The sequence below is a fragment of the Terrabacter sp. R4-6 genome, from assembly GCF_057529065.1.
In genome coordinates this window covers 228,257-283,992 of sequence record NZ_CP197224.1, presented here as the reverse complement: position 1 = coordinate 283,992, position 55,736 = coordinate 228,257, and the positions used below count along the sequence as shown (strand labels likewise).

At 72.5% G+C, this 55,736-nt stretch carries 56 protein-coding genes (1 of these 56 cut by a window edge); 27 read left to right on the top strand and 29 right to left on the bottom strand.

Translation table 11 applies throughout. From position 1 onward, the window contains the following. The 6 genes in view from ACSSS0_RS01340 to ACSSS0_RS01315 are tightly spaced (at most 15 nt apart) and all read right to left on the bottom strand, a layout consistent with a single transcriptional unit that may run on beyond the window. On the bottom strand, positions 1-693 hold the 5' portion of the coding sequence (locus ACSSS0_RS01340; RefSeq protein WP_487229762.1) for an adenosylcobinamide-GDP ribazoletransferase. Its footprint begins 114 nt before the window's first position; only the first 693 of its 807 coding nucleotides appear in the window; the start codon lies at positions 691-693; its stop codon lies beyond the left edge, outside the window. Beyond that, complete coding sequence (locus ACSSS0_RS01335; RefSeq protein ID WP_487229761.1) at positions 686-1,303, bottom strand: bifunctional adenosylcobinamide kinase/adenosylcobinamide-phosphate guanylyltransferase; 618 nt, start codon at positions 1,301-1,303, stop codon at positions 686-688. The genes ACSSS0_RS01340 and ACSSS0_RS01335 overlap by 8 nt, the downstream gene beginning before the upstream one ends. Continuing rightward, the gene (locus ACSSS0_RS01330; protein WP_487229760.1) at positions 1,300-2,157 is read right to left on the bottom strand and encodes an ECF transporter S component; all 858 of its coding nucleotides are present in this window, start codon (positions 2,155-2,157) and stop codon (positions 1,300-1,302) included. The genes ACSSS0_RS01335 and ACSSS0_RS01330 overlap by 4 nt, the downstream gene beginning before the upstream one ends. Beyond that, a complete protein-coding gene (locus ACSSS0_RS01325) occupies positions 2,154-3,776 on the bottom strand; it encodes an ABC transporter ATP-binding protein (RefSeq protein WP_487229759.1) in 1,623 nt (540 codons plus the stop codon). Before ACSSS0_RS01325 ends, ACSSS0_RS01330 begins: the two co-directional genes overlap by 4 nt. Further along, positions 3,773-4,858 (bottom strand): energy-coupling factor transporter transmembrane component T, encoded by a 1,086-nt coding sequence (locus ACSSS0_RS01320; RefSeq protein ID WP_487229758.1) that lies wholly within the window; start codon positions 4,856-4,858, stop codon positions 3,773-3,775. The genes ACSSS0_RS01325 and ACSSS0_RS01320 overlap by 4 nt, the downstream gene beginning before the upstream one ends. Positions 4,859-4,873: 15 nt before the next feature. Further along, entirely contained in the window at positions 4,874-5,617 is a 744-nt protein-coding gene (locus ACSSS0_RS01315; RefSeq protein ID WP_487229757.1) for an SCO2322 family protein, read from the bottom strand. A gap of 277 nt (positions 5,618-5,894) precedes the next feature. On the opposite strand from ACSSS0_RS01315, the gene ACSSS0_RS01310 reads away from it, so the two are divergent. Next, the gene (locus ACSSS0_RS01310; RefSeq protein WP_056781174.1) at positions 5,895-6,110 is read left to right on the top strand and encodes a hypothetical protein; all 216 of its coding nucleotides are present in this window, start codon (positions 5,895-5,897) and stop codon (positions 6,108-6,110) included. Next, positions 6,107-7,480 (top strand): serine hydrolase domain-containing protein, encoded by a 1,374-nt coding sequence (locus tag ACSSS0_RS01305; RefSeq protein ID WP_487229756.1) that lies wholly within the window; start codon positions 6,107-6,109, stop codon positions 7,478-7,480. Before ACSSS0_RS01310 ends, ACSSS0_RS01305 begins: the two co-directional genes overlap by 4 nt. A 36-nt stretch (positions 7,481-7,516) precedes the next feature. On the opposite strand, the gene ACSSS0_RS01300 is transcribed toward ACSSS0_RS01305, so the two are convergent. From ACSSS0_RS01300 to ACSSS0_RS01290, 3 genes are all read right to left on the bottom strand, one after another. Further along, a complete protein-coding gene (locus tag ACSSS0_RS01300) occupies positions 7,517-8,098 on the bottom strand; it encodes a DUF3043 domain-containing protein (RefSeq protein ID WP_487229755.1) in 582 nt (193 codons plus the stop codon). Between the two features lie 74 nt (positions 8,099-8,172). Then, entirely contained in the window at positions 8,173-8,754 is a 582-nt protein-coding gene (locus tag ACSSS0_RS01295) for a protein-L-isoaspartate O-methyltransferase family protein (RefSeq protein ID WP_487229754.1), read from the bottom strand. Positions 8,755-8,825: 71 nt separating this feature from the next. Beyond that, complete coding sequence (locus ACSSS0_RS01290; protein WP_487229753.1) at positions 8,826-9,635, bottom strand: methyltransferase; 810 nt, start codon at positions 9,633-9,635, stop codon at positions 8,826-8,828. Between the two features lie 114 nt (positions 9,636-9,749). Between ACSSS0_RS01290 and ACSSS0_RS01285 the strand changes: the two genes are divergently transcribed. Then, complete coding sequence (locus tag ACSSS0_RS01285; protein ID WP_487229752.1) at positions 9,750-11,120, top strand: M20/M25/M40 family metallo-hydrolase; 1,371 nt, start codon at positions 9,750-9,752, stop codon at positions 11,118-11,120. A gap of 148 nt (positions 11,121-11,268) precedes the next feature. On the opposite strand, the gene ACSSS0_RS01280 is transcribed toward ACSSS0_RS01285, so the two are convergent. After that, on the bottom strand, positions 11,269-12,048 hold the full coding sequence (locus ACSSS0_RS01280; protein WP_487229751.1) for a metallophosphoesterase family protein: 780 nt from the start codon (positions 12,046-12,048) through the stop codon (positions 11,269-11,271). 6 nt (positions 12,049-12,054) lie between these two features. Next, positions 12,055-13,275 (bottom strand): quinolinate synthase NadA, encoded by a 1,221-nt coding sequence (gene nadA / locus ACSSS0_RS01275; RefSeq protein ID WP_487229750.1) that lies wholly within the window; start codon positions 13,273-13,275, stop codon positions 12,055-12,057. A gap of 110 nt (positions 13,276-13,385) precedes the next feature. Here nadA and ACSSS0_RS01270 point away from each other — a divergent pair, with 110 nt between their 5' ends. The 6 genes from ACSSS0_RS01270 (at position 13,386) to aat (ending at position 18,852) form a co-directional block, all read left to right on the top strand. Next, complete coding sequence (locus ACSSS0_RS01270) at positions 13,386-14,123, top strand: SDR family NAD(P)-dependent oxidoreductase (protein WP_487229749.1); 738 nt, start codon at positions 13,386-13,388, stop codon at positions 14,121-14,123. Next, the gene (locus tag ACSSS0_RS01265; RefSeq protein ID WP_487229748.1) at positions 14,120-15,214 is read left to right on the top strand and encodes an S-adenosylmethionine:tRNA ribosyltransferase-isomerase; all 1,095 of its coding nucleotides are present in this window, start codon (positions 14,120-14,122) and stop codon (positions 15,212-15,214) included. Before ACSSS0_RS01270 ends, ACSSS0_RS01265 begins: the two co-directional genes overlap by 4 nt. Positions 15,215-15,318: 104 nt before the next feature. After that, entirely contained in the window at positions 15,319-16,485 is a 1,167-nt protein-coding gene (locus ACSSS0_RS01260) for a glycerate kinase family protein (RefSeq protein WP_487229747.1), read from the top strand. A gap of 129 nt (positions 16,486-16,614) precedes the next feature. Then, positions 16,615-16,992 carry an iron-sulfur cluster insertion protein ErpA gene (gene erpA / locus ACSSS0_RS01255; RefSeq protein ID WP_020145450.1) on the top strand — a complete coding sequence of 126 codons (378 nt, stop codon included), beginning with the start codon at positions 16,615-16,617 and terminating at the stop codon, positions 16,990-16,992. A 120-nt stretch (positions 16,993-17,112) separates the two neighbouring features. Beyond that, positions 17,113-18,099 (top strand): carbohydrate kinase family protein, encoded by a 987-nt coding sequence (locus ACSSS0_RS01250; RefSeq protein WP_435985747.1) that lies wholly within the window; start codon positions 17,113-17,115, stop codon positions 18,097-18,099. 78 nt (positions 18,100-18,177) lie between these two features. Further along, a complete protein-coding gene (gene aat / locus ACSSS0_RS01245) occupies positions 18,178-18,852 on the top strand; it encodes a leucyl/phenylalanyl-tRNA--protein transferase (RefSeq protein ID WP_435985748.1) in 675 nt (224 codons plus the stop codon). Here aat and ACSSS0_RS01240 read toward each other — a convergent pair. Continuing rightward, positions 18,821-19,078 (bottom strand): sulfurtransferase TusA family protein, encoded by a 258-nt coding sequence (locus ACSSS0_RS01240; protein ID WP_487229746.1) that lies wholly within the window; start codon positions 19,076-19,078, stop codon positions 18,821-18,823. The genes aat and ACSSS0_RS01240 overlap by 32 nt on opposite strands. After that, positions 19,075-20,220: a cysteine desulfurase family protein gene (locus tag ACSSS0_RS01235; RefSeq protein WP_487231173.1), complete on the bottom strand. Its 1,146-nt coding sequence runs from the start codon at positions 20,218-20,220 to the stop codon at positions 19,075-19,077. Before ACSSS0_RS01235 ends, ACSSS0_RS01240 begins: the two co-directional genes overlap by 4 nt. 331 nt (positions 20,221-20,551) lie before the next feature. On the opposite strand from ACSSS0_RS01235, the gene ctaC reads away from it, so the two are divergent. Genes ctaC through ACSSS0_RS01220 form a run of 3 tightly spaced genes read left to right on the top strand, consistent with a single transcriptional unit; the run spans position 20,552 to position 23,663 of the window. Further along, complete coding sequence (gene ctaC, locus ACSSS0_RS01230; RefSeq protein ID WP_435985750.1) at positions 20,552-21,478, top strand: aa3-type cytochrome oxidase subunit II; 927 nt, start codon at positions 20,552-20,554, stop codon at positions 21,476-21,478. Further along, positions 21,478-23,256: an aa3-type cytochrome oxidase subunit I gene (ctaD, locus tag ACSSS0_RS01225; protein WP_487229745.1), complete on the top strand. Its 1,779-nt coding sequence runs from the start codon at positions 21,478-21,480 to the stop codon at positions 23,254-23,256. The genes ctaC and ctaD overlap by 1 nt, the downstream gene beginning before the upstream one ends. Before the next feature lie 5 nt (positions 23,257-23,261). Further along, a complete protein-coding gene (locus tag ACSSS0_RS01220) occupies positions 23,262-23,663 on the top strand; it encodes a cytochrome c oxidase subunit 4 (protein ID WP_435985752.1) in 402 nt (133 codons plus the stop codon). Between the two features lie 69 nt (positions 23,664-23,732). Here the strand turns inward: ACSSS0_RS01220 and ACSSS0_RS01215 are convergent, their stop codons facing one another. The 7 genes from ACSSS0_RS01215 to ctaE form a co-directional block, all read right to left on the bottom strand. Beyond that, positions 23,733-24,590, bottom strand: a complete 858-nt coding sequence (locus tag ACSSS0_RS01215) for an NAD-dependent epimerase/dehydratase family protein (protein ID WP_487229744.1) — start codon at positions 24,588-24,590, stop codon at positions 23,733-23,735. Between the two features lie 287 nt (positions 24,591-24,877). Further along, positions 24,878-25,228 (bottom strand): metallopeptidase family protein, encoded by a 351-nt coding sequence (locus ACSSS0_RS01210; RefSeq protein WP_435985754.1) that lies wholly within the window; start codon positions 25,226-25,228, stop codon positions 24,878-24,880. Positions 25,229-25,310: 82 nt separating this feature from the next. Continuing rightward, positions 25,311-25,907, bottom strand: a complete 597-nt coding sequence (locus ACSSS0_RS01205) for a DUF2231 domain-containing protein (RefSeq protein WP_487229743.1) — start codon at positions 25,905-25,907, stop codon at positions 25,311-25,313. 177 nt (positions 25,908-26,084) lie between these two features. Next, positions 26,085-27,848, bottom strand: a complete 1,764-nt coding sequence (qcrB, locus tag ACSSS0_RS01200) for a cytochrome bc1 complex cytochrome b subunit (protein ID WP_435985756.1) — start codon at positions 27,846-27,848, stop codon at positions 26,085-26,087. Beyond that, positions 27,845-28,954: a cytochrome bc1 complex Rieske iron-sulfur subunit gene (gene qcrA / locus ACSSS0_RS01195; RefSeq protein WP_435985757.1), complete on the bottom strand. Its 1,110-nt coding sequence runs from the start codon at positions 28,952-28,954 to the stop codon at positions 27,845-27,847. The genes qcrB and qcrA overlap by 4 nt, the downstream gene beginning before the upstream one ends. 49 nt (positions 28,955-29,003) lie before the next feature. Beyond that, positions 29,004-29,813, bottom strand: a complete 810-nt coding sequence (gene qcrC, locus ACSSS0_RS01190) for a cytochrome bc1 complex diheme cytochrome c subunit (protein WP_487229742.1) — start codon at positions 29,811-29,813, stop codon at positions 29,004-29,006. A 61-nt stretch (positions 29,814-29,874) separates the two neighbouring features. Beyond that, complete coding sequence (gene ctaE / locus ACSSS0_RS01185) at positions 29,875-30,537, bottom strand: aa3-type cytochrome oxidase subunit III (RefSeq protein ID WP_487229741.1); 663 nt, start codon at positions 30,535-30,537, stop codon at positions 29,875-29,877. Positions 30,538-30,750: 213 nt separating this feature from the next. Here ctaE and ACSSS0_RS01180 point away from each other — a divergent pair, with 213 nt between their 5' ends. Both ACSSS0_RS01180 and trpD read left to right on the top strand, forming a co-directional pair. Beyond that, entirely contained in the window at positions 30,751-31,221 is a 471-nt protein-coding gene (locus tag ACSSS0_RS01180; RefSeq protein WP_435985759.1) for a response regulator, read from the top strand. Positions 31,222-31,224: 3 nt separating this feature from the next. After that, on the top strand, positions 31,225-32,274 hold the full coding sequence (gene trpD / locus ACSSS0_RS01175; protein WP_435985760.1) for an anthranilate phosphoribosyltransferase: 1,050 nt from the start codon (positions 31,225-31,227) through the stop codon (positions 32,272-32,274). A 79-nt stretch (positions 32,275-32,353) separates the two neighbouring features. Here the strand turns inward: trpD and ACSSS0_RS01170 are convergent, their stop codons facing one another. Beyond that, positions 32,354-32,638 carry an Lrp/AsnC family transcriptional regulator gene (locus ACSSS0_RS01170; protein ID WP_435985761.1) on the bottom strand — a complete coding sequence of 95 codons (285 nt, stop codon included), beginning with the start codon at positions 32,636-32,638 and terminating at the stop codon, positions 32,354-32,356. A gap of 19 nt (positions 32,639-32,657) precedes the next feature. Next, positions 32,658-34,457, bottom strand: coding sequence for a DEDD exonuclease domain-containing protein (locus tag ACSSS0_RS01165; RefSeq protein ID WP_487229740.1), 1,800 nt, complete (start codon positions 34,455-34,457; stop codon positions 32,658-32,660). Between the two features lie 262 nt (positions 34,458-34,719). Between ACSSS0_RS01165 and ACSSS0_RS01160 the strand changes: the two genes are divergently transcribed. Continuing rightward, positions 34,720-35,064, top strand: a complete 345-nt coding sequence (locus tag ACSSS0_RS01160; protein ID WP_487229739.1) for a hypothetical protein — start codon at positions 34,720-34,722, stop codon at positions 35,062-35,064. Between the two features lie 57 nt (positions 35,065-35,121). Further along, positions 35,122-36,480, top strand: coding sequence for a hypothetical protein (locus tag ACSSS0_RS01155; RefSeq protein WP_487229738.1), 1,359 nt, complete (start codon positions 35,122-35,124; stop codon positions 36,478-36,480). A gap of 4 nt (positions 36,481-36,484) precedes the next feature. Here ACSSS0_RS01155 and ACSSS0_RS01150 read toward each other — a convergent pair whose 3' ends face one another. Then, positions 36,485-38,275: an AMP-dependent synthetase/ligase gene (locus ACSSS0_RS01150; RefSeq protein ID WP_487229737.1), complete on the bottom strand. Its 1,791-nt coding sequence runs from the start codon at positions 38,273-38,275 to the stop codon at positions 36,485-36,487. A 220-nt stretch (positions 38,276-38,495) separates the two neighbouring features. Here ACSSS0_RS01150 and ACSSS0_RS01145 point away from each other — a divergent pair, with 220 nt between their 5' ends. From ACSSS0_RS01145 to ACSSS0_RS01130, 4 genes are all read left to right on the top strand, one after another. After that, on the top strand, positions 38,496-38,939 hold the full coding sequence (locus ACSSS0_RS01145) for an SRPBCC family protein (protein WP_435985766.1): 444 nt from the start codon (positions 38,496-38,498) through the stop codon (positions 38,937-38,939). A 6-nt stretch (positions 38,940-38,945) separates the two neighbouring features. After that, positions 38,946-39,506 (top strand): hypothetical protein, encoded by a 561-nt coding sequence (locus tag ACSSS0_RS01140; protein ID WP_487229736.1) that lies wholly within the window; start codon positions 38,946-38,948, stop codon positions 39,504-39,506. Beyond that, complete coding sequence (locus tag ACSSS0_RS01135) at positions 39,503-40,471, top strand: ROK family glucokinase (RefSeq protein ID WP_487229735.1); 969 nt, start codon at positions 39,503-39,505, stop codon at positions 40,469-40,471. Before ACSSS0_RS01140 ends, ACSSS0_RS01135 begins: the two co-directional genes overlap by 4 nt. Positions 40,472-40,600: 129 nt before the next feature. After that, positions 40,601-41,209, top strand: coding sequence for an endonuclease/exonuclease/phosphatase family protein (locus ACSSS0_RS01130; protein ID WP_487231172.1), 609 nt, complete (start codon positions 40,601-40,603; stop codon positions 41,207-41,209). 22 nt (positions 41,210-41,231) lie between these two features. On the opposite strand, the gene ACSSS0_RS01125 is transcribed toward ACSSS0_RS01130, so the two are convergent. Beyond that, positions 41,232-41,897: a hypothetical protein gene (locus ACSSS0_RS01125; protein ID WP_487229734.1), complete on the bottom strand. Its 666-nt coding sequence runs from the start codon at positions 41,895-41,897 to the stop codon at positions 41,232-41,234. Between the two features lie 188 nt (positions 41,898-42,085). Here ACSSS0_RS01125 and ACSSS0_RS01120 point away from each other — a divergent pair, with 188 nt between their 5' ends. The 5 genes from ACSSS0_RS01120 to ACSSS0_RS01100 all read left to right on the top strand — a co-directional run bounded on the left by ACSSS0_RS01120 (position 42,086) and on the right by ACSSS0_RS01100 (position 47,738). Beyond that, a complete protein-coding gene (locus ACSSS0_RS01120; RefSeq protein WP_487229733.1) occupies positions 42,086-43,033 on the top strand; it encodes a lysophospholipid acyltransferase family protein in 948 nt (315 codons plus the stop codon). Between the two features lie 4 nt (positions 43,034-43,037). Beyond that, on the top strand, positions 43,038-44,399 hold the full coding sequence (gene macS / locus ACSSS0_RS01115; protein ID WP_487229732.1) for a MacS family sensor histidine kinase: 1,362 nt from the start codon (positions 43,038-43,040) through the stop codon (positions 44,397-44,399). Next, complete coding sequence (locus ACSSS0_RS01110; protein ID WP_487229731.1) at positions 44,396-45,109, top strand: response regulator; 714 nt, start codon at positions 44,396-44,398, stop codon at positions 45,107-45,109. The genes macS and ACSSS0_RS01110 overlap by 4 nt, the downstream gene beginning before the upstream one ends. Before the next feature lie 124 nt (positions 45,110-45,233). Further along, positions 45,234-46,670, top strand: coding sequence for a class II 3-deoxy-7-phosphoheptulonate synthase (locus tag ACSSS0_RS01105; RefSeq protein ID WP_435985774.1), 1,437 nt, complete (start codon positions 45,234-45,236; stop codon positions 46,668-46,670). 3 nt (positions 46,671-46,673) lie between these two features. Then, complete coding sequence (locus ACSSS0_RS01100; RefSeq protein WP_487229730.1) at positions 46,674-47,738, top strand: threonine aldolase family protein; 1,065 nt, start codon at positions 46,674-46,676, stop codon at positions 47,736-47,738. Positions 47,739-47,840: 102 nt separating this feature from the next. Here ACSSS0_RS01100 and ACSSS0_RS01095 read toward each other — a convergent pair whose 3' ends face one another. The 3 genes from ACSSS0_RS01095 to ACSSS0_RS01085 form a co-directional block, all read right to left on the bottom strand. Then, positions 47,841-48,740 (bottom strand): DMT family transporter, encoded by a 900-nt coding sequence (locus ACSSS0_RS01095; protein ID WP_487229729.1) that lies wholly within the window; start codon positions 48,738-48,740, stop codon positions 47,841-47,843. Positions 48,741-48,748: 8 nt separating this feature from the next. Further along, complete coding sequence (pknB, locus tag ACSSS0_RS01090; RefSeq protein WP_487229728.1) at positions 48,749-50,740, bottom strand: Stk1 family PASTA domain-containing Ser/Thr kinase; 1,992 nt, start codon at positions 50,738-50,740, stop codon at positions 48,749-48,751. Positions 50,741-50,936: 196 nt separating this feature from the next. Continuing rightward, positions 50,937-52,127: a LysM peptidoglycan-binding domain-containing protein gene (locus ACSSS0_RS01085; protein ID WP_487229727.1), complete on the bottom strand. Its 1,191-nt coding sequence runs from the start codon at positions 52,125-52,127 to the stop codon at positions 50,937-50,939. Between the two features lie 266 nt (positions 52,128-52,393). Between ACSSS0_RS01085 and ACSSS0_RS01080 the strand changes: the two genes are divergently transcribed. Continuing rightward, positions 52,394-52,792, top strand: a complete 399-nt coding sequence (locus tag ACSSS0_RS01080) for an Rv2175c family DNA-binding protein (RefSeq protein ID WP_487229726.1) — start codon at positions 52,394-52,396, stop codon at positions 52,790-52,792. 73 nt (positions 52,793-52,865) lie between these two features. Here the strand turns inward: ACSSS0_RS01080 and ACSSS0_RS01075 are convergent, their stop codons facing one another. After that, on the bottom strand, positions 52,866-53,972 hold the full coding sequence (locus ACSSS0_RS01075; RefSeq protein ID WP_435985780.1) for a polyprenyl synthetase family protein: 1,107 nt from the start codon (positions 53,970-53,972) through the stop codon (positions 52,866-52,868). A gap of 94 nt (positions 53,973-54,066) precedes the next feature. Here ACSSS0_RS01075 and ACSSS0_RS01070 point away from each other — a divergent pair, with 94 nt between their 5' ends. Then, positions 54,067-54,975: a methylenetetrahydrofolate reductase gene (locus ACSSS0_RS01070; RefSeq protein ID WP_487229725.1), complete on the top strand. Its 909-nt coding sequence runs from the start codon at positions 54,067-54,069 to the stop codon at positions 54,973-54,975. A 125-nt stretch (positions 54,976-55,100) separates the two neighbouring features. Here the strand turns inward: ACSSS0_RS01070 and ACSSS0_RS01065 are convergent, their stop codons facing one another. Further along, positions 55,101-55,655, bottom strand: a complete 555-nt coding sequence (locus ACSSS0_RS01065; RefSeq protein WP_487229724.1) for a hypothetical protein — start codon at positions 55,653-55,655, stop codon at positions 55,101-55,103. Positions 55,656-55,736: the final 81 nt, after the last annotated feature.

Here is a 55,736-nt window from a genome sequence, read left to right as displayed (position 1 = left end):
CGCGTGACGCCGGGTCACGACGGCCCCGGCCACCGCGACGAGCACGACGACGACGGCGCCGAGGCCGACGGTCCACGACGTCTCGCCGAGCACCCCTGACAGCCCGCCGACCGCGAGCCCGGCAAGCACGCCCATCGCGGCGACGAGCCCCAGCAGCCGCCCCCGGGCCACGGTGCCGGCGACACCCTGACCGAGTCCCTCGGGACGGGCGGGAGGTATGCCGTCCCGCGCGCACACCGCGCACGCGAGCCGGCTGGCCACGAGGGCCACGACGGCCAGCGCCGTGCCAAGCGCGCCGACGAGCAGGGAGGCGAGGCAGGCGGCGTCGAGGAGGAGGACGAGCACGACCGCTGCAGCGCCGGCCGGACCGGTGTCGCCGCGTCGCATGACCTCGAGAGACCGCACCGGGTCGTGCCCGGAGGTGAGCCCGTCGGCGAGGTCCGCGAGCCCGTCGAGGTGGAGCGCCCGGGACAGCAGCGCCGTGACGACGAGCGCGAGCACGGCCACCACGCCGGAGGGGGCCCAGCCTGTGACCGAGACCGTGCCGAGCACGATCCAGGCGAGGGCGGCCGGCGCCGCCGTCACGGGTGCGAGGAGCATGGACCGGCCGAGGACGGCCCGGTCGACGTGCGTCGGGGGCCCGACGGGCAGGGCCGTGAAGGTGCCGAACGCCAGGCGCCAGGCGTCACGCATCGAGCGTCCCGCTCCGCGGCTCGCGGGTCACGACGGGGGCGTCACTGAGGTCGACGACGCGTCCCGCGACGACGAGGTGCACGCGGGCCGCCACCGTCGCGACGAGCGCGTTGAGGCGGCCCAGCTCGTCCTGGAAGAGGCGTCCGGAGGCCGTCGTCGGCACCAGCGACCAGCCGACCTCGTTCGTCACGACGACCACGGGCACCGTTGCGGCGCAGAGTGCCTCGACGAGCCCGTCGGCCTCGCGACGCACCGCGCCCGCCGCGGCGACGAGGTCGTCCCAGCCGGCCTCGTCGACGAGGGCCGCGAGCCACGTGCCGAGGCAGTCGACGAGCACGGGACCCGTGGCGGCCTCGATCGACCCGGCCACGTCCGTCGTCTCGAGGGTCCGCCACGTCGCGGGTCGGCGCGTGCGGTGGTCCTCGACGCGCCGGCTCCACTCGGGGTCCGAGGCGTCGGCGCGGCGCCCGGTCGCGACGTAGGTGACGTCGTCGTGGCCCTCGACGAGGTCCTCGGCGTGGCGGCTCTTGCCGCTGCGCACCGGTCCCGTGACGAGGGTGGTCGTCCGGGCCCGGCGAGGTGAGAACGCGACGCCGTCCGTGCTGGTCATCGCAGCCCGCTCGCGTCCTGCAGCGGGACCTCGCGGGTCGCTCCTGGCGCGGGTGCCGGGCCGAAGACGACCGGGACCCCGAAGGCCGCCCGCCGCGCGCCGCGCCGGAAGACACGGAGCAGCGCCGGGCCGGCCAGCAGGACGAGGGCCGCGTTGAGCACGCCCCGCGGCAGGTCCCACGCGAGGGACGTCGCGAGGTAGAAGAGGGCGTAGTGGGCGAGGTTCTCCGAGACCGGGGCGCCGGGGACGAAGCCCATCCCGCTGGGCGCGTTGGTCCCGAGGAACGGCCAGAACCAGAGGTTCATGAAGAGCCCGAAGGCGAGTCCCGTCACGAGGGCGTATGCCGCGAGCACCCAGTGCTCGACGCGTCCTCCCGCACGGCCGGGGAGCAGGCCGGCGCCGAGCCCGATGCCTCCGGCGCAGATCATCTGGAAGGGCAGCCAGGGGCCGACCCCGCCGGTCAGCAGGGCGCCCGTCGTGACGGCGAGCGCCCCGGACACGAAGCCGACGCCGGGGCCGAGCACGCGTCCGGCCACGATGACGACGAAGAACATCGGCTCGAGCCCGGCGGTGCCGGCGCTGAGCAGCCGCAGGCCACCGCCTGCGGCAGCAGCAACGCCGAGGACCGCGATCGTCTTGGCGTCGAGACGTCCGGCCGTGACCTCGGCGAGGCACACGACCGCGAGCAGCCCGAGCAGGACGGCGAAGAGCCAGGGCGCGTCGTTGCCGTGGTCGCGCGCGAAGTCCCCGGTGACGAAGAAGGGCCACGTGAACGCGACGAGCCCGACGATCCCGACCACCCCGACGGCCACGACGGCCGGCCAGCGCAGCGGGATGACGCGGCGGCCCGTCATGCGATCCTCGCGAGGGCGCCAGCGACCTCGGCCACGGTGAGCCACGTCTGGGGCAGGAGCACCTTCGTCACCTGCGGGGCGAACGCCGGTGACGAGGCGAGGACCTCACGCGTCGGGCCGTCGGTGACGACCTCCCCGTCGGCGAGGATGACGACACGGTCGGCGACCTCGGCCGCGAGCTCGACGTCGTGGGTCGCGAGCAGGACCGTCGTGCCGTGCGCCGCGAGGCCCGTGAGCATCTCGCCGAGCCGCTTCTTGGCGCCGTAGTCGAGGCCGCGCGTCGGCTCGTCGAGCAGGAGCACCTCGGGCGACCCCGAGAGGATGACGGCGAGCGCGAGCTCGAGGCGCTGGCCCTCGGACAGGTCGCGCGGGTGCACGGTGGGGTCGATGCCTCCGGAGATGCGGTCGAGCAGGCCGCGGGCCGTTCCCGGAGCGGCGCCGAAGTCCTGGTCGGCCGCGGTGCACTCGGCCGCCACGGTGTCGGCGTAGAGGAGCAGCTCGGGCTGCTGGGGCACGAGCCCGACGGTGCGCACCCGCTCGCGGGCGGACCGGGCGTGCGGGTCGACGCCTCCGGCCCCGACGCGCACCGTCCCGCCGGACAGCCGGTGCTGGGCCGCGATGGCGCCGAGGAGCGTCGACTTGCCGGCGCCGTTGCGCCCCATGAGCGTCGTCACCGAGCCGCGGGCCACGGCGAGGTCGACGCCGTCGAGGACGACCCGGCCGCCGCGCGCGACGCGGACTCCGTCGACGGTGACGGCGTCGGCGGGCCCGATCACCCGGAGGTCGGCCAGGGGGCGCGGGGTGCTCGTGCCGAGGGCCTCGCGCAGCGCGGCGGCCTTGCGGCGCGCGTCACGGATGGACAACGGTGTCGGAGACCACCCGACGAGCCGGGAGAGGCCGACGACGGGCGGGTAGATCTGGGAGCGCAGCATCGCCTCGGCGGGGTCGAGCAGCTCGGACACGTGGCCCTCGTCGACGAGGACGACGCGGTCGGCGTGGTGCACGACGCGCTCGAGCCGGTGCTCGGCCAGCACGACCGTGACCCCGAGGTCGTGCACGATGCGGTGGAGCGAGGCCAGGACCTCTTCTGCCGCAACGGGATCCAGCGCCGAGGTCGGCTCGTCGAGCACGAGGACCCGAGGGCCGGCGGCGAAGAGGGCGGCGATCGCGACGCGCTGCTGCTGACCCCCCGAGAGGGTGCGCAACGCCCGGGCGCGCAGGGGAGTGAGTCCGAAGAGGTCGAGCGTCTCCTCGACGCGGCGACGGATCGTCGTCGAGTCCAGCCCCATCGTCTCCATGCCGTAGGCGACCTCGTCCTCGACGACGTCGGTGACGAAGGTCGAGGACGGGTTCTGCTCCACGAGGCCGACCACGGTCGCGAGGTCGCGCGGACGGTGCTCGGCCGTGTCGAGCCCGTCGACGGTGACGCGTCCGGTGAGCGTGCCGCCGCTGAAGTGCGGCACGAGCCCGTTGATGGTGCGCAGCAGCGTCGACTTGCCGCTTCCCGTGGGGCCGACGACAAGGACGAGCTCGCCCTCGGGGATCTCGAGCGTGACGTCGTGGAGGCTGGGAGCGGGAGTGTCGGCATACTGCATCGACACGTGCTCGAAGGTGATCATGGAGCGACCTCCCGGGGACGGGGCGACAGCCAGGCAGGCGTGGCGGCCACGAGCAGCGCGAGGACGGCGAGGAGCGGCACGGCGGGCAGCTCGGCCTGCTGGCTCGGCACGATGCCCTCCCAGCCCTGCACCGAGCCGACGACGAGGACCGCGGCGGGCACGGCGCCCGCGACGACCGTCACGGTCTCGGTCCACGTCCACCGGTCGCGACGATGTCCCGACCGGGGGTCGCGTGACGCGCCGACGAGCAGGCTCGAGCCGGCGAGCAGTGCGCCCAGCACGAGGACCGGCAGCCCGAGCACCCCGCCGGCGGAGGAGTCGAGCAGACCGTAGAGCCCGGCGAGCACACCGACGAGACCAGCGAGGGCGAGCCCGGTGGCGGCACGGCGGCTCGTCGTCGTGGAGCGGACCGCGCGACCGTAGCCGCGCGACTCCATCGACGCGGCCAGCCCGAGCGATCGCTCGAAGGCGGTCTCGAGCACGGGCACGGTGAGGCGCGCCATCTCCCGCAGGCCCCGGCCGTCGCGTCCGCGCAGCGTGCGGGCCGCCCGCACGTCACGGGCGTCGGTCAGCAGCTGCGGTGCGAAGGTCAGGCCGACGACGACGGCCGTGCCGACGTCGTAGAGCGTGGCGGGCAGGTAGCGCAGTAGCCGGCGCGGGCTCGCCAGCGCGTTGGCGGCGCCGAGGCACGCGAGGACCGCGGCGAGGCGCAGGGCGTCGTAGGCGGCATACAGCAGGGACTCGAGCGTGACCGTGCCGCCGATGCGCACGCCCGCGGCCCACTCCGGCAGCGGGACGTTCGGCAGGGTCATGACGACGGTCTCGCCGACGATGCCGTTGCCGAGCAACGCCGTCATGACGATGCGGAAGGCGACGATGACGGCACCGATGACGAGGAAGGCGGGCAGCGGGTTGACCGTGGCGGGGTCGTGGCGCTCGCTGACGACGAGCACGCAGACGCCGATGACGAGCAGCAGCAGGACCGGGTTGGTCGTGCGCGACGCAGCGGTGGCCAGGCCCAGCCCCCACAGCCACCAGGCTGCGGGGTGCTGGAGCCGGGCCTTGCGCTGGAGTCCCGCCACGTCCGTCGGGGCTCCTCAGGCGTCCTGGCGGGCGCGCGAACGCGAGCGCACGAGCAGGTAGCCGACGAGCGCGAGCAGGACGAGGCCCGCGATGACGTATGCCGCGACCGTCCCACCCGAGGTGCCGGACGTCGGCGCTGCGGCGACGTCGGTGCCCGAGGCGGCAGGGGTCGTGGCCGCCGCGGACGGTGTGGCTGCCGGAGCGGCGATGGTCACCGGCTGGTCCGCCGCCTTCGCCTCGGGGCTGACCTCCTTGACGGCACCGCCGCAGTCGCTCGTCGGGTAGCCGTCCACCCCGCAGACGAGGCCCTTCTCGGTGCGCACGTCACCGGCCTGAGCGAGCACCACGGCGCTCGTGGCGTCCGTGGCGACGACCGCGCACAGGGCCTTCGGCTCGGGCGGGGTGGCGCCGTCGGCGGCGTCGGCCGGACGACCGAAGTCGACGACGAGACCGACGCGCTTCTTGCCCGCCTCGGCGGGGGTCGTGCCGCAGACCTGGTCGAAGGTGAGGACGGCGCGCGGGTAGCGGGTCGAGGCCTCGTCGGCGACGGCGAAGCGCCAGCCGTCGACGCTGCCGTCCTTCGGGACCGTCTGGTCCGGGCCCTTCTGTGCGAAGGTCCAGGCGCCGTCGGAGAGCTGGTAGAAGCCCCAGTAGCGGTAGGCGGCGGCGTGGGCCGGCGCGATGGTGAGGGCCGAGAGGCAGGCCGCGATGAGCGCGGCGAGCACGACCCGGAGCGGGGCACGACGGACAGGGGACACGGTTTCCTCCTCGCGGTCGGACACCATGTCGGGTCTGCTGGCTGAGGCCGGCCCGGCGGGGTGACTCCGGTCCGCATTCCACGACAGACTGACAAAGGAGCCGGTGGGACGCGGGTTTTCCGGCTGGTCACCCCGGGCCGCGCTGCGGCGGGAGGTGGCTTCACGGTTGCGGGTCAGCGCCGGAGTCACACCGGCTTGCCCCATCGTCCTTCGGTTAGGCGAACCGTCGCACGCGGGGCGTCCGCCCGTCAAACGGCGCGCCAACTAGGGTGGCCGCATGAGTGCTGACTGGTCCTGGCTGTTCCTCGACGCGCACGGCAACCCGGTGGAGGGGGAGGGCGTGACGACGTCGGGCTTCCCGACCCAGAGCGACGCCGAGAGCTACCTCGGGGAGTCGTGGCGCGAGCTGCTCGACGCCGGCGTCGAGGCGGTCACCCTGCGTGAGAACGACACCGTCGTCTACGGCCCGATGAGCCTGCGGGCCGCGGAGTGAGCGCGCCGCTCGGCGCCGGCAACCCGTCGGACACGGCGCTGTCGGCCGGGCTCGAGCGCGACCTGCTCGCCCGGGTCGTCACGGCCCAGCGCTCGTGGCGCTCACCGGGCGTCAGCGTCGGCGTCGTGCGCGACGGCGTGCTCGTCTGGTCGGCGCACGTGGGGTCGGCCCGCCTCGGGTCGCAGCCCGCACCGGCCACCGACGACACGCAGTTCATGATCGGCTCGGTGACGAAGACGTTCACGGCGCTGGCCGTCATGACGCTGCGTGACGAGGGGCTGCTGTCGCTCGACGACGCGCTCGAGACGTACGTGCCCGGCACCAGGCATGCACGGGTTCCCTTGCGGCAGATGCTCGCCCACGCCTCGGGACTGCAGCGCGAGCCCGTCGGCAACATCTGGGAGAGCCTCGTGGCGCCCGAGCGCGAGGAGTTCCTGGCCGGCGTCGAGCAGGCCGAGCAGGTGCTCCCCGCCCACCACGCCTTCCACTACTCCAACCTCGCCTACGGCCTCCTCGGCCAGGTCGTCGAGCGCGTCACGGGACGGGACTGGGAGCACGTCGTCCGCGAGCGCGTGCTCGAGCCCCTCGGGATGAGCCGCACCGGCCTGACGCCCGCCGACGACCGCGCCCTCGGCTACCAGGTCGACCCCTATGCCGGCACCGCGAGCGAGGAGCCGCTCTTCACGCTCAACGCGACGGCGCCGCTCGGTGGCCTGTGGTCGACCGTCGCCGACATGGCGCGCTACGCGGCCTACGTCGCGAGCCCCGACGACCGGGTCGTGCGGCCCGAGACCGTCGAGGAGATGTGCCGGCCGATCATCATGACCGACGTCGACGGCTGGAGCGGCGCCTACGGGCTCGGCTTCGGCATGGGCCGTCGCGGCGACCGCGTCTACGTCGGCCACGGCGGAGCCATGCCGGGCTTCCTCACCGGCCTGCGGGTCCGTCGCAAGGACGGCGTCGGCGCGGTCGTCTTCGCCAACGCCACGTCCGGGGCCATGACCCTCGGGCTCGCGACCGACCTCGTCGAGGCCGTCGTCGACGCCGAGCCGTCAGTGGCGGCGGCGTGGGTGCCCGAGACGGAGCAGCCGGCCCTGGCCGAGCTCCTCGGCCTGTGGTGGTCGGAGGGCTCGCCCCTCACCTTCTTCGTGCGTGGCGGCGAGCTGTGGTCGCGGCTCGCCGACGACGAGCCGCTCTCCGAGACGCGGTATGCCGCCGAGGGCACCGACCGCTTCCGTGCCGTGGCGGGTCGGGAGCGCGGCGAGGTGCTCGAGGTCGTGCGCGCCGGTGACGGCTCCGTCGACAAGCTCTACTTCGCGACGTACGCCGTGACACGGGCGCCGCTCGCGTTCGCCGACCTGCAGGGCTGAGCCGGGCGGTCAGCAGCCCGTCGCACCCGAGGTCGGTCAGGCGGGGTGCTCGCCGCGGGCGACCTGCGGCTTCGGCATGCGCGTGCGGCGCATCTGGAAGGCACGCATGATGGCGTACCACGCGTCGCCCTTCTCGGCGCCGCCGAACCTGTCGTCCATCTTGCGCCGCGTGCGGCGCCACATCAGCAGGGCGTCGCCGATGGCCACGAGGATGAGGCCGTAGACGAGGACGAAGACGAGCAGCAGGGCCCAGTTCGTGCGGACGAAGCTGAGCAGCAGGACGATGAGCATGATCGGCAGCATGAACTCGCCGATGTTCCAGCGGGCGTCGACGGTGTCGCGGATGAAGCGACGGCGGGGGCCCTTGTCACGGGCGGGGAGGTACTTCTCGTCCCCCGTCATCATGCCGGCGCGCTGCTTGGCCATCGCCTCGCGGCGGGCTGCCTTGTCCTGCTTCGTCGCGGCCTTGCGGTCGGTGACGATGAGGGGACGCTTGTTGAGGGCCTCCTGCTCGCGCCGCTTCGGCGTCGGCCGGTTCTTCGCGCCGGGGCGCGCCGACTCGTCGGTCGAGGCCGTGGGTGAGAGCTCTTCGTTGAGGGTCTTCTTGCGTCCGAACACGGGGACACTCTAAGCCGAAGGGCGGCCGGGACCCGCATCGCGCCCACGGCCACACGGCATACGGCCCCTCGTCGTCACGACCCGGGTGACGTGCGGAGCGGGACGAACCGGTAGTGCCCGTGCCGCGTGGTCCGGAGCGTGCCGTGGTCGCGCACGGCGAGTGTCATGGTGCCGGCGACGGGGACGACGAGCCGCCCGGGGTCGCCGAGCTGGTCGACGAGCGGCTGGGGCAGGGTGTGCGCCTCCGCCGAGACGAGGATGCGGTCCCAGGGCGCACCGTCGGGATCTCCGAGCACGCCGGCGGCGGCCTCGTGGATCTCTGCCCAGGGCATCCGGGTGGCAGCGAGGTTCTCGGCACCCCAGCGCGCCAGGGCGGGCTCGAGCTCGACGCCGACGACCTCGCCGGTCGGCCCGGTGAGGTGGGCGAGCAGGGCGGTCGTCCAGCCGGAGCCCGAGCCGACGTCGAGGACGCGCTGGCCGGGTTGCACGTCGAGCAGGCGGAGCATGTCGGCGACGGTCCGCGGCTGGGAGTTCGTCTGGCCGTGCCCGATGAGGATCGGGGCGTCGTGGGCCGCACGGGACCGGGCGCCGCGGGGGAGGAAGCCCGCGCGCGGCACCGCGGCGAAGGCCTGCTGCACCCGGTCGACGGCGTCCATGGTCCGAGCCAAGCACGACCGGGCGCGGACGTCAGCCCCCGGCGGCGTGGCGGGACGCGCCGACGGGGGAGTCAGGCCCTCCGCCGGGCGATGACGTGCACGAGGGTCCCGAGCGCGCGGTAGGGGTCGGTCGAGCCGAGCATCTCCTCGACGTCGAGCAGGGTCGCGAGCTCGTCGCCCTCCGGAGGCGGCTCGTCGACGGCGACGTCGTCGCTCGCGACGCGGATGCCGTACCACGCGACGACCTCGAGGCCTGCGGCCTCGCAGTCGGCCGTCAGCGAGGCGAGGGTGTCGGCGCGGGCGTCGACGCCGATCTCGTTGCGGTAGCGGGCGTGCCGGCCCTCCCGGGCCGCGCGGCGCGTCTCGTCGAGCATCGCGAGGGCCGCGGGCCACTCGTGCCGCCCGGCCGGGCGCCAGGCCATCGCGTCACCGTTGCGGGCCGCGATCGACACGATGCCGCCCGGCGCGACGCGACGGGCCAGGCCGGCCACCGCGGAGCGGCTCTCGGGGAGGTACATGAGGACGCCGTGGCACATGACGACGTCGTATGCCGTCGGCCGCGTCACGCTCGCGAGGCCGGCGAGGTCGGTGGCCTCGAGGGTGACGTGGTCGCGCTGGTCCGGAGTGAGTCCGGCGGCGGCCTGCTCGAAGGTGGCGCGCATCCGCCCGTCCGGCTCGACGGCGGTCACCGAGTGGCCGAGCCGGGCCAGGCGCAGCGCCTGCGTGCCCTGCCCGGCGCCGACGTCGAGGACGCGGAGCGGGCCACGTGGCAGGTGCGCCGCGAGCTGCCGGGTGACCATCTCCTGGCGCACGACGTTGCGCAGGTTGCCCAGGCGCTCGAGCCACGGGTCCTGCCCGGCGACGAACGGGTTGTCTCCCATCCGTCCGAACCTACCCATGGGGGACGACAGCTCCCGAGGCGGCCACCGCGAGGGTGGTGGACCGGGGCCTCGCCTGCCTCGTGGGACGGACGCCCGCGTGGGTAGGGTCGGCACGTGACTGACGACGCCCTCACCCCCGCCCAGATCCAGCAGATCCGCGACCGCGTGGCCGAGCTCATGCCGCAGGTCCGGGCCGACCTCGAGGAGCTCGTGCGCATCCCGAGCGTCTCGGCCTCGTCCTTCGACCAGAGCCAGGTGACCCGCAGCGCGGACGCCGTCGCCGAGCTGCTCCGCGGCGAGGGACTCGACGTCGAGGTCGTCGTCGAGGGTGGCCGTCCCGCCGTCATCGGGCACCTCGACGGCCCCGAGGGAGCTCCCACCGTGACGCTCTACGCGCACCACGACGTGCAGCCCCCCGGCGACGACGCCGACTGGGACAGCTCGCCGTTCGAGCCCGAGGAGCGCGAGGGTCGCCTCTACGGCCGCGGTGCGGCCGACGACAAGGCAGGCGTCATGGCCCACGTCGCCGCACTGCGTGCCCACGCCGGCAACCTGCCCGTCGGCGTCACCGTCTTCGTCGAGGGTGAGGAGGAGTCCGGCTCCCCGTCGCTCGGCACGATCCTCGAGAAGCACGGCGACCGCCTCGCCGCCGACGCCATCGTCATCGCCGACTCCGGCAACTGGGACATCGGCACGCCCGCCCTCACCACGACCCTGCGCGGCGGCATCCGCGTCGTCGTCCGAGTGCAGACGCTCGACCACTCCGTGCACTCCGGCATGTTCGGCGGTGCGGCGCCCGATGCCACCACCGCGCTCGTGCGCCTGCTCGCCTCGCTCCACGACGCCGACGGCACCGTGGCCGTGGCCGGGCTCGACGCCGGTGAGGCCGCCGACATCGACTACGACGAGCAGCGCTTCCGCGCCGAGTCGGGCCTGCTCGACGGCGTGTCGCTCATCGGGTCCGGCTCGATCCTCAGCCGGCTGTGGAACAAGCCCTCGATCACGACGATCGGCATCGACGCGACGTCCATCGACAAGGCGTCGAACACGCTGTCGGCCAAGGCTGCCGCCAAGATCTCCGTCCGGCTGGCACCGACCCAGGACCCGCTCGTCGCCTTCGAGCGGGTGCGTGAGCACCTCGAGGCCCACGCCCCGTGGGGTGCCCGCCTGACCGTCGAGCTCGAGGAGCACGGCTCGGGCTTCGCGGCCGACGCGAACGGCCCCGTCTACGACGAGGCGCGGGCATCCTTCGCCGACGCGTGGGGGACCGAGCCGGTCGACATGGGCGTGGGTGGCTCGATCCCGTTCATCTCCGACTTCTCGGCGCGCTTCCCCGACGCCTCGATCATCGTCACCGGGGTCGAGGACCCCGACACCCGCGCCCACGGCGCGAACGAGTCACTGCACCTCGGCGAGTTCGAGAAGGTCTGCGTGGCCGAGGCGGTCTTCCTCGCCCGGCTGGGAGCGCTGCGGTCCGCCCACTGAGGCGGGCGGCATACGCCATCGGTCCGAGGGTCGACCGATCACGTGTGCGATGGTGCTGCGTCTGCTGGGGTGGTCACACCACCGGAGGCGGCACCATCAGCAAGGTCCTCCACGCCGGAGCCCGGCGGGCCCGGGCCGGCCCGGCGGCTCAGGGGGCGGGGACCGCCGACCCCCGGTAGCGCTGCTCGCGCAGCTCGAGGGCGTACGCCTCCGCGCCCGGCATCCCGAGCTCCTGGGCGATCGCGACCTCGGCCTCGACGTCGTACGGGACGCGCACGAAGGCGATCCCGACGTGGCCCGGCGGCTCCTCCTCTCCGGGGGCGGTGAGGCTTCCCTCGAGCACGACGTAGGGCGCGCCCGGGCCGTCGAGGGCGTTGCCGACCGAACCGGCGTTGAAGACGGTGAGGCCGTAGTCGACGGCGAGGTAGGCGCCGTGGATGTCGCCGTAGCCGACGATCGTGGGGACCGGCCCGTCACCGGTGAACTCCGTCTGTGCGACGAAGGCGCGGTGCTCGGCCTCGGTGGTGGGCGCGTAGACACGGGTGAACTCGTCGACCGGGGACGCGTGGAAGAAGCGGATCGGCTGCCCGCTCAACACGAGCTCGTGCACGTTCGGCAGGTCCGCGAGCCACCGCCGGTCAGCAGGTGTCAGCTCGTCGTGGACCCACTGCGGGTGCTCCCAGGGGTGCTCGTCGTCACGCGCGATGAAGGCGTCCCAGTTGCCGCGGACCGTCGGGATGTCACGGTCGCGGGTGATCCGGATGCACTCCGAGCCGCGCGGGCCCTTGCCGACGACGTCACCGAGGTTGACGACGTGCTCGATCCCGCGACGCGCGATGTCGGCGAGCACGGCTTCGTACGCGGTCACGTTGCCGTGCACGTCGGAGACGACGGCGACCCGGTGGAGGTCGCCTGCGGGTGACGTCACCGTGGCTTAGTCCTTGTGGGTCGTGCCGGGCAGCGCGAGCATCCGGTCGAGGGCCGCGCGGGCCTCGGCGGCCACGGTCGGGTCGACGTGGATGGGGTTGACGACCCGACCCTCGACGAGGGACTCGAGCGCCCACACGAGGTGCGGCAGGTCGATGCGGTTCATCGTCGAGCAGTAGCAGACGTTCTTCTCCAGGAAGGCGATCCGCTGCTCGGGGAACTGCTGCGCGAGCCGTCGCACGAGGTTGAGCTCGGTGCCGACGACCCACGACGTGCCGGCCGGCGCGGCGGCGATGGTCTGGATGATCTTCTCGGTCGAGCCCACCTCGTCGGCCCGCTCGACGACCTCGTACTGGCACTCGGGGTGGACGATGACCTTGACGCCCGGGATCTCGCGGCGGGCGGCCTCGACGGCGTCGACGGAGAAGCGGCCGTGCACCGAGCAGTGCCCGCGCCAGAGGATCATCCGCGCCTTCTCGAGCTGCTCGCGGGTCAGGCCGCCGTTCGGGCGGTGCGGGTCCCAGACGACGCAGTCGTCGAGCGAGAGGCCGAGCTCGCGCACCGCGGTGTTGCGGCCGAGGTGCTGGTCAGGCAGGAAGAGCACCTTGCCCGTGCCGGTCCCGTCCAAGCCGACGCCACCGACCTGCTCGAAGGCCCAGTCGAGGGCGGTGCGGGCGTTGGAGCTCGTGCAGATGGTGCCGCCGTGCCGGCCGGTGAAGGCCTTGATCGCGGCGGAGGAGTTCATGTAGGTGACGGGGATCGTCTCGCCGGCGACGCCGGCCGCGGTCAACTGCTCCCAGCAGTCCTCGACCTGGGCGATGGCGGCCATGTCGGCCATCGAGCAGCCCGCTGCGAGGTCGGGCAGGATCACGGTCTGCTCGTCGCTCGTGAGGATGTCGGCGGACTCGGCCATGAAGTGCACGCCGCAGAAGACGATGTAGGGCGCGTCGGGCCGGGCGGCGGCGTCGCGGGCGAGCTTGAACGAGTCGCCGGTGACGTCGGCGAACTCGATGACCTCGTCGCGCTGGTAGTGGTGCCCGAGGACGAAGACGCGGTCCCCGAGCGCCGCCTTGGCCGCGCGGGCGCGCTCGACGAGGCCGGGGTCGGACGCGGGCGGCAGGTCGCCCGGGCACTCGACGCCGCGCTCGGTGTGCAGGTCGGTGCCCTGCCCGAGCACGAGGAGGGGGAGCGGAGCAGGTGCCGGGGCCGATGCCGTGTCGGTCGTCATGAGCAGATCGTATGCCGCCGCGCGGGCTCCCAGCGCTCGGGCACTTGACCTCAAGTCAACGTGATGTCTGACGCTGTGGCCATCGACCCACGACCACCACAGGAGTCATGATGCCCACCGCACTCGTCACCGGCGCCACCCAGGGCCTCGGCCGGGCCCTCGCCGAGGCCCTCGCCGTCCGCCGCTGGGACCTCGTCGTCACGGCCCGCGACGCCTCGCGCCTCGCCGAGACCGTCTCCTCCCTGCGCGACCACGGTCACGTCGTCGTCGGCCTGTCCGGCGACGTCAGCGACGCCGTCCACCGGGAGGAGCTCGCGGTCGCCGTCACCGCGCTGGCAGGGCCCGGCGGCCTCGACCTGCTCGTCCACAACGCGAGCACGCTCGGCCCGGTCCCGCTGCGCCCCCTGACCGACCTGACGACGGACGCCCTCGCAGCCGTGCTCGCCGTCAACGTCATCGCCCCGCACGCACTGACCCGCTCGCTCCTCGCGTCCCTCGAGACCGCGGGAGGGACGGTCATCGCCATCTCGTCGGACGCCGGCGTCGAGCACTACGAGACGTGGGGCGCCTACGGCGCGAGCAAGGCCGCGCTCGACCACCTGACGCTGACGCTGGCGGTGGAGCTGCCGTCCGTCCGGGCGTACGCCGTCGACCCCGGCGACATGCGCACCGCGATGCACCAGGCCGCGTTCCCCGGGGAGGACATCGGCGACCGCCCGCTGCCGGAGGAGGTCGCCGTCCCCGCGATCCTGGCGCTGCTCGCGTCGCGGCCCGCGAGCGGCCGGTACCGGGCTGCAGACCTGCTCGCGGCCGGTTCGGCGGCCGGCTCGGCGGCGGTGGCCTCGTGACCGCGACCCTCGCGCACGCGCCGCACACCGTCTTCCGCGTCACCGACGACCTCACGGCCGACGCTCCACCCGAGACGAGGGGTCTCGGTCGGGACGGCGTACGCCTCCTCGTCGCCTCGGAGCCGACCTCGGACGGGGTGCACGTCGAGCACACGACCTTCGCCGCGATCGGTGACCACCTCGCGCCCGGCGACCTGCTCCTCGTCAACAACTCGGCCACCGTGGCGGCCGAGGTCGACGGTCGGGTGGCCGGACGAGGAGCCGTCGTCGTCCACGCCGCGACCGCGCTCGACGACTGCACGTGGGTCGTGGAGCTGCGCACCGCGCCCGACGCCGCGCACCCGGTGCTCGACGCCCTGGAGGGCGACGTCGTCGAGCTCGGGCCGGGCGGTCCCCGGCTGCGCCTCGAGGCCCCCTACCCGAGGCCCGACTCGTCGCCGACGGGCCGCGGCAACCGGCTGTGGCGAGCGGCCGAGCTCGACGACTGCACCCTCGCGGAGCACGTCGCGGCGCACGGCAGACCGATCGCGTACGGCTACCTCCGCTCGAGGTTCCCGCTCGAGGCCTACCAGACGGTCTTCGCCCGGCTGCCGGGCAGCGCCGAGATGGCCAGCGCCGCAAGGCCGTTCACCGCCGACCTCGTCACCGCCCTCGTGTCCTCGGGGGTACTCGTCGCCCCCGTGACGCTGCACACCGGCCTGTCGTCGCAGGAGGCGGGGGAAGCGCCGCAGCCGGAACGGTTCGCCGTGTCGGGGGAGACGGCCGCCCTCGTCAACCTCGTGCGCGACCGCGGCGGGCGGGTCGTCGCGGTCGGCACGACCGCGACCCGGGCCATCGAGTCGGCGACCGCCCCGGACGGTCGGGTGCACGCCGCGGCCGGATGGACCGAGGTCGTCATCTCGCCGGACCGGCCTGCCCGCGTCGTCGACGGGCTCGTCACCGGCTGGCACGACCCGGACGCCTCGCACCTGCTCCTCGTCGAGTCGGTCGCGGGGGCCGAGCTGGCCCAGCGGGCGTACGACGAGGCGGTCGCGCACCGCTACGCCTGGCACGAGTTCGGCGACGCCGGCCTCTTCCTGCCCCACCGCTGACGGGGCGCCGTCGCCGGTTCGAGGTGATCAGGGCACCCTGTGGCGCCCACGACCACCTCGAACCGGCACCCGGCGGCGACCACGGCAGTGGGAGGATGCCGGACGTGCACGTGATCATCGCCCCCGACTGCTACACCGGCACCCTCACCGCGTCCCAGGCCGCGGCCGCGATGGCCGAGGGCTGGGGACGCACCGCCCCGGGGGACCGCCTGACCCTCGTGCCCCTCTCCGACGGCGGACCGGGCTTCGTCGACGTCCTCTCCGAGACCCTCGCCGGCGAGGTGCACGCCGTCGTGACCACCGACCCGCTCGGCCGCGAGGTGCCCGGCACGATCCTGCTGACGACGGGCGCGGGCGGCCGGACGGCATACGTGGAGTCGGCGCAGGCGGCCGGGCTGCACCTGCTCGCCCCCGACGAGCGCGACCCCACCCGCACGTCCACCTCCGGTGTCGGGACGCTCGTGCTGGCGGCCCTCGACGCCGGCGCCCGGCGCGTCGTCATCGGGCTCGGCGGCTCGGGCACCAACGACGCGGGGGCCGGCCTGCTGGCCGCCCTCGGCGTGGGTCCTGCCGCCCGCCTCGGGCACGGAGGCCTGGCGCTCGCAGCGGCGACGCCCGACGACGTCGCCGGCCTGGACGCCGCGCGCGACCGGTTGCGCGGCGTCGACCTCGTCATCGCCAGCGACGTCGACTCGCCGCTGCTCGGCCTCAAGGGCGCGAGCGCGGTCTTCGGGCCCCAGAAGGGCGCGTCCGAGGAGGACGCCCAACGGCTCGAGAACGCGTTGGGCCACTTCGCGAGCGTCGTGGCGAGGGTGCGCCCGCCCGCCAAGGACCTGCTGACCGGCACCCTGCTCAAGCCCGAGCGCGAGCCGGGCGCCGGGGCCGCGGGCGGACTCGGCTACGCCCTGCACCTGCTCGGTGCCCGCCGGGTGTCCGGGGTGGAGGCCGTGCTCGACGCCGTCGGGTTCGCCGACCTCGTGGCCTCCGCCGACCTCGTCGTCACCGGTGAGGGCAGCTTCGACTGGCAGTCGCTGCGCGGCAAGGTCGTCGTCGGTGTCGCCGAGGCCGCCGCGCGCGTCGGCGTGCCGGTCATCGCCGTGCCGGGCCAGTCGCTCGTCGGCCGCCGCGAGGCGATGACGGCCGGACTCTCAGGGGTGTATGCCGTCGCGGAGCGTCCCGACCAGGTCGCAGCCGCCCTCGCCGAGCCCGCCGCACGCCTCGCCGACCGCACCGCCCGCGTCGCGCGGACGTGGTCGCCGTCCACATCCTGAGCCGCCGGAACGGGGGAGGATGCACGGATCGAGTGGGTCCCGACGTATCCTTGGAGGCGTCGGGAACACATCCGGCGCGGCATGGGTTCTCACTTCCGACCCATGCTCCACGACGTGAAGGACCAACACATGAGTGTCGAGACGAACGCATCTCCCGCCGAGGTTCAGACCGAGGCTCCCGCCCACGGTGTCGTCCTGACGGACGTCGCGGCCACGAAGGTCAAGAGCCTGCTCGAGCAGGAGGGTCGTGACGACCTCCGTCTGCGTGTCGGTGTCCAGCCCGGCGGATGCTCGGGCCTGATCTACCAGCTCTACTTCGACGAGCGCAGCCTCGACGGTGACCTCGTCCGCGACTTCGACGGCGTCGAGGTCGTCGTCGACCGCATGAGCTCGCCCTACCTCGAGGGCGCGACGATCGACTTCGCCGACACCATCGAGAAGCAGGGCTTCACCATCGACAACCCCAACGCGGGCAGCAGCTGCGCCTGCGGCGACTCCTTCAGCTGAGCCGCCTGCGCCACGGCGCACACCGCACCGCACGTCCGAAGGGCCCGACCGTCACGGTCGGGCCCTTCGTCGTCCCCGGGTCGGCGTCGGCGACGCCGTGATCCCGGGTAGGTTCGTGCTGTGCAGATCGCCATCACCGGTTCCATCGCGACCGACCACCTCATGACCTTCGACGGACTCTTCGCCGACTCGCTCGTCGTCGAGCAGCTCGACAAGATCTCCCTGTCGTTCCTCACCTCGGACCTGCAGGTCCGACGGGGCGGGGTGGCCGCGAACATCGCGTTCGGCATGGCCAACCTCGGACAGCGCCCGCTGCTCGTCGGGGCGGTCGGTGAGGACTTCACCGACTACCGCAGCTGGCTCGAGCGCCACGGCGTCGACTGCGGCGCCGTGCACTACTCCGAGTCCCAGCACACGGCACGCTTCATCTGCACCACCGACCGCGACATGGCCCAGATCGCCACCTTCTACGCGGGCGCCATGACCGAGGCCCGTGACATCGAGCTCGCGCCGGTCGCCCAGCGCGTCGGCGGGCTCGACCTCGTCGTCGTCGGCGCCAACGACCCCGAGGCAATGCTGCGCCACTCCGACGAGTGCCGCTCGCGCGGCATCCCGTTCGCGGCCGACCCCTCGCAGCAGCTCGCCTTCTGCGACGGGCCGACCATCGCGCGCCTCATCGACGGCGCCGAGTACCTCTTCACCAACGAGTACGAGAGCCACCTCGCCTGCCAGAAGACCGGCTGGAGCGAGGACGAGCTCGCCGACCGGGTCCGCGTCCAGGTCAAGACCCGCGGCAAGGACGGCGTCACGGTGCGCGTGCGCGGCGAGGAGCCCGTCGAGGTCGGGATCGCCCGTGAGGTGCGCAAGGCCGACCCGACCGGTGTCGGCGACGCCTTCCGGGCGGGCTTCCTCACCGGGCTCGCGGCCGGGCTCCCCGTGAGGCGGTGCGCCGAGCTCGGCTCGATGCTCGCCACCTACGTCATCGAGACGATCGGGACGCAGGAGTACGCCCTGGGCAAGCAGCGCTTCCTCGAGCGGCTGGCAGACGCCTACGGTGCCGACTCCGCCGACGAGATCGGGCCCCACATCACGTGTCCACGGCCATGACGCCGTCGCCGGCCCGGCGCTGACGGTCACCACGAGCCGCTGAGCAGCCCACCCCCACGACAGCCGGGAGCCCCGTCAGTGCCCACGCCGCCGCCGCCCACCCCCTGGGACTTCGCGCTCGACCGCGTGCCCCCGGGGGAGGACCTCATCGGCATCGGCGCCGACCTCGACGTCGCGACGCTCTTCGAGGCGTACTCCGTCGGCGTGTTCCCGATGGGGATCGGCGACCACGGCGCCGAGCCGATCGGGTGGTGGTCACCGGACCCCCGGGGCATCCTGCGGCCGCGTGAGCTGCGGGTCAGCCGGTCGCTCCGCAAGGCGGTGGCCCGTTTCGAGGTGCGCGTCGACACCGACTTCCGCGCGGTCGTCGAGGCGTGCGCGGCACCCGACCGCGACGGTCGCTGGATCACGCCCGCGATCGTCGACGCCTACGTCGGGCTCCACGAGGCCGGGTGGGCCCACTCGGTCGAGACGTGGCTGGACGGCGAGCTCGTCGGCGGGCTCTACGGCGTGGCCATCGGCGGCCTCTTCGCGGGCGAGTCGATGTTCCACCACGAGCGCGACGCCTCGAAGGTCGCCCTCGTCGGCCTGCGCGACCTCCTCATCACCGACGGGGACCCGCGACGGCTCGTCGACGTGCAGTGGCAGACGCCGCACCTGGCCACGCTCGGCGTGCGTGAGGTCCCGCGCGACGAGTACCTCGCGATCCTGCCGACCGTCCTCAGGGCGCCCCTGCCGGCCTGCTGGGCCTGACGATCTCGACGACGTATGCCGTGTGGTCGCCCTCCGCGCGCGCCTCGACGAGGCGGTGGCCGCGCATCCGGCACCAGGCCGGGATGTCGTGGGCGGCGGCGGGGTCGGTGGCCAGCACCGTGACGCTCGCGAGGTCGGGCCGGTCGCGGACGAGCCGGGCGAGGCGGATGACGGGCAGCGGACAGCGCTCCCCACGCGCGTCGACGACGGCCGGGTCGTCGGTCACAGGTCCCCGACCCCGAGCTGGTCACGCACGGCCCGGACGGTCGGTGCGATGGCGGCCGTGAACTCGCTGACGTCGTCGGCGAGCGAGGGGGAGACTGCGGGCAGGGGCAGCGTCACCCGGACGTTGCCGTGGGTCAGGACCCCCATCGCCGCGAGGACGTGGCTCGGCTCGAGCGTGCTCGACGTGCAGGCCGACCCGCTCGCCACGGCGAAGCCGGCCGTGTCGAGGGCGCCGACGACGGTCTCGCCGTCGACGTAGAGGCTGGAGAAGGTGACGACGTGGGGGAGCCGGTCGTCCGGATCACCGACGACGACCGTGTCAGGCACTGCGGACGCGGCTCGGCGGATGTCGTCGACGAGCGCGCGCGTCACCTGCCTGTCAGCCGGTCCGGTGGCCGACGTCTGCTGCCACGCCTCGGCCGCGGCGAGCGCCAGCGGCACCCACGGCGTGACGTCCGCGCGACCGTGCTCGACGTCGGCCCGGGCCTCCGACCAGTGCCAGCGCACGCCCTCGCGCACGACGAGCACGCCGAGCGGGGGCCCGCCCCACGAGCGTGCGTCACCGACGAGGACGTCCCAGTCGGCAGGCACGTCGTCGCGTCCGAGGGACGCCGTCGCGTCGACGACGAGGGGTGTGCCGTGGGCGGCGGCCGCGTCGCGAGCCGCGGCGAGAGGCTGGCGGGTGCCCACCTCGCCGTTCGCGCTCTGCAACGCCGCGACGACGGTGCCCGGGACCGCCAGGGCGCTGCGCCACGCGTCGAGGTCGAGCCGACCCAGGGGGTCGACGGCGACCTCCGCGAAGAGGGACGCGTCGTCGGCCGCGGCCGCCCGGGCCCGGCCCGGCACGAGGACGGCGGAGTGCTCCACCGCGGAGGCCACGGTGCGCGCCCCACGCCGGCGGGCGGCATACGCCAGCCCGTCGACGGCCCGGGCCAGGGCGGTCGGCCCGCTGGGCAGGAAGCTCACCTCGCCGGGGCGGACCCCGAGGCCCGCGGCGACGATCTCACGGGACCGGTCGAGCAGGGCCCGGGCCCGGCGGCCCTCGGCGTGCAGGCGGGCGGGGTCGGCCCAGCCGACCTCGACCGCGGCCAGCAGGGTGTCGCGGGCGACGGGGTGGAGCGGGCCGGACGACGCGTCGAGCAGCCGGCGCGTGGCGGGCGAGCGGGGCGGCGCAGGTGCCGGCGCAGGTGCCGGCCCAGGGGCCGGCGCAGGAGCGCGCTGAGGGTCGCGCTGAGGGTCGCCGGGGAGCCCGCCGGGCGCCTGCTGGGAGCCTCCGGAAGGGGACGACGGGCCGGGTCCAACGTTCGTGCCCGGATCGTGACTGACCACGGCGCAACGTTAGCCGCCCCCTGCGGACACCGTCAGGAGTGGGACGGTAGGGTTGCGCCGTGGGCCTTTGCTGCCCAGACGGTTTGACGTGAACACGTTCGACGCGCGCCCTGCGCGCCCACGTACGGAACGAAAGGTGCACCTGGTGCCTGAGCACGAAGACACCCCAGCGGCGTCGCCGGTGGTGACGACGGTGGATGGTCGGACCGGGCGGCGACGCACGGGTCTGCGCATCGCCGGGATCGCCGGTATCGCGGCACTGGCCCTCAGCGGTTGCCAGGGACAGGTGTCCAACGGATACCTGCCCCCCGTGGTTTCCGACAGCGGCCAGCGGGTCACCGACCTCTGGATCGGCAGCTGGATCGCGGTCCTGGCCGTCGGCGCCGTCACGTGGGGCCTGATGCTCTATGCCGCCATCCGCTTCCGCAAGCGTCGGGGCGACGAGACCCTTCCCGTCCAGCTGCGCTACAACGTGCCGATGGAGATGCTCTACACGGTCATCCCCGTGTTCATGGTGGCCGTCTTCTTCTACTACACCGCGCGTGACGAGGCCCGCCTCGTCGACACGAGCACGAAGAAGGACCTCACGGTCAGCGTCGTCGCCAAGCAGTGGAGCTGGGACTTCAACTACGTCGACTCGAACGTCCACGAGACCGGTGTCCACACCGAGCTCGACGGCACCGAGGGCAAGCGGGCCCAGATGCCCGTGCTCTACCTGCCCGTCAACAAGCGCGTCGAGTTCGTTCTCAACGCCCGCGACGTCATCCACAGCTTCTGGGTCCCCGCGTTCATGATGAAGATGGACATGCTCCCGGGCAAGACCAACAAGTTCCAGCTCACGCCCACCCAGGTCGGCACCTTCCAGGGCAAGTGCGCCGAGCTCTGTGGCGCCTACCACTCGCAGATGCTCTTCATGGTCAAGGTCGTCCCGCAGGCCGAGTACGACCAGGAGATGGCCCGACTGAAGTCCATCGGCCAGGACGGCCTCATCCCCGTCGACGTCAGCCGCGAGAAGATGGTCCAGGCCGACATCGACAAGATCCCCGCACCGGCTCGCACTGGGAGCAACTGATGACCTCCGCAACGTACAACCGTGAGGCGCAGGCCCCGAGCACGACCGCCGCGGCCCGCCCGCGCCTGGCCAAGGGCCAGACGTTCGTCAAGTGGGTGACGACGACCGACCACAAGGTCATCGGCAACCTCTACTTCATCACGTCGTTCATCTTCTTCCTGCTCGGCGGGCTCATGGCCCTGCTCATCCGCGCCGAGCTCATCGCGCCCGGCCTGCAGGTCGTCGACAACCCCGAGCAGTACAACCAGCTCTTCACGATGCACGGCACGATCATGCTGCTGCTCTTCGCGACGCCGCTCTTCGCCGGCTTCGCCAACGCCGTGATGCCGCTGCAGATCGGTGCGCCCGACGTCGCGTTCCCGCGCCTCAACATGTTCGCGTACTGGCTCTACCTCTTCGGTGGCCTCATCGCGTCCGTCGGCTTCCTGACGCCTCAGGGCGCGGCCGCCTTCGGCTGGTTCGCCTACGCGCCGCTGTCCGACGTCAGCTACTCGCCCGGCGTCGGCGGTGACCTCTGGGTCTTCGGCCTCGCGCTCGGTGGTTTCGGCACGATCCTCGGCGCCGTCAACTTCATCACGACGATCATCTGCCTCCGCGCGCCCGGCATGACGATGTTCCGGATGCCGATCTTCACGTGGACCGTGCTCATCACGTCGCTGCTCGCGATCCTCGTCTTCCCGATCCTCGCGGCCGCGCTCTTCGCCCTCGGTGGTGACCGGCGCTTCGGGATGCACATCTTCGACGCCGAGAACGGTGGGGCCATGCTGTGGCAGCACCTGTTCTGGTTCTTCGGGCACCCAGAGGTCTACATCATCGCGCTGCCGTTCTTCGGCATCATCAGCGAGGTGCTGCCGGTCTTCTCGCGCAAGCCGATCTTCGGCTACAAGACCCTCGTCTTCGCCACGATCGCCATCGCGGCCCTGTCGGCGAGCGTCTGGGCGCACCACATGTACGTGACCGGGCAGGTACTCCTCCCGTTCTTCGCCGTCATGACGATGCTCATCGCCGTGCCGACCGGTGTGAAGTTCTTCAACTGGATCGGCACGATGTGGGGCGGCAAGGTCGTCATGGCCACCCCGATGCTGTGGTCGATGGGCTTCCTCGTCACCTTCCTCTTCGGTGGCCTGACCGGCATCATCCTGTCCAGCCCGGCACTCGACTTCCACCTCTCCGACAGCTACTTCGTCGTCGCGCACTTCCACTACACCGTCTTCGGCACCGTGGTCTTCGCGATGTTCGCCGGCTACTACTTCTGGTGGCCCAAGCTGACCGGCCGGATGCTCGACGAGACGCTCGGCAAGATCCACTTCTGGATGCTCTTCATCGGCTTCCACATGACGTTCCTCATCCAGCACTGGCTCGGCGTCGAGGGCATGGCCCGCCGCTACGCCGACTACCTGCCGGAGGAGGGCTTCCAGCTCGCGAACATCGTCTCGAGCGTGGGTGCGTTCCTGCTCGGCGCCTCGATGATCCCGTTCGTCTACAACGTCTGGAAGACGTGGCGCACGGCCCCGCTCGTCGAGTCCGACGACCCGTGGGGCTACGGCGCGTCGCTCGAGTGGGCCACCTCGTGCCCGCCGCCGCGGCACAACTTCACGTCGCTGCCCCGCATCCGGTCCGAGCGTCCCGCGTTCGACCTGCACCACCCCGAGGCCGCTGCGGGCGTCGCGCCCGTCGCCGACCAGGGCACCCTCGTCCAGGTCATGGGCCCGGCCGACGTCGCCGGGTCCGAGAAGGCCCCCGCCAGCCCTGCCAGCACCGAGAAGCGTGAGGACTGATCCCGATGCGTGTCGAGACCAAGCTCTTCCTCTACCTGTTCGTCTTCTTCGTCCCCGTCGTGCTCATGTACGGCTTCTGGTCCAAGTGGGAGGAGCCGATCGGCGTCACGGCGCTGATCCTCACCGCCCTGCTGTTCGCCCTGACCGGCTTCTACCTCTGGATGACCGGCAAGAAGCTGCCGCTGCGCCCCGAGGACAACGCCGCCGGTGAGATCGAGGACGCCGAGGGCAACTACGGCTACTTCGTCGCCAGCTCGTGGACGCCGCTGTGGCTCGCCGGCTCCGGCGCCATCATGTTCGCCGGTCTTGCGATCGGCTGGTGGCTCTTCATCATCGGCGCCGTGTTCGCGATCGTCGCCGTGTGCCTGTGGGTCTTCGAGTCCTTCTCCGGCGAGTACTCCATCTGATCGCCATCTGAACGTAGGAGGGCCCCGGTCGTCGACCGGGGCCCTTCGTCGTTGTCCTGCGGCAGCTCGTCAGGCCGGGAGCCCTTGGCGCCAGCCGTGGCGCGGCTCGAAGCCGATGAGGCGTCGGGCCAGGGCGTTGGACAGCAGGGTCTCGTGCCCCGCGAGCTCGCCCCGGATCTCGACGTCCGGGAAGACCTCGTGCATGAGGGCGGCACTCGGCGTCTCCATGATCGTGTCGTCGGCGGCGATGATGACGTTGACCGAGCCCGTCGTGTCGGCCTCCAGCGCGTCGCGGCACGAGGCGGCGGCGTCGCGCACGTCGATGTAGCCCCAGAGGTTCCACATCCGGCCCCTCGCGTCTCCCTGGAAGGACGGGACGCGTCGGTAGTCCTCGTCGGTGAAGATGTTGGAGAAGCGGAGCCCGACGAAGGGGATGCCGCTCCACGTGCTGATGTGCTCGGCCATCGTCTCGGAGAGCACCTTGGACAGGGCGTAGGTCGACTCCGGGTGCGGGTAGTGCGCCTCGTCGACCGGCGCGTAGCGCGGGGGAGTGTCGGGACCGAAGGCCAGGCCCAGGGTCGTCTCGCTCGAGGCCCACACGACCCTGCGCAGTCCGAGGGTCTGCGCGGCGAGGAAGACGTGCGCGTTCATCGTCGTGTTCTCGGTCAGGGTCCGTGCGGCAGGCCGCAGACCGGGAGCCGGGATGTTGGCCAGGTGCACGACCGCGTCCGCCCCGTCGAGGACGTCGACGACCTGCCCGTGGTCGGTGAGGTCTGCCCGGAGGTATGCCGTGTCGAGGCCGTCCGGTGGCGGCGTCCGGTCCGTGGCGGTGACCCGGTAGCCGTGCTCGAGCAGGTCGGCGACGGCGGCTCGCCCGGCCTTGCCGGCGGCCCCGGTCACGACGATGTGCTGCGGTGATGACGTCATCGCCCAACCCTAACGACGTGACCTCTGGAGCCGGACAGCGCGAAGGGGAAGGCCGTGGGCCTTCCCCTTCGATCCGACCCTGACCTTCACGGTCCGAGCGGCTCGCAGTGCGATCGTGTGGGAGAGAACATCTGACGCACCTCCATCCGATCGGTTGAACGGTTCCTCGACGGTATCTCCGGCCGGCTGCGACGTAAAGGGGCGCTCCGTGCGGGTCCGACAAACTGTCCCGGGTGCGAGACGGCACGCTGCGGGCGTGGCCGGGGACGGTGGGGATGTGGCGGACCTCAGCCCCAGCCCAGCTCGTGGAGGTGCTCGTCGTCGATGCCGAAGTGGTGGGCGACCTCGTGGACCACGGTGATGGCGATCTCCTCGCGCAGCTGGGCGGCCGTGTCGCACATGCGCTCCAACGGGCCCTGGAAGATGGTGATGCGGTCGGGGAGCGAGCCGGCATCCCACCAGCCGTCGCGCTCGGTCAGCGGCGTCCCGTCGTAGACGCCGAGCAGGTCGGGGTCGTCGGGCGGGGGCTCCTGCTCGACGAGCACGACGACGTTGTCCATCGCCCGCGCGAGCTCTTCGGGGATCGAGTCGAGGGCATCGCCCACGGCCTCCTCGAACTCCGCCTCGGACAGGTGCATGGGCCGAGTCTGTCACGACGCCGCGGAAGCGTTCCGGCCACCACTGCCGTGGCTCACGGCGCGCAGCGCCACGCTCAGCGGCTCAGTCGTCGTCGCCGCCCCCGGCGGGCGCGGGGGTCTGCGACACGGGGTCGGACCACGCCGCCTGCGCGCCGCTGTGGCCGATGCGCACCACCTGGACGGTCGTGCCGAGCGCTGCGACGAGGCCCACGACGGCGCCGCCGACGAGGAGCCGGCGGGGCACGAGCGAGGAGCGAGCCGAGCCCTCGGTGGCATCGGTGGCATCGGTGGCGTCGGGGGTCCGGCCGGTCCGGCCGGATGGTGTCTCAGCAGCGGCGGTGCGGAGAGCGCGCCGCTCGCGCCGCGCCACGACGAGGAGCAGGACCGCCACGACCGCGAGGCCGACGACCCAGGGCAGCAGGCCCTCTGCAAGTTCCGAGTGCGTCTCGATGAGGTCACTGCGCCCGACCCGGCGCTCGAGCGACTCGCCCGACTCGGTCGACAGGGGAGTGAGGACCACGGCGAGGACGGACAGCGCCAGGGGCATCCATCCGGCCCAGCGGCGGAAGCGGGGCCACACGGCCGCCAGCAGCACCGCGAGGGCAGCGGCCGGGACGACGACGGTCGTCGCGTGGACGACGAGCGGGTGGACGGGGAGACCGAAGATCGTGTCGAGCATGGACCTGCCTGTCGTTCGGGGACGGGGTGCAGCCGTGCGCCCAGATGCTCTCGACGACATCTCAGAAAGTTCTCATAACGGGCAGGCCGGCCCCAGAACCCGGCCCGAGACGCCGAGAGGGACCTCCCGCGGTGGGAGGTCCCTCTCGTGTCGTTCTCGCCGGACGGCGATCCGGCGTCAGCCGTGCTGCTTGTCCGCCTTGATCGTCTCCCGCTCCTGGCCGGCCCCTGCGGACTCGATGGCCTCGTGCGCACCGTCGGGTGCCGCCGCGTGGTCGTCGTGCTCGTGGTGGGCCGCCTCGAGCTCCGACGGGGTGGCCGGGGCGACGCGGTCGCGGAAGTAGAAGTTCGAGAACTTCGCGCGGAGGCGCTCCTTGCGGGCGATCGGGCTGTCGACGCCGTTGGCGTCCTTGCCCGCGGTGAGCTGGAGCGGCTCGAGGGACTCGTGCTGGACCAGGACCCAGCGCTCCTCGGGCGTGAGCGGGGCGTGGATCTCCTCGAACCGGCCGTCGGCGTGGCGCCAGATCGTGCCGGTCTCGCGACCGTGCAGCACCTTCTGGCGGTCGGCACGCTGCAGGCTGAGGCAGATCCGCTTGGTGATCCAGAAGGCGACCGGCGGCGCCACGAAGAAGAGCACGCGCAGCGTCTGCGTGATGTCGTTGATCGACAGGTGCAGCTTGATCGCCATGAGGTCGTTGCCGGCGGCGAGGAAGAGCACGACGTACATCGAGATGCCGGCGATGCCGATGGCGGTGCGGGTCGGGGCGTTGCGCGGTCGGTCGAGCAGGTGGTGCTCGCGCTTGTCACCGGTCACCCAGGACTCGACGAACGGGTAGACGCCGATGATGGTCCACATCAGGGGCAGCAGGACGAGCGAGCCCGGGAAGATGTTCATGCTCCACGTGAAGCCGAACGTCTCGAACTCGAGGAAGCCGGGCAGCAGTCGCAGCGCGCCGTCGGCGAAGCCCATGTACCAGTCGGGCTGGGAGCCCGCGGTGATGGGGGAGGGGTCGTACGGACCGTAGGCCCAGATCGGGTTGATGGTCACGACGGCCGAGATGAGGGCGATGACGCCGAAGACGATGAAGAAGAAGCCGCCGGCCTTGGCGACGTACACCGGCAGGAGCGGGTAGCCGACGACGTTCTTGTTCGTGCGACCCGGTCCGGGGAACTGCGTGTGCTTGTGCAGGAACACGAGCAGGATGTGCGCCGTGAACAGGCCGACGAGGATCGCCGGGATGAGCAGCACGTGTGCCGAGTACAGACGCGGGATGATCGCCTCGCCCGGGAACGCCCCACCGAAGATGAAGTACGACATGTAGGAGCCGATGACCGGCGCCGACTGGATGAAGCCGTTCATGGCGCGGATGCCCGTGCCCGAGAGCAGGTCGTCGGGGAGCGAGTAGCCGGCGAAGCCCTCGATGCAGGCCAGCAGCGACAGGATGGTGCCGAAGACCCAGTTGATCTCACGCGGCTTGCGGAAGGCACCGGTGAAGAAGACGCGGGCCATGTGGACGAAGACCGACACGACGAAGATCAGGGCGGCCCAGTGGTGGATCTGCCGGATGAGCAGACCGCCGCGGATGTCGAAGGAGATCGCGAGCGTCGAGCGGTAGGCGTCCGACATCGTCACGCCCTGGAGCGGGACGTACGAGCCGTCGTAGACGACCTGGCTGGCGCTGGGCACGAACCAGAACGTCAGGAACGCGCCGGTCAGCAGGCAGACGATCATCGAGTACATCGCGATCTCGCCGAGCATGAACGACCAGTGGTCGGGGAAGACCTTCTTGGCCAGGAAGGAGACACCCTTCGCGCCACCGAGGCGGTCGTCCATCCACCCCGCGATGCCGCCGAGCGGCTTGGTGGAGGAGGCGCGCTCGTCGGCCTGGCGGTCGCCGGCGCGGAGTGCGTCGGCGGGACGAGTCTCGTTGATGGTGCTCATCGCGCACGCTCCCAGAAGCTCGGTCCCACGGGCTCTGCGAAGCCTGCGGGGGCGACGAGGTATCCCGCGTCGTCGACGGTGATCTTGAGTTGCGGCAGCGGCCGCTTGGCCGGGCCGAAGATGACGGCGCAGTCCTCGGTGAGGTCGAAGGTCGACTGGTGGCACGGGCAGAGCAGGTGGTGCGTCTGCTGCTCGTACAGGCCGACCGCGCAGCCCACGTGGGTGCAGATCTTGGAGTAGGCGACGACGCCGTCGACGCCCCAGTCCTTGGCCTTCTGCACCTTGATCAGGTCGGGGTCGAGGCGGATGAGGATGACCGCCGCCTTGGCCTTGGCCTCGAGGACGTGCTTGCCCTCGTCGATGTACTTCTGGAGGGTCTCGGGCATCACGTGGAAGACCGAGCCGGACGTGACCTCGTCCAGACGGATGGGCGTCATCTCCGGGTCACGCATGAGCCGGATCGGCTTGCCGTCGTTGTCCTCCGGGTCCCAGATCGTGTGCTTGAGCTCCTCGATGGTGACCGGTCCGAGCGAGCCGGCGACCTGCAGGCCGAGGGGGAGGATGAAGAGGCCGAGCGCGCCGCCGAGGGAGTACTTGAGCAGCGGGCGACGGTTGAGTTGGGTGGACTCGACACCTTCGGCGACGACGGCAACGGCCTTGGCGCGCTGCTCGGGGGTCGAGGCCTGCTCGTGGCGTTCCTCGACGACCTCCTCGTCGGACATCAGCGTCTTGGCCCAGTGCACGGCGCCGATGCCAATGAGGAAGATCGAGAAGCCGAGCGAGAGGCCGAGTACGACGTTCTGCGTCTTGGCCAGGCCGACGCCGGGGAAGAAGAAGGTCGCCTCGTCGGGCACGGCGAAGTAGCTGACGACGAACACGAGCGTCGCGAGCATCGACAGCCCGAAGAGCGTCGCGACCTGGCGCTCGGCGCGCTTCGCGGCGGCGGGGTCGTCGTCGGCGGCCCGGTGGACGTGCGGGGGAAGACCGGGGTTCTCGAACTGGTCGACGTCGGTGATCAGCGACGCCGGCAGCAGGTCGTGTCCGTCACTGGACGCCGGGACGAGAGACGTGCTCTTCCCGTGGTCCGTGGTCTCGTGGTCGTTCATCGGGTCGTGGTCCTGTCGTCGTTCGTGATCGGGACGATGCAGCGCGGGGTCATGCGGCCTTCTTGCCGAGCCAGACGGCACAGCCGATGAGGATGCCGAGCGCGAACACCCAGGCGAAGAGGCCCTCGGACACCGGGCCGAGGTTGCCCAGCGTCAGTCCACCGACGTTGGTCGCGTTCTCCTGGGCCTTGAGGTAGGAGATGACCTTCTGCTTGGACTCGGGCGTGATGTTCATGTCGTTGAAGACCGGCATCGACTGCGGGCCGGACACCATGGCCTCGTAGATGTGCTTCGGCGTCACGCCGTCGAGCGCCGGGGCGTACTTGCCCCGGGTCAGCGCGCCGCCCGCGCCGGCGAAGTTGTGGCACATGGCGCAGTTGACGCGGAAGATCGCGCCGCCCTCGGCGATCGCCTTGTTGTTCTCGGGCGTGCCGGGCTCGATGACCGTCGTGTACTTCTCCTCCGGGATCGCCGGGCCGGGGCCGAGCGACGCGACGTAGGCCGCGAGGGCGGAGATCTGGGCGTCGTCGAACTTCACCTTGTTCTGGGGAGCCTGGACGTTCGGGCCGGCGAGCGGCATACGGCCGGTACCGACCTGGAAGTCGACCGACGCGGCACCCACGCCGACGAGCGACGGGCCGGACTTCGTGCCCTGGGCGCCGACGCCGTGGCAGCTCGCGCAGTTGGCGATGAAGAGGTCCTTGCCCTTGGCGACGTCGTCGGCCGCAGCCGTCGGGGCGGACGCGTTGGCGTCCTTGGGGGCGAGGAAGGAGTAGGCGCCACCGGTCACGAGGAGGCCGAGCAGCAGCAGCACCGCGATCGCGGCGGGGTGTCGGCGTCGGGCGGCCAAGGCGTTCACTGTGGGTTCCTGTCGTCCATGGAGGTGGGGTTCGGGTTCGGCTGTGCGCTCATGCCGGAGGTCAGCGCAGGATGTAGATGGTCGCGAAGAGCGCGATCCACACGACGTCGACGAAGTGCCAGTAGTACGACGTGACGACGGCGCCCGTGGCGTTGGCGTGCGTGTAGCGACGCGTCGTGAACGTGCGGGCGATGATGAGCAGGAAGGCGATGAGGCCACCGGTCACGTGCAGACCGTGGAAGCCGGTCGCCATGTAGAAGACCGAGCCGTAGGCGTCGGAGCTCAGCGTGACGTTCTCGTGGACGAGCTCGGAGTACTCCATGACCTGGCCGGCGATGAAGAAGGCGCCGAAGAGGTACGTCAGGACGTACCACTCGCGCATGCCCCAGCCCTTGATGTCGAGCAGCTTGCCGGTGCGTGCCTTCTGGCCGCGCTCGGCCTTCCAGACGCCGAGCTGGCACCACACGGAGGAGATGACGAGCACGAGGCAGTTGACGCTCGCGAAGGGCAGGTTGAGCTTCTCGGTCTGCAGCGCCCAGAGGTCACCGCGGACCGACCTGAGCTGGAAGTAGACGGCGAAGAGACCCGCGAAGAACATGAGCTCGCTGGAGAGCCACACGATGGTGCCGACGGCAACCATGTTGGGGCGGGTCGCCGGCCCGTGATGGGCCGGATTCGCTACTGCGCTTGAAGGAACTGCCGATGCTGTCGCCACGTTGGACATTATTCCCACATTCCTGTCCGGCTGTGCGAGGGACCCCCCGCTTCGGGGCCCTTTCTCGCGCGGGTGTAGAGGATTCGTGACCATTCCGACACGAACCCTGAACAGCCGTGTCGTGGGCCGTCCGGGACCACCCTCCCACGTCGCCGTCCCGGGGCGTCTCGCGGGTGGGAGGTCCGTGCGGGCGCCCGCGACCCGCCCGGTAGCATCGGTCGCATGACCGCCTCGAACGACAGCGCAGCACAGGGCACGTCCACCGACATCGCGACGACGACCGGCGCGCAGCGGCCGGTGGCGCGGGTCAGCGTGCTGCTCTACAGCGACGACGTCACGACCCGCGACGCGGTGCGCGCGGCGGTCGGTCGTCGCCCCGCCAAGGACGTCGAGGTGGTCCGCTGGCACGAGTGCGCGACGGCCGACGCCGTGATCAGCTCCGTCGAGTCCGAGCGGTTCGACATCCTGGTCCTCGACGGCGAGGCCGCGAAGGTCGGCGGACTGGGCCTGGCCCGTCAGCTGAAGAACGAGATCTTCGAGTGCCCGCCGATCATCGTGCTCACGGGCCGTCCGCAGGACAGCTGGCTCGCCGCCTGGTCCCAGGCCGACCTGGCCGTCCCGCACCCGCTCGACCCGATCGCGCTGACGTCGGCCATCGCCACGCTCGCGCGTTCGGGCGTGCCCACGGCCTGACGCATGGCGCCCGACGCGACGACCTGGCCCGCACTGCTGACCGACCTGATCGCCGGTCGTGACCTCGACCGGACGACGGCCGAGTGGGCCATGGCGCAGATCATGACCGGTGAGGCCACGCCGTCACAGGTCGCGGGCTTCCTCATCGGCCTCCGGGCCAAGGGCGAGAGCATCGAGGAGATGCGGGGCCTGGCCGAGCAGATGCTCGCCCACGCGCGTCGTATCGAGGTGCCGGGCCCGAGCCTCGACATCGTGGGCACCGGCGGCGACCGGGCCCACACGGTCAACATCTCGACGATGTCCTCGATGGTGGCGGCCGCCGCCGGCGTTCGCCTCGTCAAGCACGGCAACCGGGCTGCGTCGTCCTCGTCCGGCTCGGCCGACGTGCTCGAGGCGCTCGGCATCGACCTGTCCCTGCCTCCGGAGCGCGTCGTCGAGGTGGCGTCGGAGGCCGGCATCACCTTCTGCTTCGCCCAGACCTTCCACCCCTCGTTCCGTCACACCGCGGTGCCGCGCCGCGACCTCGGGATCGGGACGGCGTTCAACTTCCTGGGCCCCCTGACCAACCCGGCCCAGCCCACGTATGCCGCCGTGGGCTGCGCGGACGCCCGCATGGCCCCGCTGCTGGCCGGAGTCTTCGCCCACCGCGGCAAGGACGCCGCGGTGTTCCGCGGCGACGACGGCCTCGACGAGGTCACCGTCTCGACGACGACGCACGTCTGGTGGGTCCGTGGTGGCGCCGTCACCGAGCGTTCGCTCGACCCCACGCGCCTCGGGCTCGAGCTGCACCCCATCGAGGAGCTGCGCGGCGGCGACGCCGCGCACAACGCCGGCGTGGTCCGCGACGTCTTCGCCGGTGCCCCCGGAGCCGTCCGGGACGCGGTGCTGCTGAATGCCGGCATCGCCCTCGCGCTGACGCGCCCGGACTCCGGGGCGTCGGAGAGCGACTTCGACGGCGACGTGCGTGCCGGGATGGACCTCGCGGCGGAGGCCATCGACAGCGGCGCCGCGACGAGCCTCGTCGATCGCTGGGTCGCAGCCACCCGACGCTGACCCCTTCGGCTCAGCGGTCCGTGGCGGTCCGTGCAGTGCGGCGGTGGTCCCTCCGCGAGCCGGCCGACGTCGGGTCGGGCTAGTCGCCCTCGAGGCCGAGGCTGAAGGCTGCCTCGAGGTCGTGCGAGGAGTAGGTGCGGAAGGCGATGTGCGTCGACGTGCCGACGATGCCCTGCACCTTGTTGAGCCGGTCGGCGATGACGTCGGCGAACTCCTCGTGCGCCTTGACCCGCACCATGGCGATGAGGTCGGCGTCGCCCGTCACCGAGTAGACCTCGGACACGGCCGGGATGTCCGCGATGGCCTCGGCCACCTCCGGGATGCGGTCGACCTCGCAGCTGATCATGACGATGGCGGTGATCACGACAACACCCTAGCCGGGCCTACCCGGCCCGACGCAGGCCGCCGCCCCTGCCCGGACGGGCGGCGCGACCGGGCCGGCCTCCGTGGGCCGCGCCACCGCGGAGTCCCGGGACGTCGTGATCGAAGCCGACGACGTCGTGCGCCGACGCGACCGCGGGCTCGAGCTCGCTGCGCACCGAGCCGGCGCCGCCGACGGGGCACGTCCAGGACCCCTCGAGCTCGACGATGCGCACGCCCGGCGCCTCGAGCCACCGGAGCAGGATCTCGGTCTCCTCGGTGAGGGCGGACGGGCGGTCGGGCGTCGGTGCCGGCACGACCTCGGCGGTCGCCTGCATCGAGTGGACGTAGGGCATCGGATCGGCGCCTCGCGGGCTCACGGCAACGCCGGCCATGCGGCCGTGGCGGATGGAGACGAGCTCCCACCCGCCGAGGTCGCTGCGGCGCGCGGCGATGATCTCGGGGGAGCGGACGAGCGGGGCGAGCCGTTGTGCGCGGGCCGCCCCGCGGACGAGCTGGAGGAAGCGGTCGCGCACCCGGGCCGCGTCCTCGAACCGCTCCTGGGAGGCCAGCTCCTCGAGGCGGACCCGGAGCAGCTCGGCGCTCGGTCGGGCGTTGCCGGTGAAGATGGCGCGGCACTCGGCGACGACGACGGCGTAGTCGCCCTCGGACTGCGCCCCGGTGCACGGTGCGCCGCAGCGGCCCATGTCGGCGAGGGCGCAGGCGGTGCCGCGGCCGGTGAGCCGACCGGTGCACTGGCGCAGCGGCACGACCTCGTGGACGGCGTCGATGGCCGCCTGGGCCGTGGCCCTGGAGCGGAACGGCCCGATGTAGTGGGCGCCGTCGTCGCGGACCTGCCGGACGATCGACAGGCGGGGGAAGCGCTCCTGCGTGAGCTTGACCCACATGACCTTGCGGCCGTCCTTGGACCGGCGGTTGAAGCGTGGCTTGTGCTCGTCGATGAGCCGCAGCTCGCGCACCTGCGCCTCGAGGGAGGTCTGGCACACGACCGGGTGGACGACGTGGGCGAGGCGCACCATCTCAGCCATCCGGCTGCGTTGCTCGGAGGCCGTGAAGTAGGTGCGCACCCGGGTGCGGATGTCGCGGCTCGTGCCGACGTAGAGGACGCGGTCGCTGCCGTCCTTGAAGAGGTAGACGCCGGGGGCGCTCGGCAGCGGGTCGGCGAGGAAGCGCTTGCGTCGCTGTGACGGAGTGACCCGCGAGCTGTAGCTCGAGAGCTCCTCGAGCGTGTGCACGCCGAGGTTGCCGACGCGCTCGATGAGTCCGTGGAGCACGTCGACCGTCGCGCGCGCGTCGTGCAGGGCACGGTGGTCGGGGGCGGTGGTGGAGCCGAAGACCTGGGCGAGCGAGGAGAGCCGGTGGTTGGGCGACTCGTCACGCACGACGAGCTGGCGTGCCAGCTGGAGCGTGTCGAGGACGGGGAAGCCGGGCCACGGAGCGCCGACGCGCGCGGCTGCCGCCTTGAGGAAGCCGATGTCGAATCCGGCGTTGTGGGCGACGAGGACGCTGCCGGCCGCGAACTCGAGGAAGGCGGGCAGGGCGCTGTCGATGCGCGGCGCGTCGCGGACCATCGTGTCGGTGATGCCCGTGAGGACGGAGATGAACGCCGGGATGGGCTCGGCCGGGTTGACGAGGGTCTGGAACTCGCCGAGCACCTCGCCGCCGCGCACCTTCACGGCGCCGATCTCGGTGATGCCGCACTGAGCGGGCGAGCCGCCGGTGGTCTCGAGGTCCACGACGACGAACGTGACGCCGGCGAGGGGTGTGCCGAGGTCGTCGAACGTCGCCTGGATTGCCTGCATGACCTCGACGGTATGCCGGGGTGCCGACAATGCCTCGGAGGCGCGTCGGTCGCAAGCCCTTCTGGCACAAGGGGGCCGGGCCCGTCCCCTCGTCACGGTGTCGTGCCCCGGGACTCCGCGGGCGCGACTCGACAACCGGTTCCGACGCAGCAGGTGGGCGCCGGGAGGCGACTCGACGGCCGGTCGCGTCGGGGCAGTGTCAGTGGGCCCGCCTAGCGTCTTTCACGACAGATCGCAACGAGAGACGAAGGGTTGGACCACGATGATGCTCGTCGACTGCCAGACCTGCCCGGTGCGGGACGTCCACTGCGCAGACTGCATGGTGACCGCGCTGACGGCGATCCCGCTGCGTCCGGGAGCGACCGCACCCGGCGCCGACACCGAAGGCCGGGGCCGCGCGGGGACGCGTCCCGGCCGTCCGCGCGCGGTCGACGACCGCCGCGACGTCGACGGGGTCATGACCGCACCGCTCGACCGCGCCGAACGACGGGCCGTGTCGGCCTTCGTCGCGGCCGGACTGGTGTCCGCGTCCACCGCCAACGCCGCCCGGGCGGAGCTCGAGCCGGCCGAGGTCGTGACGCACCACCGAGCCCGACGCGCCGTCTGAGGCGCACCGTTCCGGCGACAGGACCCTGGCGACAGGTCCGCGTGACACGATGTCGCGGTGTCGAGCACCCGTCGTCGTGGACAGGCGAGGTCTGCGGCCTCGGCGGCGCTGGCAGCCCTCACGGCCCTGGCCCTCGCGGCGTGCACGGCGGTCGGCTCGGGACCGGCCACGTCGTCCACCGCGGCCGCTGGCGCGACGTCTCCCGGCGACGCCGTCGCCACCACCTCCGACTTCACCCCGGAGGCGTGGGCGGCCGCCCGTCAGCGCGCGGTCACGGACCTGCTGCGCAGGCGCTTCGCTGCCGCCGACCGGGCGGACGAGGCCGGCTGGCTCGCGCCGCTGCAGGGCGCGTCCTCCGCGTCCCTGCGCACGAACCAGGCCGCGGTGCTCGACCGCATGACGCGCATGCGGGTGGGGAGTGTCCGGCTCGTCGGCGTCCGGGAGACGACCGCCCCGGTGCCGGCCGCGCGGGGGACCGCGGTGGAGTGGGACGTCAGGGCGAGCCTGACCTACCGGCTTCGCGGCTTCGACTCCGCGCCGCGATCCTTCGACCTCGACCTCACCTTCAAGGCCGACCCGGCCCGTCCGGCCGGTCTCGCCATCACGGCCTCGGCTCCCTCGGGGCGACCGCAGCCGTGGGACCTCGCCGGCCTCGTCGTCAGGAGGTCGGACACCGCTCTGGTGCTGGCCGTGGGCGACGACGAACGGGTCGAGGAGGTGGTCCGCCGGGCGCGCACGGCGGCCTCGCGTGTCGCGACCGTGTGGGCAAGCGTGCAGCCCGCCGTCTGGATCTCCCCGGCCACCGATGCCGACGCGGCCAGGCTGCTCGACCGCACGGCCGGCGAGCTCGACGGCGTCGCAGCGGCCACGGACGGTCCGCTGACGCCGGGAGAGCGGGCCGGGGCGGACCGCATCGTGCTCGTCCCCGGGGCATGGGTCTCGCTGCGTCCCGACGGACGCGACGTCGTCATGACGCACGAGCTGACCCACGTCACGGTGCGGGCCTCGACGACACGGGCCGTGCCCGTCTGGCTGTCCGAGGGCTTCGCCGAGCTCGTCGCGTACGAGCCGATCGACCTGCCTGAGGCAACCGTCGTCGCTCCGGCGCTCGACCGGGCCCGGGCCGCAGGTGTGCCTCGGGCCCTACCCGCCGACGCCGACTTCGACCCGGGCACCCACGCGCTCGCGGCGGCATACGGCCTCTCGCTGCTGGCGCTGCGTACGCTGGCCGACGCGCACGGCACCCAGGCCGTCGTGCGTCTCTACCGGGCCGCCGCCGGCGGGCTCGACGTCCCGACCTCCCGGCTCGACGACCAGGAGGCGGCTGTCGACGCGGCCCTGCGGAGCGCGACCGGGACCACCCGGTCAGCCCTCGTGGGGGACTGGCAGGCGCGCATCCGCGACCTGCTGCGGTGAGCCCTCAGGCGTAGAGCTTCTCGACCTCGTCGGCGTAGTCCTTCATGACGACGTTGCGCTTGAGCTTGAGCGACGGCGTCAGGTAGCCGTTGGCCTCGGTGAAGTCGCCGGGCAGCACGGCGAACTTGCGGATCGACTCGGCCTTGGAGACGGCCTCGTTGGCCCGGTCGACGGCCTCCTGCAGCGCCTCGAGCACCTTCGGGTCGGTGCGGGCCTGGTCGAGCGACACGCCCTCGACGCCGTGCGTCTTGGCCCAGAGGGGCCACATCTCCTCGTCGAGCGTCAGGAGGACGGCGACGAACGGCTTCTGGTCGCCGACGACGATGCACTGGGAGACGAGGGGGTGCGCGCGCAGCCGGTCCTCCAGCACGGCCGGGGCGACGTTCTTGCCGCCCGCCGTCACGAGGATCTCCTTCTTGCGGCCGGTGATCCGGAGGTAGCCGTCGTCGTCCATCTCGCCGATGTCACCGGTGCGGAACCAGCCGTCGACGATGGCGTCGGCGGTCGCGGTCGGGTTGTCGTGGTAGGCGCTGAAGACGCCGACACCCTTGAGCAGGATCTCGCCGTCGTCGGCGATCCGGATGCCCGTGCCGGGCAGTGGCGGTCCGACGGTGCCGATCTTGATCTTGTCGGGCGTGTTGACCGCAACGGGCGCCGTCGTCTCGGTGAGGCCGTAGCCCTCGAGGATGACGACCCCGATGCCCCGGTAGAAGTGGCCGAGGCGCGTGCCGAGGGGTGCCCCGCCGGACACGGCGTAGCGCACGTGCCCGCCCATGGCCGCCCGCAGCTTGCTGTAGACGAGACGGTCGAAGACGGCGTGCTGGATGCGCAGCGCCAGGCCGGGCCCGCCGGCGTCGAGCGCCTCGCTGTAGGCGATGGCGACGGTGGCTGCGCGCAGGAAGATCTTGCCCTTGCCCTCGGAGGCGGCCTTCGCCTCGGCGGAGTTGAAGATCTTCTCGAAGACCCGAGGGACGGCGAGGACGAAGGTCGGCTGGAAGCCGGCGAAGTCGTCGAGCAGGGTCTTGATGTCGGCCGAGTGGCCCATGCGTGCGCGGCCCTCGACGCAGAGCACCTCGATGAAGCGGGCGAAGACGTGCGCGAGGGGCAGGAAGAGCAGGGTCGAGGCGTTCTCGGTGAGGACGACCTGGCCGAGCTTCTCGATGGCGTTCTCGGCGAGGTCGAGGAAGTTCCCGTGGGTCAGCTCGCAGCCCTTGGGCCGCCCCGTCGTACCCGAGGTGTAGATGATCGTCGCGACCGACCGTCGGTCGAGCCCGGCCCGGCGCGCAGCGAGGTCGGCGTCGGTGACCTCGCGGCCCTTCTCGCGCAGGGCGTCGAGACCTCCGGCGTCGATGGTGACGACGTCACGGAGCGACGGCAGCTCGCCGCGGACCTGGTCGACGGTGGAGCGGTGGGCGTCGGTCTCGACGACGACGACGTGGGTGTCGGAGTCCGAGAGGATCCACTGGACCTGCTCGGCCGAGGAGGTCTCGTAGATCGGCACGACCACGGCGCCGGCGCTCCAGGCCGCGAAGTCGACGAGGGTCCACTCGTAGCGCGTGCGCGACATGAGGGCCACGCGGTCGCCGGGCAGGAGACCGTCGGCGATGAGGCCCTTGGCCACGGCCGCCACGTCGTCGGCGAACTGGGACCACGTCACGTGGGTCCAGCCACCGGAGGGCGTCTTGCGGGAGAACGCGGTGTCGCTCGCGTTCTCCGCGGCGTTGCGCACGGGGAGGTCGGCGAGGCTTCCCTCCGTCGTGACGGGGGCAAGTGGTGCGACGACGTTGTCCTTCACTGTCACTCCTGATGGCGGGGCCGGGGAACTGTGCTGCACCTTACCGATCGGTAACCGCGCAGACCACGTCAGCATGATCACAGGGCGGGCTCCGCGGTCGGGCGCGCCGCCCCTCGGCGCAGGGCTGCCGTCGTCCCCATCTTGGCACGCGGCCGACGCGCGATGACAGCGGCAGGGACATCCACCGTGGGCTCGCTGGTGACGCGATAGCCTTCGGCGCATGGCCGATCGCACCGAGTCCTCCATCGTCATCGACGCCCCGCCCGGCGAGGTGCTCGACGTCATCGCGGACTTCGAGGCCTACCCGGAGTGGGCGGGCGAGGTGAAGGACGTCAGCGTGCTCGCCGAGGAGGGCGACGGCTGGGCCGACCAGGTCCAGTTCACCCTCGATGCCGGTGCCATCAAGGACACCTACGTCCTGGACTACGAGTGGGACGTCGTCGAGGACGGCACCGGGGTCGTCTCCTGGTCGCTCGTCTCCGCCCACGTCCTCAAGGCCATGAACGGCTCCTACACCCTCGCGGGCGACGGTGACGGCACGAAGGTCACCTACCGGCTGTCGGTCGACGTCAAGATCCCCATGATCGGGCTGCTCAAGCGCAAGGCGGAGAAGGTCATCGTCGACACCGCGCTCAAGGAGCTGAAGAAGCGCGTCGAGGCCTGACCGACCGTGACCCCGAACGACGGTCCGGACGCAGCACCTGCCGCTCCCGACCAGCCCCACCGACCTGACGTCGACGCGTCGGCACGCCCTGCGGACGCGCCTCCCGGCAGCGTCGCCGCGGAGGCCGCGCTGCTCGTCGACCTGCTCTCCGGCCGCAGCTGGTCGAACCGCTCGCGTATGCCGTCGAGCGGCGTCCGAGGTGAGCGCCCCGGCGCAACCCCTCACGACCACTCCGCGGGCCCCACGTCGGCCACGGGTGACCGGTCGGGACCGGAGCCGACGACCACTCAGGACGGACCTGCAGGGGAGTGCACGTGCGGAGGGGCGACGCCCGCCGCCTGCCGCGTCTGCCCCGTCTGCCAGCTCATCGCCTTCGTCCAGCAGGTCAACCCCGACACCATCGAGAAGGTCGCCGACTTCGTCGGCTTCGCGGCCACGGCCCTGCGCGACCTCGCGACGGCGCAGCGGGAGCGACGGTCCGAGCCGGCACCCGACACCGACGAGGCCGACACCCCCGACACCGACGACGACGTCACCGACGAGAAGGGGCCCGGAGGCAGCGCATGAGCAGGCGTCTCGCGATCGGCATCGACATCGGCGGCACCAAGGTCGCGGGCGGTGTCGTCGACGAGTCCGGTGTCATCACCCACCGCACGCGTCGTGACACCCCGCACCGCTCGACCTCTCCGGCGGTCGTCGAGAACACCATCGTCGAGTCGGTCGAGGAGCTGCTCGGCCGGGTCGACCCGGACGACGTCGTCGCCGTCGGCATCGGTGCGGCGGGCTTCGTCGCCGAGGACCGCGCGACCGTCGTCTTCGCGCCGCACCTGTCGTGGCGCAACGAGCCGCTGCGCGACGCGCTGTCCCAGCGCATCGCCCTGCCGATCACCGTCGACAACGACGCCAACGCCGCCGCGTGGGCCGAGGCGACCTTCGGTGCCGCCCGGGGTGAGTCGCACGTCGTCGTCATCACCCTCGGCACGGGCATCGGTGGCGCCCTCATCGTCGACGGCAACGTCCAGCGCGGACGGCACGGCATCGCCGGCGAGTTCGGCCACATGCAGATCATGCCGGGCGGCGCCCGCTGCGAGTGCGGCAACCGTGGCTGTTGGGAGCAGTACGCCAGCGGCAACGCCCTCGTGCGCGAGGCCCGCGCCATGATCGAGGCCGGGTCGCCCGTCGTGGCCGACCTGCTGGCCCGCCTCGGCGGCGACGCCAACGCGCTGACCGGACCCTTCATCACCGAGGCCGCCCGGGAGGGCGACCCGACCGCCCGCGAGCTGCTCGCCGACATCGGCGAGTGGCTCGGGATCGGGCTGGCCAACCTCGCCTCGGCCTTCGACCCGGGCCTCTTCGTCATCGGTGGCGGCGTCAGCGCGGCCGACGAGATGCTCATCGGGCCGGCCCGCGAGGCCTTCCGCCGTCAGCTCCCGGGCCGCGGCTACCGTCCGGAGGCGCGGATCGTGCGCGCCGTGCTCGGCAGTGACGCGGGCCTCATCGGGGCTGCCGAGCTCGCGCGCGCCGGCCGCTGACTCCGTGGTCCCGCGGCCCCGTGGCCGACCGGAGCACGTGCTCCGGGTCATGAGCTACAACGTCCACGACCTGCTCGACGACCGGGCCGCGGCCGCCCGGGTCGTGCGCGCCGTCGCTCCCGACGTGCTCTGCCTCCAGGAGGTCCCGCGCCGGCTCACGACCGAGCTGCGCCTCCCACCGCGCGCGACTGCGGTCTGCACTGGCACGGAGGCCGCCTCGGCACGGGCGGGACCGCCGTCCTCACGGCCGAGGACGTGGTCGTCCACGGCGTCTCGCGCGCCCGCCTGCCGGTCCGCTTCCCCGACCGCATGCGGGGGTATGCCGCCGCGACCGTGTCGCTCCCGTCAGGCGGTCCGTCGTGTCGTCCTGTCACCGTCGTCAGCGTTCACCTCGGGCTGCGGGCGTCCGAGCGTGAGCGCCACGCGGCAACCGTCCTCGCGCGACTCGGCGGACGTGACGGAGTGGGCGGCGCGGGCGACCGCGCCGTCATCGCCGGGGACCTCAACGAGGGACCCGGCGGGCCGGCATACGCGATGTTCGCGGCGCACCACCCGCCGGTGTGCGGCGACGTGCCGACGTTCCCGGCACGGCGCCCGAGCCTCGCCCTCGACGTGGTCTTCGCCGGCCCGGGACTGCGGTTCGTCGAGACCGCCCAGACGCCCGTGGACGAGCGTGACCTCGCGGCGGGCTCGGACCACCGTCCGGTGTGGGTCGACCTCGACGTCGGGTCCGACTGATGCGTCGGACCGCAGGGATGGCCTAGACGCGGGTGCCGTCGTCGAAGGGGTCGCGCTCGGTGCCGCCGCGCAGGACGAGCAGCACGAAGCCGACGACGACCATGGTCAGGGCCGTCACGACCCACCAGCCGCTGCCGTCCCGGTCGAAGAAGAGGACGTAGAGCAGCAGGAGCGGGCCACCGCCGAGCCCGCCCACGATCGCCCAGAACATCGGGTCGGTCTCGGCGGACGGAAGGTCGATCTCGGACGGCGGGACGAAGTGGTCGTCGCCGTCCGAGAGGTCGTCGACGTCGTCGCGACGGGAAGTGGGGCCGCGCCACGCGTGGGACGTCGTCGGGGCGATCGGCAGCTCGAGCAGGCCGGACGACCCGGACGGGCTCGACGCGCCCGCTCCGGGCTGCTGGGGCGGCGCGGCGGGATCGCTGCCCAGGCCGCCCTCGGGGCGCTCCGGCGCCGAGGGCGCGGCGCCGGGCGTCGACGGAGGACGAGGCTCGTCGGCCGCGGCGGTCGGGTCGCCACCGACGGGCGGTGCCGGCGGTGACGCAGGATCGGGCGCCGGCTCGGGCGAGGGTGCGGCATCGGCCGCAGCATCGGGCGCGGCGGGGTCACGGCGCTGCGGCTCGGGTGCCTCGGCGTCCCAGCCTGCGATGATCCGCGCGAACTCGGCGTCGAGGTCCCGGTCACTCATCGACGGTCCCGGGGACGGTCGTGCGGAGGTGCTCGGCAGACATGCCGAGGCCCACTGCGGCGTCGGGACGGACCGTCACGGTGGGGCTCCTCGGGCGAAGCGGCTGGACCTGCTGATCCTCGCATGCGCCGCTGTCAGTGCGCGAGTGTCGTAGAGTTCGAGCCGTCACAGACGGAAGGCGGACACGGTTGTTCTACTGGTTCCTCAAGACGATCGTCATCGGGCCGATCATCAAGCTCCTCTTCCGTCCGTGGGTCGAGGGGGAGGAGAACATCCCCGAGGAGGGTGCCGCGATCTTCGCGAGCAACCACCTGTCCTTCTCCGACTCGATCTTCCTGCCGCTCGTGGTGTCCCGCCGCGTCACGTTCCTTGCGAAGAGCGACTACTTCACCGGCCGAGGCATCAAGGGCCGGCTCACCGCCGCCTTCTTCAAGGGTGTCGGGCAGCTGCCCGTCGACCGGTCGGGCGGCAAGGCGAGCAACGCTGCGCTGACGTCGGGCCTGAAGGTGCTGCGTCGCGGTGACCTGCTCGGGATCTACCCGGAGGGCACTCGCTCACCCGACGGACGCCTCTACCGCGGCCGCACCGGCGTCGCCCGGATGGCGCTCGAGGGCAAGGTCACCGTCATCCCCGTCGCCATGATCGGCACCGACAAGGCGCAGCCGACCGGCAAGGTCATCCCGCGGATCATGCGGGTCGGGGTGCGGGTCGGCAAGCCGCTCGACTTCTCGCGCTACGAGGGCATGGAGGACGACCGCTTCGTCCTCCGCTCGATCACCGACGAGATCATGTACGAGCTGATGCTCCTCTCGGGCCAGGAGTACGTCGACATGTACGCCACGTCGATGAAGGACCGGCTCGTCTCCGCGGCCCGGGCCAAGGCCCGTGAGCTGCAGGAGGCCGCCAAGCCCGGCAGTGCCGCCCCGGAGCTCGAGGAGGCGCTCGACGCCGCCGAGGGCAAGGCCCGTCCCGCGAAGACCCCTGAGTCCACCGAATCCACCGAGTCCACCGAGGCCCCGGACTCCACCCAGTCCACCGAGGCCACGTCGTCGACCGGGCCGAGCGAGTCGGTCGAACCCGGGGCGTCCTCGGCCTCCGACGACGACGGCGACGCTCCCGTCGTGGCGGCGTCCTGACGTCATGGCTCGCACGCGCCACGGCGCCGGCCCGGAGCGCGACCGTGATCCCGGCGGTGAGCCGGGCGGTCCGGACACCGACCTGATCCCCGCCCCGGCGCCGCTGTCCGACGACGACCTGCCCGCCGTCGTCTCGGGACCGACGGTGGCGGTGCTCGACGACGAGCACGCCATCGTGCGAGGGCTCTGGCGGGGCGTCGACGTCTTCCGCTGGCTCGCCCTCGTGTATGCCGCGTGGTCGGTCTGGGAGCGTCACGAGCAGATCGCCCACCTCGTCGGGGCGGTCGCCATCCTCGGGGTCCTCGCCGGCTGGACGCTGGCCGTCACGCTGCGGCCGATGCGGACGGTCCGCGCCTACACGGTCGAGCTGGCCATCGGCTGCTCCGCGATCCTCGCGACCCGGCTCGTCGACGACCCCGACGTCATCACCGCCGGCGCCAAGACCATCCCCTCGATCTGGCCGACCGCGGCCGTCGTCGGGTTCGCCGTGCTGCGCGGGTGGCGCGGCGGGCTCGCCGCCGCCTCGCTCGTCGCGGCGTGCTCCTTCGTCGAGGTGGTCCAGCCGACCCCCAACACCATCACCAACTCGATCTTCGGGCTCCTGCTCGGTGGCTGCATCGGCTACTGCGTCGACCTCGCCCGCTCGAGCCACGCGGCCCTCGCCGAGGCCATGCGGCTCGACGCGGCCCGTGCCGAGCGCGACCGGCTCGCCCGGACCGTGCACGACGGGGTGCTCCAGACGCTGGCCTTCATCAACCGCCGCGCGAGCGACATCGGTGGCGAGACGGCGCGGCTCGGTGCGATGGCCGGTGAGCAGGAGCGGATCCTGCGCACGCTCGTGAGCCAGACCGACCTGGCCGAGGTGGGTCGGGCCGTGAGCGGCGACGCCGACCTGCGCGGCCTGCTGCGCCACGTCGAGGGCGAGGGCGTCCAGCTCGTCTCGCCCGCCGACGCCGTGCTGCTGCCGAGACGGGTCGCCGACGAGGTCGTCGCGGCCGTCGAGGCCGCCCTCGACAACGTCCGGCAGCACGCCGGCGACGACGCGCGGGCGTGGGTGCTGCTCGACGACGACGGCGACGAGATCGCCGTGACGATCCGCGACTCCGGTCGGGGCGTGCCGGCAGGCCGGCTCGAGGAAGCCGTCGGCCAGGGCCGTCTCGGCGTCTCGTCGAGCATCCTCGGCCGGCTGGCCGACCTGGGCGGCACCGCGACCATCACGTCCGGACCATCCGGTGGGACGACCGTCGAGCTGCGGATCCCCAATCGCCGGACGGCACGTCTGACCAACCGGCACCATGGTCGCCGGACGCCCGCGACGACCGAACCGGTGACGCAGGCCCGCACCGAGGGACGAGGAGCATCGTGACGGAGCAGGAGGACGCCATGCCGCAGCAGGGGAGCAGCACGCCGCCCGACCACATCCGGGTCGTCGTCGCCGACGACCACCCGATGTGGCGCGACGCCGTCGCCCGTGACCTCGCCGACGCCGGCTTCGAGGTCCTGGCGACCGCCGACGACGGCCGGTCCGCCGTGGCGCGGACCCGAGCCACGGTGCCCGACGTCCTCGTCCTCGACCTCAACCTCCCGGGACTGTCCGGCGCCGAGGTCTGCGCCGCCCTCGCCGCCGCGCAGGTGCCGACCCGCATCCTCATCCTCTCGGCCAGCGGCGACCACCAGGACGTCCTCGACGCGGTCAAGGCCGGGGCGCTCGGCTACCTCGTGAAGTCGGCGGGGCGCGAGGAGTTCCTCGCTGCGGTGCGCGCGACGGCCGCGGGCGAACCGGTCTTCACCGCGGGCCTCGCCGGTCTCGTGCTCGGTGAGTTCCGGCGGGTCAAGGCGGCGGGCGGCGGCAGCCCGGAGCGGCCCATCCCCGAGCTGACCGACCGCGAGACCGAGATCCTCAAGTACGTCGCGACCGGCATGGGCTACAAGGAGATCGCGGCGACGCTGTTCCTCTCGCACCGCACCGTGCAGAACCACGTGCAGAACATCTTCGGCAAGCTCCAGATGCACAACCGCGTCGAGCTCGTGCGGTTCGCGATGGAGCGCGGGCTCGACCTCGCCGACCCGACGTGACCCGAGCCGACCCCGGCTCGTCCCGACGGACCCCGTGAGCGCGCCGGACGGCATACGTCGTCGGTGACGCCGCCGGGACCCTGCGGGACCCGGCGGGACCCGGCGAGACCCCCGAGGTTTCGGGATGCGGACCCGCGCGGGGGCACCCCCGTGCGACGTCTACGCTGTCGGAGTGAACACGAGGACCGCCACCGCCGATGCCGGCCTCGAACCCGTTGACGGGTCCGAGGCCCTCGCCGCCCTCACGGCCGCGGCCACCGAGCTCGAGGCCCAGCAGCAGCCTGCCTGGCCCGACACGGCTGCCCTGGCCGAGGTGATCGAGACCCTCGCCTCGTATCCTCCGCTCGTCTTCGCGGGCGAGTGCGACATCCTCACCGACCGGATGGCCAAGGCCGCCGTCGGCGAGGCCTTCGTCCTCCAGGGCGGCGACTGCGCCGAGACCTTCGCCTCCGCCACCGCCGACAACATCCGCGACCGCATCAAGACGATCCTGCAGATGGCCGCGGTGCTCACCTACGGCGCGTCCGTGCCGGTCATCAAGATCGGGCGCATGGCCGGGCAGTACGCCAAGCCCCGCAGCTCGACCGTCGAGACCCGGGAGGGCGTCACCCTGCCGGCGTTCCGGGGCGACATGGTCAACGACTTCGCCTTCCACGAGACCGCTCGCATCCCCGACCCGCAGCGCCTCGTCCGGGCCTACCACGCGAGCTCGGCGACCCTCAACCTCGTCCGCGCCTTCACGACCGGCGGCTTCGCCGACCTGCGGCACGTGCACGACTGGAACCGTGGCTTCGTCGCCAACTCGGCCAACCAGCGCTACGAGAAGATCGCCAAGGACATCGACAAGGCGATGCGCTTCATGTGGGCCTGTGGTGCCGACTTCGACGCCATGCGCACCGTCGAGTTCTACGCCGCACACGAGGCGCTCCTGCTCGACTACGAGCGGCCGCTGACGCGCATCGACTCTCGCTCCGGGCGCCTCTACGACACCTCGGGCCACTTCGTGTGGGTGGGCGAGCGCACCCGTCAGCTCGACGGCGCGCACGTCGACTTCGTCTCGCGCATCAGCAACCCCATCGGCGTCAAGCTCGGGCCCAAGGCCGACATCGACGAGGTGCTGCGCCTCATCGACAAGGTCGACCCGAACCGCACCCCGGGCCGTCTCACCTTCATCACCCGCATGGGTGCCGGCACGATCCGCGACGCCCTGCCGGCCCTCGTCGACAAGGTGACGGCCTCCGGTGCCACCGTGACGTGGATCTGCGACCCGATGCACGGCAACACGTTCGAGAGCCCCTCGGGCTACAAGACGCGTGACTTCGAGGACATCGTCGAGGAGGTGCGCGGCTTCTTCGAGGTGCACCAGTCCCTCGGCACGATCCCCGGCGGCATCCACGTCGAGCTCACCGGCAACGACGTCACCGAGTGCCTCGGCGGGGCGGAGAAGATCATCGACTCCGACCTCGAGAAGCGCTACGAGTCCGTCTGCGACCCGCGCCTGAACCACCAGCAGTCGCTCGAGCTCGCGTTCCTCGTCGCCGAGATGCTCGGCCAGGCCTGAGCGGTGGTGGCGACGAGTCCCTTCCGGGCGGACCTGCTCAGCGACACCCTGACCCGGCCCTCCGCGGCCATGCGCGATGCCATGGCGCGCGCGGAGGTCGGCGACGACGTCTTCGGCGAGGACCCGACGCTGCGCGCCCTCGAGGAGCGCGTCGCCGGGATGCTCGGGCACGAGGCCGCGCTCTTCACGCCCTCGGGGTCGATGGCCAACCAGCTCGGGGTGCGCCTGCACGTCAGGCCGGGGGAGGAGCTCATCGGCGACTCGCTCGCCCACGTCGTGCGGGCCGAGCTCGGCGCGGCGGCGGTGCTCTCGGGCATCTCGTCGCGCACCTGGGTCTCCGAGCGCGGCCGCTTCCGCGCCGACGACGCCGCGTCGCTCATGATCACCGGCGTCGGGCCCTACCAGGTCTGCACGTCGCTCGTGATCGTCGAGAACACCCACAACTTCGGCGGGGGCACCGTGCAGTCGCTCGACGAGATCCGCCGGGCACGAGAGGTGACGCGCGAGCGGGGTGTCGCCATGCACCTCGACGGCGCGCGGCTCTTCAACGCCCACGTCGCGTCGGGCGTCCCCGTCGGCGACTACGGCCGCGAGTTCGACACCGTCTCGATCTGCCTGAGCAAGGGTCTGGGCGCACCCGTCGGCAGCGTCCTCGTGGGGTCGGCCGACGCCATGGCCGAGTCACGGATCTGGCGCAAGCGCTTCGGTGGCGGCATGCGGCAGGCCGGGATCCTCGCTGCCGCAGGCCTTTTCGCCCTCGACCACAACGTGGAGCGCCTGGCCGACGACCACGCGCGGGCGCGGCGCGCTGCCGAGGCGATGGCCGAGGCGGCACCCGGTGCCGTCGACCTGGCCACGGTCGAGACCAACATCGTCATCGTCGACGTCGCCGCGGTGGGGTGGACCTCCGCCGCCTTCGTCGACGCGGCCCTCGCCGCCGGCGTGAGGACGTATGCCGTGGGGCCCGGTGCCGTGCGCCTCGTGTGGCACCTCGACGTCGACGACGCCGGCACCGACGTCGCGATCGACGTCCTCACCGGCCTGCTCCGTTCGGCGCCGGCAGCCTGACCCGAGCCACGCCTCCCGCACCGAACGCCGCGTTCGGTGCCGAACTCACTGGTGGAACAGCGCTTTCGCCACCGAACGCCGCGTTCGATGAGGAGGGTGGGCTCAGACCTCATGGTGGAGGGCCTCGGCGGGCAGCTCGCCCGGGCGTCGCCGCGCGAGGAGCTCGACGGCATACATCGCGGTGAGCACGAGCGCGCCGCCGACGACCATCCGCAGCGTCGCGGTCTCGGCGCCGAGCGTCACGGCGAAGAAGGCCGCGAAGACCGGCTCGAGCGTCATGACGATCGCAGCTCGCGTGGCCGGCATGTGCGCCTGCGCCCACGTCTGGACCCACAGCGCGAGGATGCTCGCGAAGACGACCATGTAGAGCACCGACGCCCACTGGGCCGGCGTGCTCGGCAGGACGATGCCGCCGGGCACCGCACCGACGACGCACAGCAGCGCGATGACGACCATCTGGACGACGGACAGTCCGGTCGCGATCTCGGACGCGCTGTAGCGGCCGAGCCCCACGATGTGCAGTGCGTAGAGCGCGGCGGCGAGCAGGGTGATCGCCTCGCCGACGCCGACGGAGAAGCCGTTGAGCGAGAGCAGCGCGAGGCCCACGGTCGCGAGCCCGACCGCGGCCCAGGTGGATCCGGCCACCCGCTCGCGCAGCAGGACGGCGGTGAAGACCGGCGTGAGCACGACGTAGGTGCCGGTGATGAAGCCCGACACGGAGGCCGGCGTCGTCGCGAGACCCTGCGTCTGGAAGATCTGGGCCAGGCCGTAGAGGGCCCCGAGACCGACGCCGACGAGGACCTGACGGCGGCTCAGGGCCCGTACCGGTCGCCAGAAGACGATGAGCATGATGACGGCCGAGAGGCTGAAGCGCACCGCGAGGAAGTCGACCGGGGGGACGGTCTCCACGAGGTCGCGGATGAGGAAGAACGTCGAGCCCCACACCGCCGTCAGGGCGACGAGGAGCAGCGTGGCCAGGCGCGTGCGCGCCGCAGGAGTCACGGAGGCCCTCAGACGATCGTCAGGTGGATCGTCGTGCCCTTGGGCACGGGCGTGCCGGCGGCGGGGTCCTGGGCCCGGACCTTCTTCTCGAAGAGCTCGCCGAAGGGGTACTGCGTGTCGACCTTGAAGCCGAGGTCGGTCAGCGTCTTCTCGGCGGCGGCGTCCTGCTGGTCGACGACGTCGGGCACCGGCACCATCACCGGACCCTTGGACACGACGACCGTGACCGTGTCGCCCCGGTGCAGCGTGCCCTTGTCGGGTGACTGCGAGACGACCTGGCCTGCAGGCACGCTGTCGCTGTTGACGTCCTCCCCACGCTGCACCGTGAGCCCGGCCTTCGTGATGGCCGCCGAGGCCGCGTCGAACGGCGCGCCGGTCACCATGGGCACCTCGATCGGCTCGCGGCCCTTGGACACGACGACGGACACGGGGGTGCTGCGCTTGACCGACTCGCCCGAGGCCGGGTCCTGGGAGATGACGACGCCCTTGGCCACCGTCTCGCTCCACGCCTCGGAGCGGTCGCCGAGGCGGAGCGTCAGGGGTGACAGGGCGGCCCCGGCGTCGCCCAGCCTGGCTCCGACGAGCTTCGGGACGGCATACCGCTCCTTGCCCTTGGAGACGACGAGACGGACGGTGGACTCCTTGCCGAGCTCGCTGCCAGCGCCCGGCTCGACGCGGAGCACGACGCCCCTGGCCCTGCCCTCGGAGAACTCCTCGACGGTCTCGACCGTCAGGGAGGCCTGCTCCATCGCACCCTCGGCCTGCGCGACGGGCTGGCCGACGACGGCCGGCACGACGGTCGACCCACCCGGTCCGGCCGTGAACCACCACCCACCGAACGCCCCACAGGCCACGACGAGGACGGCCGCGAGCCAGAGCGGCCATCGTCGGCGGCGTCCGGCCCGTCGGTCGATCGGCATGGCCGCGGTGTGCTCGACGGCGGGACCGTCCTCGTGGACGGGCAGGCCGGCGAGGGCGGCGCGTCCGACCTCGTTGGGCCGGGTGCGCTGGCGCTCGGGGGCGGCGGGCAGGTCGGCTCGCTGCGGCCGGGCGGGAGTGCCGGGCTGCGTCGTCGACGAGACGGGTGGCAGCACGGAGCTGGCGGCGGGGTCCGTGGTGACGGCGCTCCCGCGCCGGTCGAGCTCCTCGGCCGAGAGACCGCGACGCACCGCGCGCAGGGCGGCGACGAACGCGGCGGCCGAGTCGAAGCGGTCCTCGGGCTCGAGCGCCGTCGCGCGGGCGACGAGGTCGTCGAGCTCGGCGGGGATCCCCGGGACGACGGAGCTCGGCGTGACGATCGAGCCGTGGACGTGGTTGTACGCGATCTGGATCGGGGTGCCGCCGGTGACGGCCTTGCGCCCGGTCAGCATCTCGAAGAGGAGCAGACCGGCGGCGTACACGTCGCTGCGGGTGTCGGCGACGCCGCGCTCGACCTGCTCGGGGGAGAGGTAGGAGACGGTGCCCAGCAGGACGCCCGTCTGGCTCGTCGCGGCCTGGTTGGTGATGGCGCGGGCGAGCCCGAAGTCGGCCACCTTGACCTCGCCGTCGCGGCGCACGATGACGTTCTCGGGCTTGACGTCGCGGTGGATCATGCCGGCCACGTGGGCGGCCCGCAGCGCCAGCAGGATCGGCTCGAGGATGGCGAGCGCCTCCCGTGCGGTGAGGGGCGCCTCCTCGTGGATGACGTCACGCAGGGTCTTGCCCTCGACGAGCTCCATCGCCAGGAAGACCTCGCCGTCGTCCTCGCCCTGGTCGAAGACGGCGACGACGTTGGGGTGGCTGAGGCGCGCGGCGGACCGGGCCTCGGCGCGGAAGCGCTCGACGAAGACGTCGTCGGTGGCGAGACCGGGGCGCATGATCTTCAGCGCCACCTCCCGGTCGAGGCGTCCGTCCAGCGCCACGTAGACAGAGGCCATGCCTCCGTCTGCGAGGTGGGAGAGGATGCGGTACCGGCCGTCGATCACCCGACCGACGAGGGCGTCCGCCACGCTGGACGTCACGGACCGAAGTTTACGGGCTGGTCCGGCGCATCCCGCGCAGGCCAGCCGCGGCGGGGTCTCGCGGTGTGGGCGCGCTGCCCGCCCGGTGGGCGTGCCGGCTCATGCGCACCGCGAGACCTCCGCCCGGCGCTCCGCAGCCGTGGGGCCGTCCGTCGACCAGCCCGACGGACGGCCCGGGACGCGGAGCAGCACCCCGTCAGAGGCGGTCGTAGACGGCCAGCACGGTGGCCACGTACTTCTTCGTGTCCTCGTACATGCCCTTGGTGCGGACCGAGTAGAGGCCCTGGTAGTAGCCGGCGATGGCCTGCTCGCGCGAGTCGGCGCTGGCCTGCAGCGCGCGGATGATGAGGACGCCGCCGGTGATGTTGTCCTGCGTGTCGTAGCGGTCGAGCGTCCGGCCCGCGAGCTGCGAGGCCCACGTCTGGGCCACCGGCATCAGCTGCATGACGCCGACGGCGTTGGTGTAGGAGACGGCACGCTGGTACCACCCCGACTCCAGGTATCCGATGGCGAGGGCCAGCTTCGGGTCGACACCGTGCCGGGTGGCCGTCGCGCGGATCATCGCCGCCGTCTCGGTGCGGCTGGGCACGTCCATGGCCGCGAGCTTCGCCTTGCTCTCGGCGACGGCCTGGGCGGTCTTGCTGGGGTACTGGTATCCCGGGGCGGGTGCCGGAGCGGGGGCCGGCGTCGTCGGCGCGGGCGCCGAGACGGTGCCGGGGATGACGATCCTCTGGCCCACGTAGATGCGGCTCGCGTCGGGCAGCTTGTTGGCCGCGAGCAGCTTGGTCAGGGACACGCCGTGGCGCTGGGCGATGACGCTCATGCTGTCGCCGGCCTTGACGACGTAGATGGCGCCGGCACCGCTCGGCGTCGTCGGTCCCGTCGTCGGCTTGGAGGGCGTCGGCGTGGAGGGCTTCGGGGTGGCGGGCGCCGGCGTGGCCGGTGCCTTCGCGCCCGGCACGCTGATCCGCTGCCCGACGAAGATGAGTCCAGCGTCGGGGAGCCGGTTCGCGGCGAGGAGCTTGGTCAGGGACACCCGGTACCGCTTGGCGATCCCGCTCATCGTCTCGCCGGAGCGCACCACGTGGATGACGGTGGCGGTCGTGCTCGCCGGACGCGGCTGGGCCTGCGTCGACGAGGCGGACCTGGCGGGGGTCGACGACGGACGGCCGGGGACGAGCAGCTTCTGCCCCGGGTGGATCACGGATCCGCCTGCCGCGAGCCGGTTCTTCTCGACGATCGCCTGGACGGTCGTGTGGTGGGCGATGGCGAGGTGCCAGAGCGTGTCACCCGGGCGGACCGTGACGGTCTTCCACGGCGTGGCGGCCACGGGGGCCACGGCGGCGTGAGCGGGCAGCGCGAGCGCGGCGACGTCGGCGAAGGGCATGGGGTGGAGTCCTTTCCTGGAGCCCGAGCTGAGTTCGATAAGCGTGGAGGGGCGTTCGGAAGGGGTTCGGTGGTGGTGCTGGAGGTTGCTCTGGTGCTGCGGAGGTGCTGTGTGACGCTTGTGAGCGGAGTGGCGCCTGTGACGATAGCGCATAATTGAGCACTAAAGTATAAATACAGCGGTGTAATTCGTCCCTGTCCGCGCCAAAGCGGTCCGGCCGGGGAGGTGTGCGCGGACCCGTCGGGACGGTGGCAGACTCTCGTCCTGTGAGCGAGACCCCCGAACCGCAGCCCGACGTGCCCACCTCCCACGACCTCGAGTCGCTCGTCGGGGAGTGGCTGACCGTCCCCGACGTCGCCGAGCGCCTCGGCCTCCACCTGTCGCAGGTGCGTCAGCTGATCGCCGACCGCGAGGTCCTCGCGGCCCGGATCGGCGAACGGCGCGTCGTCGCGATCCCGGCGAAGTTCTTCGACGAGGCCGGACCCCGGCCGGAGCTGCGTGGCACCTTCACCGTCCTCGCCGACGGCGGGATGGACGACGACGAGATCATCGAGTGGCTGCACACGCCGGACGAGACGCTGCCCGTCGAGGGTGCGCCCATCGACGCCATGCTGGCCGGGCACAAGACGGAGATCCGGCGCCGCGCGCAGGAGCTCGCCTTCTGACGCGTCCCGATCGGCCGAACCCCGACAGGCCGGGGCCCGCCAGGCCGAGGGCGTATGCCGTGTGGCCCGGTCGTCAGGACCGGCGCGCGGTCGAGACGGCGACGAGCGCCTCGAGGACGTCGAGCGCCGACGTGTCGTAGGAGCCCGTCGCCCGGGCGCGTTCGACGGCGTGGCAGGCCTCGTCGGCCAGCGTCGTGATGAGGCTCTCGACCCGGTCGACCGCCCCGGTGTCGACGAGGACCCTGCGGATCGCCTCGACACCCGCGAGGTCGAGGTCGTCGCGGCCGAGGAGGCCCTCGACCGTCTCGCGGTCGGTGTCGGACGCCGCGTCGAGGGCGTGGGCGACCAGCACGGTGCGCTTGCCCTCGCGCAGGTCGTCGCCCGCCGGCTTGCCGGTCGCCTCGGGGTCGCCGAAGACGCCGAGCAGGTCGTCGCGCAGCTGGAACGCCTCGCCGAGCGCGAGGCCGTAGTCCGACAGGGGTGCGAGCGAGCCGTCCGGCGCCCCGCCGACGAGGGCCCCGATGAGCAGCGGGTGCTCGATGGTGTACTTCGCGCTCTTGAAGCGGATCACCTTGCGGGCCGAGGCGATCCGGGCATCGAGGTCGAGACCGTCCCAGCCGCGGGCCGACTCGAGCAGGTCGAGGAACTGGCCGCCCATGAGCTGTGTGCGCATCGAGTCGAAGAGCTGTCGGCCGCGGGCCAGCTCGTCGGCGGGCAGGCCGCACGTCGCGTACAGCTCGTCGCACCACGTGAGGCACAGGTCGCCGGCGAGGATCGCCGTGCCCTCACCGAAGCGGTCGGCGTCACCCGCCCAGCCACGCGCCTGGTGCAGGGAGGCGACGGCCCGGTGCGCGGACGGCATACCCCGTCTCGTGTCGCTGCGGTCCATGACGTCGTCGTGGAGCAGCGCTGCGCCCTGGAAGAACTCCATGCTCGCCGCCAGGCGCACGAGGGCGTCGGAGTCGGCGCCACCGGCGGCGCGGTAGCCCCAGTAGAGGAAGCCGGCGCGCAGGCCCTTGCCGCCGGTCAGCAGGCCGGACACGGCCGAGACGAGCGGGGCGGTCTCCTCGCCGATCGCGGCCAGCGACTGCGTGGCCCCGGCGATCTGCCCGTCGATCGCCTGCTGCACCCGACGGCGCAGCACGTCGAGGTCGGTGGGGGTCTGCACGGGGTCCTCCATCGAGTCGCGGGAATCGTGGTCAGCCTACGCGGCGAGCGGGCGCGCCCGTGAACAGCCCGGACACCGCGGACGCGCGCGGCTTATGGTGTGCGGCATGGCACACGGCACGGCATCCTCGATGGCGCGGGCGGAGCGGTTCACGCGGTCCATCCCGGCGATGATCGAGGCCGACACCCCGACGTTCAGCTTCGAGTTCTTCCCGCCCAAGGACGACGCGTCCGAGGCGCAGCTCTGGGACGCCATCCGACGCCTCGAGAAGGTCTCGCCGAGCTTCGTCTCGATCACCTACGGCGCCGGCGGCGGCACCCGCGACCGCACCGTGCGGCTCACCCAGCGCGTCCTCGAGGCGACCTCGCTGACGCCCATGGCACACCTGACGTGCGTCGGTCACTCCGTCGCGGAGCTGCGCGGCATCGTCGGGTCGTATGCCGCCGCCGGGGTCCGCAACATCCTCGCCCTGCGCGGTGACCCCCAAGGCGGCCTCGGCCAGCCGTGGGTCGCGCACCCCGAGGGCCTCGACCACGCCGACGAGCTCGTCGCGCTCGTGCGCGGCCTCGGCGACTTCACGGTCGGGGTCGCGGCCTTCCCCGACGGACACCCCGAGTCGGGCGACATCAGCGAGGACGCCGAGACCCTGATCCGCAAGGAGCGCGCCGGCGCCGAGTTCGCCATCACCCAGATGGTCTTCGACGTCGACCACTACCTCCGGCTGCGCGACGAGCTCGCCCGGCGCGGGTCGCGGCTGCCCGTCGTCCCCGCGATCATGCCGATCACCAACGCCCGCCAGGTGGTGCGCATGGCGCAGCTCGCGGGTCAGCCGATGCCGACCGCGGTCACCGACCGTCTCGAGCGGCACGGCGACGACGCCGCCGGAGTGCGCGCCGAGGGCATGGCGATCGCCACGGAGGCGTCGCGGCGCCTGCTCGACGAGGGTGCTCCCGGGATCCACTTCATCACGATGAACCGCTCGTCGGCGACGCTCGAGGTCTTCGGCAACCTCTGACCTGCGAGCGAGGCCGAGCCGTCGGAGGCAGCGGCACCGTTGGAGCCAGCGGCACCGTCCCCCACGGCATGGGGACGACCGACCCCCAGGGAGGGGCCGGTCGTCCGGTTCGTGGGCGGGTCGGGTCAGGTGGTGCTCGACGGGGTGGCCGTACCGTCGGGGGAGGCCGGTGCCTCGCCCTGCTGGCCCAGCTCGCCCTGCTGGCCCTGCTGGCCCCGGGGGCCGTCGCCGTCGTGGTCCGCGCCACGGCCGCCGGGTCCGCCCGGGCCGCCCTCGTGGACGGCGGTCACGGTGAAGGACGCGTCGACCTGCACCGTGATGTGCGTGCCGTCGGTGCGCACCATGTGCGCCTCGTAGACGCCGTCCGAGTCGGTCTCGACGCGCTCGATCGTCGCGGTCGGCTCCTTGGCCTCGGCGGCTGCCGTCACCTTGGCGGCGACGTCGCCCGTGAGCAGGGTCTCGTCGGAGCGCATCGGCGTGCTCGGGTCGGTGTTGCCGGCGGTGCTGCCGTCGGCCTGGCGTCCGGCGCTGGCGCCGGGTCCTTCGCCGAGCTGGCCGTAGCTGGTGGCGGTGCCTGTGGCACCTGTCTCGTCCGCGCTCGCGAGGGCTGCCCCGCCGAGCGCGAGCGCCGACGCGGCCACGATGCCGGCTCCTGCCAGCGCGATGGTCTTGTTCCTCATGCGTTCCACTCCTTCGATGGGCCGGCCTCGTGCCAGCTGTGTCCACCGTCGGCAACAGGGCTGTGCCCGCGCCCTCGTCAG

What these genes read in the sequence shown, in the direction of transcription:
- ACSSS0_RS01215 (WP_487229744.1), bottom strand. Translation starts at nt 24,590, where the DNA reads ATGACGTCATCACCGCAGCACATCGTCGTGACCGGGGCCGCCGGCAAG.
- qcrB (WP_435985756.1), bottom strand. Translation starts at nt 27,848, where the DNA reads ATGAGCACCATCAACGAGACTCGTCCCGCCGACGCACTCCGCGCCGGC.
- ACSSS0_RS01135 (WP_487229735.1), top strand. Translation starts at nt 39,503, where the DNA reads ATGAGCAGGCGTCTCGCGATCGGCATCGACATCGGCGGCACCAAGGTC.
- ACSSS0_RS01125 (WP_487229734.1), bottom strand. Translation starts at nt 41,897, where the DNA reads ATGAGTGACCGGGACCTCGACGCCGAGTTCGCGCGGATCATCGCAGGC.
- nadA (WP_487229750.1), bottom strand. Translation starts at nt 13,275, where the DNA reads ATGACGACCGACACGGCATCGGCCCCGGCACCTGCTCCGCTCCCCCTC.
- ACSSS0_RS01070 (WP_487229725.1), top strand. Translation starts at nt 54,067, where the DNA reads ATGGCACACGGCACGGCATCCTCGATGGCGCGGGCGGAGCGGTTCACG.
- macS (WP_487229732.1), top strand. Translation starts at nt 43,038, where the DNA reads ATGGCTCGCACGCGCCACGGCGCCGGCCCGGAGCGCGACCGTGATCCC.
- trpD (WP_435985760.1), top strand. Translation starts at nt 31,225, where the DNA reads ATGGCGCCCGACGCGACGACCTGGCCCGCACTGCTGACCGACCTGATC.
- ACSSS0_RS01165 (WP_487229740.1), bottom strand. Translation starts at nt 34,457, where the DNA reads ATGCAGGCAATCCAGGCGACGTTCGACGACCTCGGCACACCCCTCGCC.
- ctaD (WP_487229745.1), top strand. Translation starts at nt 21,478, where the DNA reads ATGACCTCCGCAACGTACAACCGTGAGGCGCAGGCCCCGAGCACGACC.
- ACSSS0_RS01205 (WP_487229743.1), bottom strand. Translation starts at nt 25,907, where the DNA reads ATGCTCGACACGATCTTCGGTCTCCCCGTCCACCCGCTCGTCGTCCAC.
- ACSSS0_RS01325 (WP_487229759.1), bottom strand. Translation starts at nt 3,776, where the DNA reads ATGATCACCTTCGAGCACGTGTCGATGCAGTATGCCGACACTCCCGCT.
- ACSSS0_RS01160 (WP_487229739.1), top strand. Translation starts at nt 34,720, where the DNA reads ATGATGCTCGTCGACTGCCAGACCTGCCCGGTGCGGGACGTCCACTGC.
- ACSSS0_RS01220 (WP_435985752.1), top strand. Translation starts at nt 23,262, where the DNA reads ATGCGTGTCGAGACCAAGCTCTTCCTCTACCTGTTCGTCTTCTTCGTC.
- ACSSS0_RS01065 (WP_487229724.1), bottom strand. Translation starts at nt 55,655, where the DNA reads ATGAGGAACAAGACCATCGCGCTGGCAGGAGCCGGCATCGTGGCCGCG.
- ACSSS0_RS01335 (WP_487229761.1), bottom strand. Translation starts at nt 1,303, where the DNA reads ATGACCAGCACGGACGGCGTCGCGTTCTCACCTCGCCGGGCCCGGACG.
- ACSSS0_RS01210 (WP_435985754.1), bottom strand. Translation starts at nt 25,228, where the DNA reads ATGCACCTGTCCGAGGCGGAGTTCGAGGAGGCCGTGGGCGATGCCCTC.
- qcrA (WP_435985757.1), bottom strand. Translation starts at nt 28,954, where the DNA reads ATGAACGACCACGAGACCACGGACCACGGGAAGAGCACGTCTCTCGTC.
- erpA (WP_020145450.1), top strand. Translation starts at nt 16,615, where the DNA reads ATGAGTGTCGAGACGAACGCATCTCCCGCCGAGGTTCAGACCGAGGCT.
- ACSSS0_RS01290 (WP_487229753.1), bottom strand. Translation starts at nt 9,635, where the DNA reads ATGGGAGACAACCCGTTCGTCGCCGGGCAGGACCCGTGGCTCGAGCGC.
- ACSSS0_RS01270 (WP_487229749.1), top strand. Translation starts at nt 13,386, where the DNA reads ATGCCCACCGCACTCGTCACCGGCGCCACCCAGGGCCTCGGCCGGGCC.
- ACSSS0_RS01295 (WP_487229754.1), bottom strand. Translation starts at nt 8,754, where the DNA reads ATGGACGCCGTCGACCGGGTGCAGCAGGCCTTCGCCGCGGTGCCGCGC.
- ctaE (WP_487229741.1), bottom strand. Translation starts at nt 30,537, where the DNA reads ATGTCCAACGTGGCGACAGCATCGGCAGTTCCTTCAAGCGCAGTAGCG.
- ACSSS0_RS01180 (WP_435985759.1), top strand. Translation starts at nt 30,751, where the DNA reads ATGACCGCCTCGAACGACAGCGCAGCACAGGGCACGTCCACCGACATC.
- ACSSS0_RS01310 (WP_056781174.1), top strand. Translation starts at nt 5,895, where the DNA reads ATGAGTGCTGACTGGTCCTGGCTGTTCCTCGACGCGCACGGCAACCCG.
- ACSSS0_RS01075 (WP_435985780.1), bottom strand. Translation starts at nt 53,972, where the DNA reads ATGGAGGACCCCGTGCAGACCCCCACCGACCTCGACGTGCTGCGCCGT.
- ACSSS0_RS01105 (WP_435985774.1), top strand. Translation starts at nt 45,234, where the DNA reads ATGCGGACCCGCGCGGGGGCACCCCCGTGCGACGTCTACGCTGTCGGA.
- ACSSS0_RS01145 (WP_435985766.1), top strand. Translation starts at nt 38,496, where the DNA reads ATGGCCGATCGCACCGAGTCCTCCATCGTCATCGACGCCCCGCCCGGC.
- ACSSS0_RS01330 (WP_487229760.1), bottom strand. Translation starts at nt 2,157, where the DNA reads ATGACGGGCCGCCGCGTCATCCCGCTGCGCTGGCCGGCCGTCGTGGCC.
- ACSSS0_RS01085 (WP_487229727.1), bottom strand. Translation starts at nt 52,127, where the DNA reads ATGCCCTTCGCCGACGTCGCCGCGCTCGCGCTGCCCGCTCACGCCGCC.